This is a genomic window from Paenibacillus sp. S28 (assembly GCF_016624415.1).
Lineage (GTDB): Bacteria > Bacillota > Bacilli > Paenibacillales > Paenibacillaceae > Paenibacillus_AQ > Paenibacillus_AQ favisporus.
On the sequence record NZ_JACVTM010000015.1, the window covers coordinates 115,344 to 156,776 of the forward strand.

Here is a 41,433-nt window from a genome sequence, read left to right on the forward strand (position 1 = left end):
ACGCGACCTCCAATATCATTCCAACCTATGTATATGAGATGGGGATTCAGAAAGCACAGTACAGCTTTTCCACAGCAGTGGGCCTGTTCAACTCCGTAATTAACATTATCCTGATCTTCACCGTCAACCGAATCGCCAAAAGAATGACGGAAACCAGCCTTTGGTAAGGGGGAGTTCATGTTGAATTCATTATTAAAGAGAAAGAGCAAGGGAGATGTATGGTTCGACGTCATTAACTACGTGATCCTGACCATGATTATGCTACTCGTATTATTCCCGCTGTATTTCGTGTTGATTGCTTCGTTCAGTGATCCCAACCTCATCTATTCAGGAGAGGTATGGTTATTTCCAAAAGGATTTACCCTGGACGGATACGAGCGAATTTTTAGCGATTCATCCATTTGGATCGGGTATGCCAACTCCATCATATATGCGGGCCTGGGAACTTTGATCGGCGTAGCCGTGACGGTATTTGCGGCCTATCCGTTAGCTCGTAAAGATCTGGTTGGGAAATCGGTGATTATGTGGTTTTTGTTGGTCACCATGTTCTTTAGCGGAGGGTTGATCCCAACCTATCTGTTAATTAAGGATCTTCACATGCTAAATACAATCTGGGCCCTTGTTATCCCGGGTGCGGGCGGAGTATTCAATGTCATTATCGTGAGGACATTTTTCCAGTCCAGCATACCGGATGAATTGTGGGAAGCCGCATCGATTGACGGTTGCTCTAACACCCGATTCTTCTGGAGCATCGTGCTTCCGTTGTCCAAGTCTATCATCGCCGTAATGGTACTTTATCATGTCGTAGGTTTCTGGAATGGTTTCTTTGACGCTTTGATCTATATGAACGACGAAAGCAAATATCCGCTTCAACTCGTGCTGCGGAACATTCTAGTCCAGAATCAGGTCAATTCCAACATGATGTTAGATGTAGAGTCCTATGCGGCGAAGATGCGTGTCACAGAGCTTATCAAATACGGCGTGATCATGGTATCCAGCCTTCCGCTGCTGATTTTATATCCTTTCCTGCAAAAGTACTTTGTGAAAGGCGTGATGATCGGATCCATCAAGGGATGACGTTGGCAGGGTGCTTGAAAGGGGGGATGTGAAGCCGTATTGATGCCCAAGATATCCAGATTAGACTAGCAAGGACTGTGCACGATTTTTACCTGTGGAATGATCTAAAGGGAGGTTATGGACAATGAAAAAAACGATCTTCAAAAGTGCAGGGATTCTCATGTTGGCCGGAGCGTTTGCAATCAGTGGCTGTTCGGGTAGCAGCGGGGATACAAAGCAACAGGCGAAAAATCCGGACCAGGATGCGAACTTTAACAAAACCGGGCTTCCAATTGTAAACGATGCCGTGTCATTAAAAATGGTATCCCCGAAAGCCGCACTGGCGCCGGAGTATTCGAAAATGGAAATTTTCAATCGACTGGAGAAGCAAACCAACGTAAAGATCGAGTGGAATAACATTCCGGACACCGACTTCAACGAAAAGAAAAATTTGCTGCTGGCCAGCGGTGATTTGCCGGATGCATTTTATGGAGCCGGGTTCACGGATTACGAGCTTGTCAATTACGGTAAAGATGGGACTCTCATCCCACTGGAGGATTTAATTGACCAATATGCGCCTAATTTGAAAGCGCTCTTAGAAAGCCGGCCCGACATTAGATCGGCGATCACAGCGCCGGATGGTCACATCTATGGGCTGCCGTCTTTTGAAGAGAACAACCTTGGGACCAATCCTTTCTTTCACGTCATCAATAAAAAGTGGCTGGACAAATTGGGATTGAAAATGCCGCAAACGCTGGACGAATATACGAAGGCCTTGATCGCCTTTAAAACACAGGATCCGAATGGCAACGGTAAAGCGGATGAAATTCCACTAAGTTTTATGCACATGCAGTGGTGCAGTGACATTGCGGGCATATTCGGAGCCTTCGGGCTTCCAGATAACCTGGAACATCGGATCGTCCGCGATGGTAAAGTGATTTTCACCGCGAATCAACCTCAATATAAGGAAGCATTGAAATATATACATGATAACTGGTATGCGCAAGGCTTGATCGATCCCGAATCGTTCACCCAGGATGCGGCTCAGTATTTGGCAAAAGGCAAAACGACTGACGAAACGCTTGGCTCTTACGTCTGGTGGGAGGTCGAAGAAGTTGTCGGAGCAGAACGGAGTAAGGATTATGCTCTCCTGCCTCCGCTCAAAGGTCCAAACGGGGACCAATTGATCGGGCGTAACAATGGTGGGGGGCCAGGACGTGGGGCTTTCGTGATTACTAAAGAAGACCGTTACCCCGAGATTACGATGCGCTGGATTGATCAACAGTATGAACCTTACATGGCGGCTCAAATTCACTGGGGTCCGTTGGATGTCGTATTTAAAAAAGACGAAAACGGAAAACTGGTGAACCTTCCGCTACCCGAAGGTACTTCCGCTGGTGAATTCCGTCAGAAGGTAGCTCCAGGTGCAGGGGCCCCGGGAGTAATTACTGCTGAAAATTTGGGGAAAGTGGTTGATCTGGAGCCTCGGGCTCAGCAGCGTGTAATAGATTTGGAGAAGTACTACGATCCTTACATGGAAAAAGAAAACTATCCAAGTATTTTCTTCAAACCAGAAGAATTGGATACAATCAACCGGATTGAGCCTGAATTGATTAAATACGTGAACACTCAAAGAGGCAAATTTATTGTCGATGGCGGCGTGGATGAGCAGTGGGATAGCTATGTGAAGACTCTGGATAAAATGGGCCTGAACGAATTGATGGAGATCTACCAAACTGGACTGGATCGCTATAACGAAAATTTAAAGAAATAATAAGTAAATGATAGGTGGGGAGAAACTGTGCTTGATGTAATTGCTATCGGGGAAGTTTTGATAGATTTTACTCCTGCAGGACAAAGCGAGGGAGGTAACGAGCAGTTCGAATGCAATCCCGGAGGGGCACCGGCTAATGTAGTGGTTGCGCTATCCCGCTTAGGAGCCAAAACGGCTCTGGTTAGCAAAGTAGGGGAGGATCATTTCGGATTCCTACTTCAGCACACTTTGTTAAGCTGCGAAGTTGATGTGACTGCTCTTTCGACTACAACGGAAGCTAACACGACGCTGGCATTTGTCCATTTGGATGGCAACGGAGACCGATCGTTCAGCTTCTACCGGAGGCCGGGAGCCGACACATTGTTGTGCCCAGCGGATGTCCCGTTCGATCGTATTCAAAACTGCCGTATACTGCATTTTGGATCTTTATCGATGACCCATGAGCCTGCCCGTTCGGCAACAAGAGAGGCGGTCGTGAAGGCCAAAGAAGCAGGAGCGCTGCTCTCGTTTGACCCGAACATCCGGATTGCATTATGGGAGAGTAACGATAAAGCAAAACAAAATATTCTTTGGGGCATGAACTATGCCGATATTCTGAAAATATCGGAGGAGGAGCTTGGCTTTATAACAGGAACAACCGATGTGGAAAAAGGCTCGCAGGAGCTGCAGCAGCAATTCGGCATCGCACTGATCGTGGTTACCTTAGCGGAAAAAGGCTGTTATTACCGGGTCGCTGATCATGATGGATATGTGCCCGGATTTCAAGTGAAGGTTATCGATACGACTGGAGCCGGGGACGCGTTCCTGGGCTGCTTGTTATATCAGATCCTTCAAACCGATCATGTATTAAATCAGCTGACCAGACAGCAAATCACCAGCATGCTGACTTTTGCAAATGCAGGTGGAGCATTAGTAACAACACGTAAGGGGGCTCTTCTGTCAATGCCAACCAAAGAGGAAATGATGAAAATTGAGTTCAGTAAACAGCAAAATGATGATCGATTCAGGCCGTGGTTTCATTTCTCGCCACCTTCTCACTGGATGAACGATCCCAACGGACTGGTCTATTACGAGGGAGAATATCACCTGTTTTACCAGCATCACCCTTACGGAAACAAATGGGGTCCGATGCATTGGGGGCATGCTGTCAGTCAAGATATGGTGCATTGGCGGCATGAACCAATCGCCCTGTTCCCAGACGAGCATGGCGCTATTTTCTCTGGTTGCTGTGTAGTTGACTGGAACAACAGCAGCGGACTATTTGAAGGGTCCCATGGATTGGTTGCGATCTTTACCCATGCTGATACCTGTCCAAAAACTGGTCGGCCGCGTCAAAGGCAAAGTTTGGCTTACAGCAGTGATAAAGGTCGAACCTGGCATAAATATGAGGGGAATCCGGTACTCACCGAGTCTGACCTAATAGACTTTCGGGATCCCAAGGTGTTTTGGCATTCGCAAAATGAACGTTGGGTGATGGCGGTTGTCGCGGGAGATCATGTCCGGTTTTACGGATCAAAGAATTTGCTGGAATGGTCGCTTACGGGCGAATTCGGCCATGGAGAAGGTTCGCATGATGGCGTTTGGGAATGCCCGGATCTCTTTGAACTGCCGATTGATGGCAGCGGACGCTCCAAATGGGTTCTGATCATAAGCATTGGGGATCATCCCGATTATCCGGAAGGTTCACGCACGCAATATTTTATCGGTGAGTTCGATGGGAACACATTCATCAATGACAACCCTGCAGATCATATCCAATGGCTCGATTATGGCCGGGACAATTATGCGGGGGTTACTTGGTCGGATATACCCGATGCTGATGGACGGCGCGTGATCATTGGATGGATGAGCAACTGGAAGTATGCCAACGAGACACCTACCGGAGACTGGAGAGGAGCGATGACACTGCCTCGCGTATTGTCATTGACCAGCCGTGACGAAGGTATCCTGCTGATCCAAAAGCCGGTTAGGGAAATGGAGAAGCTGCGAAAAGAATCGAAGAGCTGGAATGCAATTTTGATTACGCCAGAGGCCCCTTTTATACAAAAGATGCAGGATGAACTGTTGGAGATTGAGGCTGAAATGGATGTCCGCTCCGGGAGTGAGATTCGGGTGAAAATAAAATCCTCCGGGCAGAGCGAAACGATAATCGGATATGACCCTGAGCGCCAATGGCTGTACATTGACCGTACGAAATCAGGAGTGACCGATTTTCATCCGTCTTTTCCGTGCAATCATGGCGCCAAATTGGTTTCTGAGGACGGGAAAATCAAGCTGCATATCTGGCTGGACCGCAATGCGATCGAAGTGTACGCGAATGATGGTCTGATTGCCATGACGGATCAAATTTTCCCTGACGCTCCGTTAGATCAGATCGAAATCAGCGTGAAAGCGGGGCAGGATGTTCTGAACTCGCTTCACATCCATACGCTAAACTCCATACTTATTCCAGGCGACTCCACGGAGTGGGAGTCAAGGAGGGTGGAAGCATGAACCAAAGACCCGACAACCGGGGACCGATGATGTATTGGCCTTTTAATGAAGGAGCCGGAGCAAGTGCTCTGGAATACGTATCCCAGGTCCGGGATGAGATCCAGTACGTATTTAAGCAAGCAAAGTTTACCGAACCGTGCGACCCGCTGTGGAGAAAAGGCGTCGTGGGGAGTGGGCTTTCGTTCGACGGTTATTCGACTTACATTTCCCATTCATTCCAAGAAGAAGATCCTGCGGGCACCTCCCAATACCGGTCGGCGATCAGCATCGGCGTATGGGTTGCCCCTCGTTCATACGAGGTGGGGGACGATGGCAAGCTGTCAGCCATTGTGAACCGTCACAACAAAGAACAAAGGCAGGGATACCTACTCGGTATGTATCGTCATGGATCCTGGTCCTTCCAAGTTGGACTCGAAGGAGGAGAATGGAAGGAAATTTGGTCACCGGATGGGCATGAGCTGCCAAAAAATGAATGGTCTTACGTAAATGCTGTGTTTGACGGGAACCAAGGGGAAATGAAATTGTTTCTGAACGGCAGGAAGATTGCGTCGACCGGGTTGCCTCGTGGTTCCCGCTTGACCGAGGCGACCGGCACGGATCTCCTAATCGGTAAAAATAATCACAGCAGCCAGCTGGCGAAGGTGTTCAGCCTGCACATGTTCAGTGGCATCATGGAAGAGCTCAAAATCTACCCAAGGGCACTGAGTGAGGATGAGGTAGCCGCTTCTTATCGGCTCGTGTTGGATATCGGATGTGGAGGAGTCCATCCGACGTTAACGTATGATCAGATTAAACTGGATCGGACCCCTCTGCTGGCGGATCGGCACCGGCCTCAATATCACGTTAGCCCACCTGCTCACTGGATGAATGAACCCCATGCGCCGATCTATTTTGACGGCCAGTACCATTTGTTCTATCAGCATAATCCTCATGGGCCCTTCTTTCATCAAATCCATTGGGGGCATTGGGTTAGCGAGGATCTGGTGCATTGGCGGGATCTTCCCGTGGCTTTGGCGCCCGAGAAGGATGAGCTCGCACCCGATGGAATCTGGTCGGGAAGCGCAACCTACGATGCAGACGGCCTGCCGGTCTTGTTCTTTACAGCGGGCAATGACAGTGCTTCGCCGAATCAGAGCGTAGCGCTTGCCCGAAGCACCTATTCCCGAGATAAGGACCCCGATCTAGTTCACTGGGTCAAACATCCGGAGCCGTTAATCGTGCAGAAGAAGGGAATAGGCTTATTCGGGGATTTCAGGGACCCATTCGTGTGGAAAGATGATGATGGTTGGTATGCCCTGGTCGGGTCCGGGATCGAAGGTGAAGGCGGAGCCGCATTGGCATTTTCTTCTCAGGATATGCTGAATTGGACGTATAAAGGGCCCTTTTTTAAAGCGGATATCGAGAAGTTTCCTTATCTAGGGCCGATCTGGGAGCTCCCCGTGTTTCTTCCCCTTGGTTGCGACAAACAGGGGGTGAACAAGCATCTTCTGCTGGTCAGCCCAGTGGGAGAGGGAGCGGATGTCGAAGTGTTTTATTGGATCGGACAACTGGATAAGCAGAATCTAACGTTCATCCATGATCAAGAGGAGCCTCAATTGATTGATGTCGGTGATTTCCATTTTACCGGTCCGAGCGGAATGGTTGATCCGAAGACCGGCAGGAAAATCGTATTTACGATAGCCCAAGGTGACAGGACCTCAGAACTGGAATATCAATCGGGATGGGCGCATAACGGCGGTTTGCCGATCAGCGTGTATTTGCGGGAGGACGGACGACTGGGTATAGAACCGATCCAAGAGCTGCAGTCCCTGCGCGGCGAGAAGCGGTTATCTCTCCGCGATAAATCATTGTCTGAAGCGAATGTCCTGCTCCAGGATGTTCAGGGCGATATGCTTGAGATCCGCTTGGAGATGGAGCCGGGCAGCGCCAAGCAATTCGGGATCAAGATCCGTCGTACGCCGGATGGAGAAGAAGAAACCCTGCTTTACTACGACTTGAATCAATCGATGCTCCTGGTCGACCGTTCGAAGACGACGCTTCATCCAGGAGAAAAATGTGGAGGAACCCAGGGTGGCAATCTAGAGCTTCATGGAGAGAATTTGAAGCTCCACATGTATTTGGACCGTTCCATGGTCGAAGCCTATGCAAATGGATTGAAAAGCTTGACGACCCGGGTGTATCCGAGTCGAAGGGATGCGCTGGGGATTCAGATTTGGGGAGATGGCAGTTTGACGGTCAAATCGATGCAAGTGTGGGATATGAAGCCTATTTGGTAAGAAAGGAGAGTACCATGAACCAAACCAAGCTACCGGTGTATTCTTATCAGGACCTCGTGCGGAGATTATATGATCTCGAAGCACTTGCAATATCGCCACAGGACGGCGAGAAGTCGGGGTGTTTCTCCAGCTTTGACCGGAGTTCCATTTATCATGCCGAGACGGGCTTGTATGAGAACTGGGGAGCTAATGATGACGGAGCTGGCTTCATCCGCCAAGAAGGAGACAGCATCGTCGCTTTGGAACTTGATGGACCCGGCGTGATTTGGAGAGTCTGGTCAGCGCTTCCTGCGGAGGGCCATATCCGGATTTTTATAGATCATGCCGATACTCCTGTGATCGATCAGCCGTTTCGGGATTATTTCGACACATTCAACCGGGAAGAGCCACCTGCCAACTTCCCGAGTCTGACGCCTACCTTATCCCGCGGCAGAAACAGCTTTATTCCCATTCCTTTTCAGAAACATTGCAAAGTAATGCTGGATAAAGGGTGGGGTGCTTACTACCATATCACCTACACCGTTTTCCCTGTCGGGGTTAGGATGCCGTCCTTTGATGGCAGCTTCGATAAGGAATCGGCAATTGCATTGGCCGAAGCGGACCGCGTGTTGCAGCAAAGGGGAACATATTCTTTTGCGCAAGCGGGTGGGTCTATAGACGAGAGCGTTACGGTATCCGTTCCAGCAGGAGGCAGGGCAGTAATTTTTGATAAGCAAGGGGCCGGCTCGATCTCCATGATTCGGATCAGGACCGACCTTAGACGAAAGAGTGAACCATTGCAGCGGAAGCTGGCCAGGCAATTGACCATCTCGATGAAATGGGACAACGAGGAAATCCCTTCTGTATGGGCACCCCTGGGTGATTTTTTTGGCAGCGCTCCAGGGATCAAGCAGTACCGGTCTCTGCCCTTGGGGATGAACGAACATGAAATGTACAGTAATTGGTACATGCCTTTTTCGGAAAGTGCGAGAATCGAAATCGAGAATGATGGGACGGAAGCATGCGAAATTACGGCGGATATCCGGTTTACTCCTTTATCAAAGTCTGACACGGATGAACTTCTTCGTTTTCATGCGAAATGGCATCGGGATGAATATCTGGATCTGGATACGGAGCGGTTTAAGGAAGGAGGAGACCGCTGGCCGGATTGGCCTCTGCTGCTGGCGAAAGGACGGGGAAGATTCTGCGGTGTTCACCTGCATGTTTATAATACCTGGGAGAAACCAGATGAAGAGCCTGAAACCTGGTGGTACGGACAATGGGACCGAAAAACCATTGACTGGTGGTGGGGAGAGGGGGATGAGGAATTTTTTGTGGATGGTGAATCTTTTCCGTCTACGTTCGGAACCGGCAGCGAGGATTACATAGGCTACGCTTGGGCAGCCGAGCCGCCATTCCCGATGTTTGACAGTGCTTTCGCAAGTCAGCCCTTCATCGAATTGGATGCAAACGGCCACACTTCCGTCAACCGATTTCATATTTGCGACAACGTTCCTTTTATTCACTCTTTTGAGGGATTTATCGAGAAATACAAAGCGAATCAATGGGGGCTCAATAACGAATGTTTATATGCTGCCACCGTTTACTGGTATCAGGAGCGGGGGACAAGCGATGCTTATAAGCCTGTTCCATGGATTGAACGCTTAGATCATTTGAAACTTGGGGAGGAATTACAATGAGGGAATTTTTCTATCGACCAGAGAATGCCTGGGTAGGGGATGTAATCCCTTATTATGAAGACGGGGAGTTTAAGCTGTTTTATTTGCACGGCTGGCGAGATAACTACAGGGAGGGATTTGATCACGGCTGGTATCTTATAGGAACAAAGGACTTTGTGAATTATCGGGAAGATGGAGCCTGCAAGATTGAAGGCGGAACCGGCCATATTCTGAAAGTGGACGATATCTATCATATGTTCTACTGCGTGTTTCCTCCAGGTAAGCAACTCGTTTGCCATGCGATCAGCGATGACTTGAAGCACTGGGATCCCATCCCGGAAGATACTTTTACCGCTGATGACCGTATCTATGAGATGTCTGATTGGCGTGACCCCTTCGTATTCTGGAATGAAGAGGAAGGTCAATACTGGATGCTGCTTGCCGCGATGTCGAAAGGGTCTACTAACCGAAAAGGCTGTACCGCGCTGTTGTCATCCAAAGACCTTAAAACTTGGGAGCATCGTGAACCTCTATACGCTCCAAATTTGCACGTTGGGGCACATGAATGTCCCGATTTGTTTCGGATCGGGGATTGGTGGTATTTAATCTATTCTTCCTATACTGGGCGCTTTGCAACCTTTTACCGGATGAGCCGTTCCTTAAACGGACCTTGGATAACCCCAAAGGAGGATACCTTCGACGGCCGTGCCTTTTATGCAGCCAAGTCTGTTTCGGATGGGGAAAAACGCTTTTTATTCGGGTGGAACCCAACGAAAAACGACGATTTATTCAGCTGGAATCCGCCGAAGTCTCGCGGCAAGGATTACGACACATGGGATTGGGGTGGGAACCTTATTGTACATGAAATTGTTCAGCGTACGGATGGGACCCTTGGTGTAAAAGTGCCGGAAACCGTGGATGGCGCATTCGCAAAGCCGTTGATTGTACATTTCGATAAAATTGCAGGAGATTGGAAACATAGGGGTAGCTCACTTTCCTGTACGTCACCGTATGGGTTTGCCGGCTGCATGACCCGGGATGATTTGCCCGATCAATGCAAAATATCCGCTACAATTTCTTTCTCCGAGCAAACTCAAGGGATTGGGTTCATGCTGCGGACAGAGAATACCTTGGATGATGCCTATTACGTCACCTTGGAGCCACAGCGGGACCGCATTACCTTTCGGGGATATATCATGCAATCGGAAGAAGGCGGTAAGACGTTCCCTTATGAAGTTGAACTGGAGCGCCCTGTCAATTTGGTTCCTGATCGTCCTTACGAAATCAAAGTATTTATCGATGGATCGATATGCGAAATTTATGTGGATGAAAACATAGCCATGAGCGCCAGAATGTATGATATACCTAAAGGGAAGCTTGGCTTGTTTGTCAATCAGGGCAGTGCTCAGTTTAGCGATGTAACGATCTCGATTAGAGGTTAAAACAAAAAGATCGAGCAGAGGATCGGTTTGTCCTCAGCTCGATCTTTTTTATTTCTTTTTTTGGCAAGCGCCAATATCAGCTGGTCCGCCGTACCATCAATTCTGTCGGGAATACCTCTTCGACAGGTTCAAGGCGTTGCCCATCAGTCTCAATGGATTGGATCATCAGCTTGGACGCGGCCTCAGCCAATTCATTGATGGGATGCCGAATGGTGGATAAGCTTAGCAGCTCAGAAACGGTAGGCATATCGTTGACACCCAACACAGCAAGCCCGTCCGGAACGCTCAGATTCAAATCCTTGCAAGCCTTGAACGCTCCGATGGCGGAGATATCGTTTAAGCAAAACAACGCCTGGGGCAGTTGGTTGCCTTTGGCCAACTTCATAACTGTATCGTATCCAAAGGCTTCTGTCATATCGCCGGTGATGACGGTTGGTAGTTTCCCGTTCTGCTGCAGTGACTCGCTGGCACCGTTGAGCCGATCATCAAAGCCAGGGACGTGACCGTGCGGATATGTTAAAATGACTAGCTTGTCATAGCCTCGGGATAACAAGTGGTTTACTCCGATCTGGCCGCTCTGATAGTCGTTGACGCGCAGCACATGCGCGCCGTAGGATAAGTTGTGGCGTCCTACCGTAATGACAGGCACGTTAAGATCCATTAATCGGGGCATGAATTTTTCCGTCTCCAACGTTGCTTTGAAGATGATCCGTCGACTATCTGGATATTCATAAAGATTTCTTCAAAGTCCAGTAGGATAATCTTATAACCCAATGCTTTTAACTGCTGCTTGATGACCTTGGCAAAATGGAGGAAGTATAAGTCTTCAAAGTAACCGTCGCCGTCATAGATACTATCGGATAAAACAAGCCCAATGGTGTGCATTCTGCCAGTAATTAGGCTTTTGGCCACCGGGTTCACTTGGTAACCTAACTTCTTGATCGAGAGACTGATTTTTTTCTTTCGTCTCTCCGCCCATTTTCTGGGAGTTTCCGTTCAAGAAAGGGGAGTGTTAACCTTGGAATATACCTATCAAGAGTTTATCGAAGATTTAAATATGGGGCATGAAATAGAATTCCTTTTGGATGGAGATAGATATTCTATTAGCTACAATAATACTGGATGGCACGTAACTAAATTTGGAAATGAAGAGTATTCTGCTTATGGCAATGTTAATGAGTTGTTGGAAAATGCAAAATTCAAGGATAATTCCTTACAAGAAATATGGCATAAAATTAAAATTGATAGTAACGATAAAATAAGACGCAAAATACAGTCTTAAAGGCTTCACAACAGTAAACGGGAGAATTCCACATTCCCACCGTGATAGTGGAAAGACGGGGAATGAGGAAGAGACATGGTCATAGTCTACACAAGGGCAAAGAGAAGTTAATTAGGGATTTTTTAAATTGCCTGTACCTCATTTTTCTGCATTAACTTGTACATGGTCTATAAACCGAAATTAGACCCCGCAGCCGTTTCAACGGGGTCTAATGGAGTATCCTCAGAAGAACGATTTTGTAATAATTACCAACAAGATAAACAGCACTAATATAGCTGCCACGCTTGTGCCAAGACCGCCAAAGCCGCCAACTTCACCCATGTCATTACCTCCTTAATCTATAAGGTACATTGATATCATATGAATTTGTTTTGATTGCGTCAGGGCAAAATGGTAAAGATATTTTACAAGTTAAAATTCGTTACTAGGTAATATAACCATAGACTCAGTTCAATATGTTAGTCAGCTTTTGATAATGCAGCCTTATAACGTAAAAAACCAGTTTCGGGAAAGACCCAGCAACTGGTTTTTTTGATTGTTCTATAGATAATTACTCGTTAACGTATTGAACAGTTGGTTCCATATGGACATGCACTTCGTATACACCATGTTGTTTGATTAACTCATTTTCGACTGCAGTTGAAATATCATGAGCAACTTGTAGATCCAAAACCACGATATCCACTACAGAGTTATTGCCATAGTTTCTTGCACGTCTTCCCTAATGCCCTTAATTCCGGGTACCGTCAATGCAGTGTCCTTATATTGATCCAATAATTGTTCATTGAAACCATCTGATAAATAATGGGATGATTCACGAAAAATATCCCACCCAGTTTTACAAATTAATAGTCCAACCAAAACAGCAGTGATTGGAACTAACCATGGTAATTGCAACTGGGATCCTAATATTCCTATCACTGTTCCAATACTAACCCATGCATCCGAAAGGTTATCTTTAGCAGGTGCTCTCTGTGGCGATGCAGCAGACAAATGCCCTATACTCCGCTGAGCGTTAAACGTGAACACTGGGGATTTGAGCCCAAGGCATGGATGAAGAGATGTGGGCTGTTTTTTCAACATATTCGCGATCAGATTGGTGAGCGAATTGAACGTTTTGCTAAAACAGGCAGCCGAATAGGCGGCCATTGTTTTTTGGTTAAGATCCTTTATTATCCTGTTCAAAGAACATTGAAATACCAGGTAACGCTTGCTCCAATGGATAGAAATGCTGCCAGCAGAAGCCTTCAATTTCTTACCTAAAAGGGTTGAGGGTTTTAATTAGATATTTAATCAGAAAATACACCTTTCAGCATAATGGAACAAGCGTACGTAATATATTCTACATATAATGTAACTTTGTGGCTTAAACCCAATCGAGAAGGAGTGATAATTTTGCCAGACGTATTTGTAGAACGGTCTTTAGACGAAATTCGATTCTGGTCACGTATCATGAAGGAACATTCGTTTTTCCTTCGATTAGGATTTAGGAGTGAAGATACACAACTAATAAGCGAAGCTAACCAATTCCAAGCTATTTTTGAAGATATCGAAAGAAGAGCCCATTCATTTTCAGTAAACACCGATCCTCAAACCATTAGGGAATTCAACGTAGAGGTACACAACGCAGCGGCTCATATTTGGGCTTTTAAAAGAAAGGTTCTGGGCCTAATCCTGCAGTGTAAGCTGCCAGGACAGAATAATTTCCCTTTGCTTGTTGATCATATCAGCCGGGAAGCCAACTACTTTAGAAACCGACTGGAGGAACTGAATTCCGGAAGGCTCGAACCTCTACATGATGCCATTATTGATGAGAATGTTTTCTTCCTCAAAATCATGGCAGATCACGCTAAGTTTATAGGCCACCTTCTGGATCCTTCGGAAAGGAAGCTTGTTGAACAGGCTAGAGAGTTTAGCCATGAATTTGACACCCTTATGTATCAAGCAATTGATTTAAGTTCAATGCGGCCTCAATCCCAGACAGTTCCATTATTGAGTCAGTTTGTAGATGAGAACCGGGTCTCTGTGAAGTCATTACGGGATTTTAAGAAGACAGCCCGAGATTTAATCGAAGAATGCCGTATAAAAAGCATCATTCATCCCCTATTGGCAGATCATGTATTTCGGGAAGCTGAAAGGTTTTTGTTTATTCTGGATATGTTTGAACGTTCATTATCCGGAGAGAAGGTAAACAAAAGGGAAATATTGTTCTAAAATGGCGGTTTGAACAAACATAAAAGATCAATCTAGGAGGGAAGTTTATTGGAAATACCAATCACAGGATTACTGCTTCATTCTGAAGGTTCTGGTTCTGAACATGCTCATAGTCTCCTTATTACTTCATGGGATGGAAGACCGGTTAGGCTTCATGTTCATCCGATTTCGGGGGACACTTCGTTTGATGTTGGACATTTTCATCATTACGCTGGAACCACAGACCCTGCCCCCAGTGGGGTTCCCCATGTCCACCATTACAATGTGGAGACTTCATTTAATGACCAGCATATTCATTATGTTCGAGGAACAACAGGACCGGCAATCCCCTTACCGGAGGGTGGGCATTACCATGATTTTGAGGGTTACACAACAGTAAACGGTAGAATTCCTCATTCTCATCGATATAAGGGTAGAACAGGGAAAGAGGAATAAATCTCAGGTTAAAAATGGGTTGTTTTCCCCATAGATCCTTCCCTATCAGTGGTAAAGGTTCCTCCATACACTATATTACCTTATTTAAAAGGGGCGACAGATAATGGGTGGAGTCGGTTACACTGTAATCAAATTGAGGTTCAAAATCATTATCCACTGAGTGTCCAATCGTCAAAAGGATATTCAGTGGATAAGCGTGGTTTTCCGCAAGCTATAGTGTGTTCATGATCATTCAACTTCATGTGACTCTTAAGATAGCTCTTCTTTTTTAGAGGGCTTTTTTGTTATATAAAAATGTTTTTTCATCCGTACAATTATTTAGGCCAAGTCATAGCTTATTTAGTTTTAAAGCTGGCCGTTCATATGGGTAGATCCTCGGATTCGGATGTCGGAGAAGGCATGGTTCATTAGAATTAGAAAAGGAATTTGTCTTTGATTTAGGGGAACCGCGGCGGAACGTCGGTACAATGTCGTTAAGATCGCCATTTTTTTAGTTATGTCTAGATCTGCACGATTGTCCACGGACTTCCCGTTCCGAGCTGTGGCTTATATTTTCCTATGGAGGAAAAAGCTGGCTTTGGTTAATAAAAATTTGCTCTTGATGTGACGACAAGAGGAGAATTACGATCCCGAGTTTTTCCCTTATACGTGTTTTTGTGTTAAATAGTCTTATTTTTAACGTTATATAATTTAGATCGGCTTGCTCGGCAGTTGTGTCGATTTGTTTTTGCCCAACCATTCCAGCTCGTTTATGGATGCATTGACACGCATCGGTTTATCATGACCGGCGTTGGGCCGGATAAGAACGATTGACTTTACTTTTCGTTTGTTCTTCTTCTTCATAAATGGTTACCTCCTTCCACCTACTTCTTACTTTAATTAAATTAACTTATGCCAACCTTGGGTTTCTGGGTTGGGCGATTATGCTTTGACTGATGAACATATTGCAGCTAAAGTTAAAAACTCAAGCATTGTTTTCACCACTCCTGATTGTAGTTATGTTCTTAGTTCCCTGTATTGTCGAAATTATCCTTCGTTTTGAATTGCACCTCGTCGTCAAAGAAAACGTCCTGGGCTGGGCGATTAACCAGGAAAAGGCCGGCATCAAATTCATTTGCTCATGGCCACGTTTTACCCAAGTATTATTCAAAAAAGATTCTCTTTTCTTTGGGGTTTGGGTTTCGCATGCTATTTAAACGGGTAAATTAAAATGTTAGCTTTTAATTTGGAGACTTTACATGGTAAATTGCTTGTGAGTGGTCCTCTTCTCGGCTTCATGAAAGGATGTTCTCAATGAATGTACTTGTGGTTGATGATCATGAAGTCAATCGAACCGTATTGGTTAGAATCTTACTAAAACTTGGTTATTCTGCAGATACTGCGACCAATGGGTTAGAAGCCGTTGCTGCGACGAGATCAAAATCCTATCAGCTCATTTTTATGGATATCTACATGCCGTTCATGGATGGGATTTCAGCGGCTGAAGAGATTGTTTCCTTCTTAGTTAACCCGCCACATATCATTGCCGTCTCAACAGATCCAGGCGCAAAGACACGTTGTCAGGGGTTTGCGGATTTTATTGAAAAGCCAATTAGTTTCCACCGAATTAAACAATGCATTGATTCGTTGATTTCATGAGCACAAAGCGAGTGGGAAAGATCCTCGAGTTTCACCAGCCTTACATAAGCCAATCCATTGGAAAGTGGATAAAAAAAAGCCAACTCAACGGAGTTGGTTATTTTTTGTTTCTGGCTTCGAAAATAGGAAGGGCGATGCAGCCCACTCCGCGATACTTAATCCGTATTAGTGCTTTCTGGAATTTCTGAAACACGGGTTACCATATAGCCTGAGTTGTCATTCTTCTCTAAATCGACTCTTATTTTTTTCTGGACTTTATTATCCTTAAAGAGATCCCCTTCCAAAGTAAGACTGGTGCCATTTATTTCGCAAACCTTCTTAGGAATGAATCCCCAATCTGTAATATGAAATTCTCTTGAAATCGCGTCATTGATTTCACTATGAAGAACGGATAACGTGTAGGTTCGTATGTCTTTTGCTGAATTCTCTACCTGCTCTTCTGGTGCTGCTGCACAAATCCCGCCTAAGTTCATTAAAAATGCCGGCAGAAGGAACATCAGCTTTATTTTAATCTTCAATTCAATCACTCCTTCAACTTGTATGCTTTACATAAAAACAAAAAATATTTATGGAACAGTTTTATTTTGTATCAGGAGGCCCCCTTATTTAGTTCGTCGTCTTCTCTATACAGAAGACGACGAGTTTTGGGGGGGACAGTTATTGGTACATGCCTTTTCGGAAGAAGGGAGGATCGAGATCTACAATGTTGGGACAGAATGCGGAATTACGGCGGATATCCAGTATACTCCATTAGCGAAGTTGGTTATGGATGAATTCCTTCGTTTTCAAGAAAATTGGCATTGAGATGATTATCTGGATCTGCATACGGAGCGCTTCAAGGAAGAGAGCGCTAGCCAAATTGGTCTTTGCTGCTGGCGGGGAGAGCGAGATTTGTTCTGCGACAACTGTATCCTCCCAGCCTGGTTTCAACACGGAGCGAACTACTGTCTACCTGAAACAAAACTACTGATTTCTGCCGCTGCCGAAACAACGCGAGTACTTCCTGATGAAACGTCCATAATGGTGTCTTTTTATTCTTGTCTACTTGACAGGGTTATGACCAGGATTCTTTATATTTCTTTTGTATATTCCGTATTTTCAAATGCCATCGTAAGACGCGGCAAAGGTATGCCTGCCTTTTTTGCTTCTCTCACAACTTCAAGTACCGCAAAACCTGCTTTACTATTGTTGTATTCCACAAAAAGCCGCGGTAAGCTGCCTTTTGCAAAAATAACCTTGTTAAAAAGTATGCCGAGAAGGGCCGGTGGAATTTTAGTCAGCAGGAGAGAAGTGGCATCAAGCTTTGCACCTCTTGCTTTAAGTACAGGGACCATTTCCCTCATATGCTTACCAACATTTGCGAATGAGTCACTATGGTTCATGACCGCTGGAAAACTTCCCCGTTTTAACACCTCGGCTTCCATCGCTGCGTTCATGGCAAAGTGATTCCATAACCAGTTTTGCATATCCTTTACCCAATTAATTTTAAAATGGGCACTTTCAAATAGCTCTTTGACCTTGTTGTTAATATGCTCAGTGCCTGCCCGTGGTTTTTCTAGAAATACCATTTTCAAAAAGCCGCCTCTAAGCTTATTGTCCGCGATGCCACCTCCTGCTCCAGGGAAGCCAAAGACAACATTGTTCATAGACAATGGTGCGATCGATGATTTCAAATCTTGCCAAATGTTATTGAATAGGAGCATAGGGGTATTTCCTGCGGCAGTTGATAGGAATTGTGCTACTTCAGGAAGTTGGTCCGTGTTGACGCTCACAATAATGAGATCATAATTGGGAAGGATCTCCTCATGCAGTTTGACGTTCCAGCTTCCTTTTATGAGCTTTTTCCCTTTTCGTGCGTCCCACATTTCAAGCGCTATACTGCTTCCGAGGGTTTCTTTCCTCCCCTTTCTAACGTAAAACTCAACTGTATGACCTGCTTGTTCGAAAGCCCATGCATATTGGGTCGATATTACACCTCTACCGAAGAATAGAATTTTCATGTTAGACTCCCCCAAAGAGTTGATAATCCGTTATTGATGATCCAACAACGTGTTGTATAATAATATTGTATGGATTCACCATACAGTCATCAACCATCAGATTTTCAATATCTGTCGGATCATCTATTGGACCGGAAATGGAGGCAAATCCATGAACAAGCAACCTGAGATTACAGACAAAACCAGGCAGACCTTTATAAATGTGTTCTGTGATTTATATAGCCAAAAGCCAATTGAAAAAATATCTATTCAAGAGATTGCCAATAAGTCAGGATATAACCGCAGTACATTTTATCAATACTTTACAGATATTTATGAGTTGCTGAACTACGTTGAAGAGAAGGTTTTGAAATCCATTAACGAGGAAATGGCAAGCAGGGAGCTTTCTACGCATACTTTCCAAGATGCGCTTCAATGCTTGGAAAGTACAGAAGATATTTCTGTCCTAAAAGCCCTCCTCGGCGACTATGGTTCTGTTCATTTTGTTGAACGCCTGAAAAGAGAAATTCCCTTTGAGAGATTGATTGTGAATCTTCCAACAAATGATATCTTAGCGCCATACCTGATTGAGTTTTACATATCAACATTAATATCTTTGTTTCGCCTTTGGATACGCAACGACAAAGATTTATCGTCGGAAGAATTGGTCAAGCTGATCGATAGCCTATTTGCAAATGGGATAAAACCGTATTATATCTTTGGCACAGTCAATGAAGGGTAAGAGATATCGAGGTTACCGATGAGCATTACGAGCCCAGGATGGAAGTCCAGGCAATTAAAGAGGCAGAAAAACTTGAGGGGCAAGATCTTGACGCTACGAATTTCGGCCAAAGGCGCTTACAGGGTCTATGATGAATTTCCTGATTCGATGATTACAGCTAACAGCGATGGTCATAAATATTACTCATCAGTCCGAAATCCACTTGCTGAACGTTTCAGAAAAAACTTGACGACCGTTACCTGTTCCAAAAACGGTCGCAGCATAATGGTTTGACGCGGTTATGGCCACACTGAAGGTGTTTTTCTGTTGCGTAGTTTATTTACTGAATACTTTAGAGTGCTGTTCCTTTTCTGGGTATAGAGAGTTTGGTCATATCCACACCTTCATGCTGAAGAAGTTTATACTTTCTATCCAGACCACCGGCATAACCGGTTAAACTCCCAGAAGCACCCACCACTCTATGGCACGGTATAATGATGGATATAGGGTTGTGACCTACAGCTCCACCTATTGCTTGGCTTGACATACTTGCTTTATTTATTTTTGAAGCTAGAATTTTTGCAATCTGCCCATAACTAATATATTCACCGTAAGGAATATCACAAAGAATATTCCAAACCAATTTTCTGAAATCCCCACCGTTTGGAGCAAGTGGGAGGTCAGAGACCGCTGGTTTCTTTCCATCGAAATATTTTTCTAACCAAATTTTTGTTTTGTTGAAGATGGATAAGTTCATATTTTCAGTCATTTCAGCATGTATAGTGCCTCCAAAGTACTTTTGTCCTTCGAACCATAAACCCGAGAGCATGTGACCATCACTTGCAATAGTAATCAAACCTAAAGGTGATGAATATGTTGTCGAAAAATACATAATTCCTCCTAATGATTGACACTGTTTTGAAATTCATAATTTCACTCGACGTTTCCTAGAAGCGAATAGATCCCATCAATTTTTCATTTTAGTGACTAAGTATAGAAAATAAAAGTGGAAAAGTGTTGATCGAAAAAATAATAGGCGATAAGTTAGTTCTAAATTTGTGGAAAAATGATTCGACAGAGCCATAACTTAAACTTCTGAAATAAATAAGGGGCTGTTTCCTTTCCTCACAGGGAGAGAAACAGCCCTTTCTTCATAATTTACGGTGGAACCCGACCCGATTGTGGTGTGTCCGAAGTGCGTTGGGCAAGTCGCTAATCATCGATTAATTGATATTTCGATAGGTTTCCGGAGTGACTGTTTCAATTTTCCGAAAGGTAGATACGAAATGACTGTCATCCGTAAAGCCGACCATTGCGGCAATCTGCTTGACGGTCAAGCGATCTTTATCGATCAGGAGCTCTTTGGCTTTCTGAATCCTTATGCGGATAATGTATTGGTAGGGACTCATCCCCGTTGCCTTTCTGAAGATGTAATTCAATCGTTGCGAGCTAACGCCTGCTAATTCAGCCAATTGAGCCAATCCAATCGCAGGGTTCGAATAGTTCTCGTTAAGGTATTGAAAAATAGGAGTCAATCTGGCGGCGTATTGGGAAATGGAACGTTGGTTATCGATTTCTCCATATTTTTTCAGATCCATGAGAAAACGATAAATGAATACGGAACCCTCCATGCCATTTAAATCAAACTCCTGATCTGCCAGTTCATGACTTGTCTTGTGCAGTGTGGATAATGGAGAATCCATTTCCCAGCTTATCAATGTGGAAGTAGCCAAACCGAGAGAAGATATGATGAGAGGGGCGAGATCTCCATTAAAGGTGACGTAATATGTCGACCAGGGATGAGAAATCGTTCTGTATCGGTGCGGAGTGCCCGGTTTTAATAAGATTCCTCGATTGGGAGTTAAATTTATCGTCTTCCCGGAGTATTCAAATTGTCCTTCTCCGTGGGTTGTGTGCAGCCAGTGGTAACAGTGGTAACCAACGGGTCGAATGAACTCCTCTTGCCATTCATTCCACCCGATCGTTTCAACAAAGATGGGTAAGGTACGGTCCAAAGGGGATATCAGCATATGTTTGGTGTAGTGTTTCATTGGATCACAACTTTCATTTTTTAATATACGACAAGTATTATATCATATTTAACGTAATTGGAGTTGCCATTATAATTGACTATATATACCGAGCTATAAATATTCATTATACTATGTCTTCTAATTTGAATTTTCAAAAAACTATACATTCAAAGTTGGTCTATGTATAGAAATTAATTATGAGGTGAGAATTATGCTTTTTGCGGGTATGAATAGCACGTTTCATGAAGATCCTCAGCAGTTGCATGTTAATACCGAGAAAAACCGCAACTATTTTATTCCCTTTTCTCCAACTCAAGATCCATTTGCACAAAGAGAACAATCCAACCATTTCTTTCTTTTAAATGGACCATGGGGCTTTAGGTATTACGATAGTATTAGAGATTTGGAGGAAAACTTCCTCGAGATTCAAGAATACAATGAAATACCAGTTCCATCCAATTGGCAATTGCACGGGTATGATGTACCGCAATACACCAACATTCACTACCCTATTCCTTATGATCCGCCGTATGTTCCTGACCAGAATCCAGCGGGTGTTTACAATCGTGAATTTACAATGGATTTATCCGATGGATATGAACAATTTATTAACTTTGAAGGTGTCGACAGCTGCTTTTATCTCTATATAAACAATCAATTTGTTGGTTACAGTCAAGTTTCTCACATGACAAGTGAATTCAATATTACCAAGTACCTCGTCAGTGGTAAGAATACGATTACAGTCGTTGTGCTTAAGTGGTGTGATGGTACCTATCTTGAGGATCAGGATAAATGGCGGTTGTCCGGTATCTTCAGAGATGTGTACATACTCTCAAGACCGCTGAATAAAATCGAGAACTATCGGATTACCTCGAAGCTTTTTGATTCCAACACGAAAGCAGAAATTGCAGTTGACGTGAATGCAGATACTGAAGTTACGGTAAAACTCTTTGATGAAAGCGGAAGCTTCCTAGGTGAGAAATATCTCAAAGATGGAGAAACAGTCGCTGTTTTTGACATTGATAATCCATACTTGTGGAACGCGGAATATCCTTATTTGTACAACGTTACGTTGCAAACAGAGGAAGAGATTATTGGCGAAAAAGTAGGAATCCGGGAGATCACTATTCACAATGGAGCTCTCCTTCTGAATGGCGTAGCGATTAAATTCAAAGGCGTTAACCGTCATGACAGCGATCCTGTAACCGGTTCTGTTATTAGCAGAGAGCAAATGTTGGTCGACCTCCATTTAATGAAACAACACAATATTAACAGTATTCGAACATCGCATTACCCTAACAGCCCCATCTTCCTTCAGCTATGTGACGAACTTGGTTTTTATGTTATAGACGAAGCAGATATTGAGTCACACGGTGCTGTAGAGGCTGCTCATACACAAGACAATAATGGAGACTATTCCGGTATTGCTCTACTTGTAGCTCGAGAAGATTATGAGAAAGCCATATTAGATCGAGCTGATCTTATGATTACAAGAGATATCAATCGACCCTGCGTTCTTATGTGGTCACTGGGCAATGAAGCTGGGTATAGCAAGAACATGGAGAAGGCTGCCAAATACATTAAAGGTTACGATCCAACAAGATTAGTCCATTATCAAAGCATGCACGAGCTGGAAGGGGAAGAAAAGGCTGACGACGGTCCAGCGACCCTAGATGTCGTTTCTGTTATGTATTATTCATCCGAGTGGATGGAGAAAAATTTTCTAAAGCAAGAAGATGAAAAGCGCCCATTAGTATTGTGTGAGTATTGCCATTCCATGGGCAATGGGCCAGGGGACTTGGAGGACTATTGGAAAGTCATTTATTCGAGTGATAGATTTAGCGGGGGCTTTATTTGGGAATGGTGCGACCATGGGATCGAGATTGGGAAAGATAGCAACGGTAATGCCAAGTATGCGTACGGTGGAGACTTTAATGAACCTCGACATGACGGGAATTTCTGTATCGACGGTTTGATTTATCCTGATCGTACTCCCCATACCGGACTATTGGAAGCGAAGAATGTTTATCGTCCGATTCGAATCAAACCTGTTAATCCAACCAAAGGTGAATTCGAGTTCATCAATACCTATGACTTTGCCGATTTGTCCGACAAACTTGAATGCACCGTAGAGGTTACTGACCTCGGAAGAGTGATCCTGCAAGAGAAATTGGATATTGAGGTTGGGCCTAAGTCCTCCAAGACAATTACGATCCCAAGTCTTGAAGGTCTAACAGGTAAAAGTGTATATGCTCGATTTATTTTTACACAAAAGCATGATACTCCGTGGTCTACCAAAGGCTATGAAATTGGTTTTGATCAAATATGCATTTGTAAAGAACAGATCGTCATCGAACCGTCGCTGCAGGTAGACACTACTGTAGAACTTGCTGAAGACATGAAATATATTATGGTTTCGAGTGAGAACTTTGAATATCGAATTAATAAATCCACTGCGCTATTTGATCGGTTGAGCTTTAGTCATACCGATCTGATCGAGAAACCGATGGAATACAATGCATTTAGAGCCCCTACCGATAATGAATGGATAAAATCGCAATGGGAGAAGTTTAGTTTTGGGAACCTTACGACAAAGGTTTACCATATTTCAGCTAAGAAATGGGATTCTCATATACGAATTTGCTCAAAAATCGCACTTGGCGGACATTCATATCACAACACATTCAACCTGCACACGGAAGCCTCCATTTTCAATAATGGTGATATTAAATTGAAATATGCCGTTCAAGTTGCAGACAAGCGTCCTTATTTGCCGCGATTTGGTGTGAGAATGTTTATGAGCAATCGATTTGACCAGATAGAATATTACGGATATGGCCCTTATGAAAGTTATATCGATAAACATCAGGCTTCGTATAAGGGAGTATTCTCGCAACCGATTGGCGAGATGCATGAGGATTATATTAAACCTCAAGAGAATTCTTCCCATTGGAGTTGCGATTATATGAATATCTTCTCTAATACCATAATGGTTAAATTTGAAGCCGAGCAGCCTTTTTCATTTAATGCTTCAGAATATACGCAGGAAGAGCTATCTACAAAAAAACATCATTACGAGCTGGAGAAGAGCGGCTATTCTGTTGTTTGCATTGATTATAAACAATCCGGCATCGGATCGGCTAGCTGCGGACCTTTCTTATTGGATCAGTATCAATTCAATAAGAAGGAATTTGAATTTGAGTTCTGGATTAAACCAACATTGAGGAAGTTAATTTGAATTAGAATATCAGAAGAACCCGGAGATCATGGCTTCGGGTTCATTTCATTACAAATGAACTGAAAAGAAAAATGGTGTAAGTTCCTCGTTCCCCATCCATTCAAGATGAATCAGTAAACATCTTCTTATATTGATAGAAATCTGATTGTTGTTGCGTATCCTCTCCTAGAGCCAATTTGTACAATAAAGGCATAGAAAAGGAGGGAGCGCATGCTTGCAAAGATGAATAAATACCGCTGGCAGTATGTTATGATTTTGCCGGCACTCGTATTGCTTTTCCTATTTAATTACATTCCGATGCTAGGCATCCAGATTGCGTTCAAAGACTTTGCGATCGGATCGTCGATATGGGGGGGGCATTGGGTAGGAATGGACAATTTTTCGTTCGTTCATGACCCGCAATTTTGGAAGGTTGTCAGAAATACACTTACAATTTCCGTACTGAAATTCGTTTTTGGGTTTCCTTTACCGATCCTGCTGGCCATTATGATTAATGAAGTTAACCATTCGGGATTTAAACGATTTGTGCAGTCGGTAAGTTATTTGCCGCACTTTTTCTCATGGATCGTGGTGGCGTATATTCTCCAATCCTTTTTAACTTTGGATGGAGGGCTTGCAAACGATCTCATTACAAAGTTCGGTGGTGATCCAATCTTCTTTCTGGGCTCAACGGAATGGTTTCGGCCAATGATTGTATCTAGTAGTTTGTGGAAAGAAGTAGGTTGGAACACGATCCTTTACTTGGCAGCCATTACGACTATCGACCCGCAGCTTTATGAAGCTGCAAAAGTGGAAGGTGCGGGTAAACTCGCTAGGATTCGCTATATTACACTGCCGGGCATCTTGCCTACGATAACCATTGTTTTGATTTTGACCATTCCAAGTTTGATCACCGTAGGAATGGATCAAATTTATCCACTGATGAATCCGGCAAACCAAGCAGTTGCGGACGTTCTCGATACTTATGTCCTCCGTAGCGGGCTTCAACAGGGTTACTTTGGAATGGCAACAGCAGTCGGATTAATATCTTCGCTCATCAGCCTAATCCTTGTCGTGACGACAAACTCGATCTCCAAGAAAATCAATGACGAAGGGCTGTGGTAACTGGTGAAAACGTCTACATTTGAGCGGGTTGGTCAATGGCTGATTATCTTACTGCTGGTGTTATTGTGTATTTCGGTGCTCTATCCTTTCTTCTATATGCTGGCGGTCTCCCTCAATAACGGGAAAGATGCTGCAAGAGGTGGGATCTATCTCTGGCCACGGTCCTTTACTTGGATTAATTATGAAATTGTTTTGGGGAACCAAGTAATCCGTCATGCTTATTTAATTACAATCGGAAGAACAGTGATTGGTACGATTGGTGGACTTGCTATCACACTTGCAGCTGCGTTCGGGTTATCATATAAACTTCTTCCACTGCGACAAAGTATCCTGACTTATATTCTCTTGACCATGCTATTCAGTGGCGGATTGATTCCCTTCTATATTCAGCTGTTTAAATTGGGGCTTACGAATACCTTTTGGGTGTATGTCATCCCTGGTCTTTTCTCAGCATGGAACATGTTCGTCATGCAGAAGTTCATTCAAGGGCTTCCGGAAGCGTTGACCGAATCTGCGGAGTTGGATGGGGCAGGGCCAGTTCGGATATTACTTCAAATCATTGTACCGCTGTCGAAGCCCATGCTCGCCGCGCTTGGATTGTTCACAGCCGTGGGGCATTGGAACGATTGGTTCTCCGGGGCTTTCTATGTAACTGACCAGAATTTAATCCCGGTACAGACATTCCTGCAACAGTTGCTATCCGCTCAAGACCTGTCATCCATTACGAGCTCCAATGGAAATCAGGAGGCGCTTGCCCGAAGCTCCATGGAAAATATCACGCTGATGTCAGTTAAAATGGCCACCGTGATGATAAGTGCACTTCCGATTCTTGCCGTGTATCCATTTCTGCAGAAGTATTTTGTCAAAGGCGTCTTGATCGGTTCCGTCAAGGGCTAACGTTCGGGTATAAGGCATTATTCATATATACCGATAACATGAAAAGGGAGGCAGAACATGAAACTCAAATCAAAAGGGATCAAAAGCGCCATGGCGCTAACGTTGGCAGCTACGCTCAGTCTGGCGGCAGGCTGCTCGGGCAGCAACAACGGCAATGAAGCATCCGGCGATAAGGTCGCTGCAACCGGAGGTGCGGTAACAAACGCGTCGAGTCCGCCCGAATTCAAATTCAAGCTCTGGCTGGGTTGGTCGGCAACGGTTAACAACAACAGCCTGCTTCAACAGTATTGGAAAACGGAAGAGCCCGGCGTCGATGTTCAGATTGAAGCCACGCAAGGAGACGCCATTACTGCGCTTAATCTGAAGATGAATACAGGCGGATTCGATGATGCGGCGCTTTTCGGAAGGAACCAGGTTGTCGATAATGCGATGAAGCGTTCCAACCTCGTACAACCGCTCGAACAATACTTTAACATGCCTGATAAGTATCCAAATCTGGCAGCCATTCCGAAGGAATATTTGGATCAGATGAAGGATGACGATGGGCACATTTGGTCGATTCCCTCGTATTTCGATACGAATCCGTCCGATCCATTCCCGGGCTGGTCCTCCAATGCGTGGTTTATTCGTACCGATATTCTTCAGAAAGTCGGCATGACCGAGAACGACCTGAAAACGCTTAGCGGTGTGGAGACTTATTTGGAGAAAGCGTCCAAGCTGAAGGATGAGTCGGGCAAGCCGCTCCTGCCGCTTGGAATGCTAATGGATGCGAATGAAGAGAATGTGGTCCTGGCTGCTTTCGGCGTACCGGTGGCTACGGCTGGAGGCGTCACCCCGGTAAAGAAAGACGGCAATAGTTTTATTTTCGAGTATGATAATCCCGGGTTCAAAGCGGCTTACCAGTGGATGAACAGCATTTATCGCAAAGGACTTATTGACCCTGAGGCTGTTACCGATAAATCAGAAAGATATAAAGAAAAGAATAAAAGCGGCCGATATGCGATGAATATTGGGAACTTCTGGGATTTCGATCAATACTTGTGGGAGCAGTTGGACGGCCCGACCGGACCGGGCTGGTTCTACGAGCCGATTCCATTTCCTCAAGTAGACGGTGTTTCCCAACCGGGCGAGACACAAATCATCAACCCATATCCGGCCTACGATACGTATATCAGCAAGAACACTAAGAATTTGGATGCTATTCTCAAGTTTTATGATTGGGCGTTAACGCCAAAGCCGGAACAGGATCATGTTGTTGGGAATGGACCAGTTGGGAAGTACTGGGATTGGGATGATCAACCATATGGAAAATGGAGATACACCGATCCGCATTTCAAAGAGATGCGCACCTCAGGTGACGCAGCCAAAATTGCCCAAGTGACGCCAGATGTATGGCAGATCTCGAATTACAGCAATAAGTGGTATCCTTGGTTTACCAATGAGAATACGCATCCAGGTGAAGAAAAGACAGCCAAGTTTTCTCAAACCATCAGTAAATTCGGTGCAACCCGCGTTGCGGAGAATTATGATTTGGTGAAACCAAAGACCGGAGGCGCCTGGGAGAAGTATAAGCCAGAGTTGGATGCAGTATATAAAGAATATCGGGCTAAGCTGCTCATGGCGAAGGACGATGCGGCATTCGAGAAGACCTGGAACGATTTCACCTCCGCGCTCGAAAAGCGCGCGCATTGGAGCGATCTCAAGCAGGAATGGAATGAGTTGTATCAAGCGATGAATAAGTAACAATTCGACAAAGTACGCATATGCGGAGCAGCCCCAGAATGGGGATGCTCCCTTTGCAGTTTTCTCATCTGGATTTAGATTCAGGCAGAAGAATGGAGAATGCCTAGTGCGACGCTGGCTAGAAAGAATGATTATCCGCCTGACCCGCTTAATGAATCTTCGTGGCAAGCTTGTCGTGTTGTATGGACTGGTTGTATTCATTCCAACGGTTATTTTGGGCATAGGAGCCGGTTATCTGGCCCTTCAAAACGTCAGAGCCAACTATATGCTCACGATCAATGAAGCAGTCCGACAGACGACTCAGAGTGTTGAGTTCCGGAAGCAGAGCTATGATCTTCTGGCGACCCGGGCGGGGACGGATGGCGAACTCATCTCCAGGCTGAGCCGAACCTATGGAAATATGGCGGATCAGATTGAAACCGTTAATTATGTGAACCGCTCTTTTCAAGTGATGAGCCGATACTTGCCTGGAATCATGGCTTTCCGGATTTATCATACCAATGAATCTCTCGTGGAAGACGGAGGACTGTTATGGAAGCCAGGCAACCGAATATTAACGGGTAACCTGAATGAGGAGTCCTGGTATCGCAGCGTAATGGAATCACCCTCTGTATTGCAATGGACGTATATCCCGGGGAGCGTTGCACAACTAATGGTGTCACAAAAAATTACGAATGGAGATAATAGCGTCGTAGGTGTAATTTATCTGCTTTTGGATTATAACACGGTGTTTGGTGAGCTTATGGATCGGCCTTTTAGCGGCTCCGGAAGCTTGTACCTCGTAGATGAAGAAGAGCACATTGTTTCAGCGTCTGATCGCTCCATTATCGGCAAATCGGTGATCGATACCGATCTGTCAAACTTATGGAAAAGTGTACTTGGAACTGAAAGTGCCACAGTGAATGGGGAGTATTTTACAGTCAGAAACATTGATGGAAAATGGAAAGTGGCAGCATTAATTCAAATGCGACAAATGGAAAAACAATCTGCCATGACAGTGTACAGTATTGTGGGAGTCACCGTTTTCTTTCTATTACTCTCCATATTCCTCGTATTAATCGTATTGAAAAACATTGTTCTGCGCATACGCAAGCTGGGTTTGCGGATGAGCGATATTGCTGATGGTGATTTTGATGTTTCGGTTCGAAATTGGAGTCAAGACGAACTCGGGGATTTAGAAATAATATTTAATCAAATGGCCGGCCAATTGGGACAATTAGTGGAAATGCTGAGTAATGCAAAATTACAAGAAAAGGAGTCCTCGTTCCAGGCTCTTCAAGCTCAAATCAATCCGCATTTTATTTATAATTCGCTTAGTCTTCTCCACTGGCGTGCTCTTGATCAAGGAGACCTGTATCAAGCGGAAGCGATAGAAGCCTTAACGACCTTCTATCGGTTAGCACTTGATAACAAATCGAATGTTACGCTAATTCGGAAAGAACTGGAACATGTAAAGGCTTATGTGGATATTCAACAACTTCGCTATCCGGATTGCGTTCGTGTAGTGTGGGACATTGACGATGAAGTGCTGGATTTATATTCGATAAAATTGATTTTGCAGCCTATTGTCGAAAATTCCTATATTAATGGAAAGATTTTTACACAAACCGATGCCTTTATTGCTATTGGGATCAAGCGAAGTTCGAATGGAGTCTGCTTTACAGTAAAAGACAATGGAATAGGAATGGACCCGTACACCCTGGATCTTGTACAGAAAGGAGAGAAGGTAGGCCAGGGTAATGGTTATGGCCTTTTAAATATACGGGAGCGACTCCAACTATACTTCGGCAACCTTGGAAAAATGACAATCGAAAGTAACCTTGATTCGGGAACGACTGTTACAATCGAGCTGCCAGCCAGTGTAGATAAACCGAACATTCAAAAGGAGGGATAAGAATGTTGCAAGTTCTCATTGTAGACGATGAACCTACTCATATTTGGGGCCTAATCAGACATATCCCTTGGGATAAACTCGGATTCGCTGATCCGCTTACAGCGAAATCGGGAGAAGATGCGCTATCAATACTTCAAGCTCATTTCATTGATGTACTGATCACTGATATATCTATGCCTGGCATGAATGGTATTGAGCTTGCGGCATCCGCAAAATCACTCTATCAGAATATACAAATTCTAATAATAAGTGGCTACAATGAATTCGAATTTGCTCAAGAGGCTATTGAAATAGGCGTTCAGGGCTATATGCTGAAGCCTCTCAAATTGGCAGAAATCAAACATAGACTAACTTCTTTCAGACAAACCCTGGAGAATATCAGGCAAATCAACGAACAGACATTTCAATTTCAATCGATGATGTCGGACAGTTTACATTTGCTCAAAGAATCGTTCATTTCGGAACTGCTGGAAGATGAGCCATTGGAGGTAGATACACTGTTCTCTTGGTGTCGGCTCCTACATTTACCTGAACAAAATGTGGAAATCCAACTTGTTATTGCATCCCTTGATGGCTATGCGACAATCGGTCAAGATCCTAATCGAAGGTTAATGTTAAGTTCGGCACTTATGCAATCGGTAAAGGTTTCTTTACAAGATAAGAGCCATGTCCTTGTTTCAAAGCTTAAACCTGACGAGGTTGTGGCTATAATGGTTAATCCGGAGGTAGACGAAAAAAGTAGTCTGGAAAAACAGATGCGTTTTGTACAAAACTTTATGAAGAATACGCATCAGGCCACCGTTACCATCTGTATTAGTCGGGAAGGGAACAACTGGAATGAGGTTCAACAGCTTTTCCGAGAGAGTAGATATACCATTACTGATGCTCGGCAAAGCGGAACGGGTTTGATTGTATATGTAGGTACTGAAGAACGTAAGATTTATGAAGATTTTCAGCAACGGGAGAATCTGCTTCCCAGCCTGCTTGCGCTCGCTGACCGTGATGATTCAGATCAGTTAGTGGAAGCAGTTAGGCAGGTATTTAAGGAACTGAATATTCAAGCCCAGTCGTTTGCCTATATCCAGTCAATCAGCATTGGACTGTTAGGTGATTTGTCACGTAAGCCATGGCATGATACCGAAGCAATTATATATCAAAGTAAACGTGCATGGCACCGATTGCTGGAGTGTACAACGGTCGAAGAGCTTGAAGAAGTTGTTCTCGAATATATTGAAACGACTTTTTCACTTGCAAGGAAAGAGCGAACGTTACAGCAGCATCATCTCATAAACCGGATCGTTGCATATCTGGAAGATCAAGTTTCTGTCAATGTGACGGTCAAGCAGCTCGCGGATATGTTTTATCTTAGTGCAGGGCATTTAAGGGTGCTTTTCAAGAAGGAGATGGGGTTAACAATCTCCGATTTTGTCAAGAATCTACGAATGAAAAAAGCAAAGGAACTGCTTCAAGATCCTACAATCAAGATTTATGAGGTTGCGGAGCGAGTAGGGTTTCAAACCCCTGCGTACTTTACGTATCAATTCAAGAAAAATGAGGGATATACTCCCCAGGAATATAGAGACCGATATTATCGCTAATTTCATAAGGTGATAAAAAAATGAAGTGATCGATTGAATGTAACCTGTAAAGCATATTTGTTCCCCTTTAAGATAGGGATGAGGGGAACCTTGAATAATAAACGATGATTCCTCTAAATATGGATTTTGCAATTCTTTCCATTGTACAGCTTGAAAGTGTATCCAGTAAAAATGCGTGTTTTCCTTACGCGGTTGTTTGGATTGCCGGTGTCGGACTGGATTGCCAGCGAGACGATGGTCAAGCCAGCTTTGATCATCATGAGCTTATGGGGAGCGGGCGGCGGGGGCAGGATATCCAATCGAACATTGTTGGCGCCTATCCCTCCGTAAGACGTGCGGAACCCTTCTTCCTCCAAGGGCAATACTCGCCGGACAACGTAAAATCGGTGCCAAAGTCCATGAAGGAAAATACGGTGGTCATGCCATCGTTTCCGAGCTCGGCCCAGGCGCAGGATTTGATTCAACCGGTCCCGCACGCTGTCTGTAACGGCAAACTTCTGCTATTCGTGCATGGGCTTTCGCTACAAAAGTGAGAATACTCCAGCCTAAAGGCGCAAACAAATGAATATTTTTTGGATTTATTATTAAATGAAATAAAAGGGAGCCTCATATCATTCAGGCTCCCTTTGTAGTAATACATCCTGAGAAAAGCGTTTAATATTGTTTTCTGTAATCCTGCGGAACCAATCCTAATTGTTTACGGAAAATGAAAGTAAAGTAGCTTGCACTTTGAAAACCGCAGGCCATTGCTATTTCACTTATGGACCGGTTCGTTTCTTTTAGCATGTCGCAACTTTTTTGAATTCGGTATCGTATTAGATACTCATTTGGGGTTTGTCCTACGTACGTATTAAACAATTTACAACAACGGCTCCTGCAAACCGTGCCTGCAGCAGCAATATCGTTAAGCGTTATTTTACTTTCATAGTTCTGATGGATGAACCCGGTCATCTTCCAGATCATTGTCCATAATTGTTCATTGTCCGTATGTCCTTCTTTTTGTTGCACGTGATCTCCTACGTAGGCGCATAAGGATAATGCCAATGATAATAGTCGAAGAGGATTTTGTAGATTAGAGTTGTGCATTTCAGCGTAAATATTTTTTATGGAAACCAACACCTCACGCTGCCAAGCAGTTTGGTCTGTAAGTAATAAAAAGTCATCCATATGGGTCCCGAATTTTTGGTCCGCATACTTCCTTGCCAAGGACGTAGCTTCACCAAAAAGTGAGGGATGGATGACGACCACAATGTAAGTACAATCAATCTGCTCCTGGGAAAAACCATAGTGCATGCGATTGCTATTTACAAAAATTCCATTCCCCTGATCGATTCGAATCGTCTGCCCGTTGATAAAGTAATCCATAGATCCCTCGAGAACCAAAATAAACTCCACATCCGGGTGCCAATGGCAGGCAGCAGAATAATTGGAAAACTGCTGTAAGTTTCCTTTTCGTACATAGAGTCGTAAATCAGATAGGTTATAATCCAGGCGCTCGGATAGGTCTGAAAACACTTCTAATGATTTACTCATCAGATCACCTCGTTAAATTAACTTTATACGATTTTTATAGAATTTTAACCGATTTTAATGGATATGAGTGTTTATTTGTACTATCTTTATAACATTATGATTTATGTTAAGGGAAGGGGAACGGGGTGAAAAAACATTTCCAAATTAGGAAAACCATGAATATTGATTTCAGACGAGAGTTGATGGTGCTGGTTGTACCTATAGCGTTGCAAAATCTGGTTTCGGCTACGGTTATTTCTGCAGATGTCTTCATGTTGGGGATGATCAGCCAATCCGCGATGTCGGCCGTATCACTCGCCGGACAAATTACTTTCGCATTGACCTTGTTCTACATGGGGTTGTCAACGGGAGCGGGAATTCTTACCGCACAGTATTGGGGAAAGAAGGATTTACAGACGATCCAGCGGGTTCTTAGCATTGCCTGCATGTTTTCCTTCTGCATATCTGTTTTCTTTTTTTTGTTCTCCATCTCATACCCAGGCATGCTGATGCGGATTTTTACAAACGATGACGGGTTGATTCGCTATGGTGCAAGGTTTTTGCAAATGAATTCGTTTTCTTATCTAGCGATGGGAATATCACAGATGTATCTCGGTGTTATAAGAAGCATGGAAAATGCAAAGCTAAGTGCATGGATAAGTTCGGCTTGCCTAGTTTTGAATATTATATTCAACGCGCTTTGTATCTTTATCCTTTTTCCCGGCAGACCCGAACTTGCGATCACGGGAGTTGCCCTTGCGACGGTTAGTGCACGTTTCATTGAATTGGGCTGCTGTATTGTGCACTCTGTTACACGGGGCTCCATTCGCTTTCAATTGCCGGTGCGTGATGGAACACAGCGGAAATTGCTTAAGGATTTCTTCAAGTACACCATGCCCGTACAAGGGAATTATATCGTTTGGGGCGGGGCTTTGACTGCTACAGCCGCCATTATTGGCCATGTAAGTGCCGATATGGTTGCAGCTAATTCCGTTTCGTCAGTCGTCAAGAACTTGGCCATCGTATTATGCGGCGGCATTGCCAGCGGTGGTTCTGTGTTAATCGGGAAATATCTGGGGAAGGGTGAGATTGAGAAAGCCAAACATGCCGGTAACCGAATAAATGTATACGCTTTTATTTTTGGTACACTGGCGGGTTGCATTATTTTGTTAGTGAAGCCACTGGTTTTCTTGATGGTTCATTTAAATGCTGAGGCACAACATTACCTCGATGGAATGATGTATATCTGCGCTTATTATTGCATTGCCAAGTCAATGAATTCGACTATAATTGCCGGTATATTCACTGCCGGAGGGGATTCCAAATTTGGCTTTTGGTGTGATGCGGTAGTGATGTGGGGCATTATTTTGCCATTAGGCTATCTATGTGCTTTTGTTTGGCATGTGCCGCCTATTCTGCTGTTTGCCATGATCAGCCTGGATGAAATCATCAAGCTGCCAGTCGCTTTGATTCGGTATCGTCAGTACAAATGGCTTAACAATATTACAAGGAATTTTGAGGAAGCTTGATTTAAACGAAAATGGTCTGATGGAAATCAAGGATGATAAAAGGAGAATGAAAAATGAATATACAAGAACGAATGGCGAGCTGCCAATTATTTACTGACCATGACGCTAACTATCCGGAAGAAGCTGCAGCATTGGCACGTGCGCGTCAGCGCGGCAAGGCACTGTGTTATGAAATCAATCGTTTACATCCTGATGATATGGCAGGGCGTCAGGCTTTGATGAAACAGCTTTTTGGGAGCATTGGTGAGAACGTCTGGATGGAACCACCTATTCGCATGGCGTATGGCTCGAACACAACGATAGGCAATAATGTTTATATTAACTTTAACTTAACCGTAGTAGACGATTATAAGGTTACGATTGGAGACGACGTCATGTTTGGTCCCAACGTAACGATCGCTGTAACCAGCCATCCTGTACATCCAGAAAAACGTAAAGAAGGTGGCATGTTTGCTCTACCGGTTGTCATTGAAGATGGGGTGTGGATTGGCAGCGGGGCGATTATTTTACCGGGCGTTACCATCGGAAAGGGGAGCGTCATCGGTGCTGGAAGTGTAGTAACCAAGGATATTCCCGAGAACGTAATCGCTGTAGGAAATCCATGTAAGGTTCTTCGTGAAATCACGGAACATGACAGAGTATATTACTATAAAAACATGCGCTTTGATCAGGTTGAATGGTAATAGTAGAGGTTGTTTATAAATGCCCATAGTGTAGCGAAAGCACACATGATCCTGAAAAGGATTCATGTGTGCTTTCCTTTTACATCAGAGGTCAAACATAAATCACGCGTTAACGAATCGTCAAATTGATTGATGGAGAATCGCTATCAGGTTGGGAAATCCTATCCGCATGTTAGTAGGAACGAATGCTTTTAAAGGCTTCTTTCTAACAATGTCCCAACTTGTTTGGCCATCACTTGCGGCGAATGAGGCATTCCGTTTCGGATCCACCATTCAATGATCCCAACATATGCCGTTCCAGCATACTGCAGCATCACATCTTCGATCAAATCTGCATTTTTCCCACTTTCGTTGTCGATCTCACCTTTGAATCCCTCCATGAAAGAAGCAAGCAACCGCGTCCTAAAAGACGAAGGAGCCCCTTTCGATGCTAACATGGTTGAAAAAAACAAATAATTTTTCTCAAAGTATTCGAAGTATGGAACCAGAGCATCCGTCCATTCCATCTCGCACGCCCACGTATCCATTTCCCTTAATTCGTTAATTTGATTTTCCATGATTTGATCCAATAAATCGTACTTGTCCTGATAATGAAGATAAATCGTACCCCGGTTTACGTTTGCCTGGTCAGCAATGTCTTGAATGGTAATGTCATCGAAGTTTTTTTCAGCCATCAGTTCTATAACGGCTCTTTTCAAGGCTTCTTGCGTTTTTAAAATTCTCCGGTCCACTTTTGCCATCTTATCTCTCCCCTGAATTCCCAAGATAATGAACAATTTACTTGATCGTGTTCATATTTCAACGAATTTCGTTTTTTTAACCATTGAATAGGGGCTTCTTTTTCTATAATAATAGACATGAGTTGATTAAACAACTTGATTTGTTTATTTCATTAAATTATAGGAGTTAAAAGAATGAACTATACGACCCAAAAGAGATCTCTTGTTTTTGCCCTCATATTGGCAGCTTTTTCAGCGTTGGGGCCCTTTACCGTCGACATGTATCTAGCGTCCCTTCCGCAGATTGTCGATTTTTTTGGAACAAGCGCAGCGGCAGTTCAAGCGAGTTTAACCACGAGCCTGTTAGGACTAGGATTAGGACAGCTAATCATGGGTCCTTTGAGCGACATCTATGGCAGGCGCCGGCCTTTGCTGATTTCCATGATATTATATATCCTTTCCTCGGTTGGATGCGCTTTTGCACCAGGCATAGGTTGGTTTATAGGTTTAAGATTTATTCAAGGGGTTGCTGCATCTGCAGGTCTCGTTATTTCGCGTGCTATTGTTCGAGATCGGTTTAGCGGGGTTGAAATGACGAAGTTTATATCGCTGCTGACGATGATCAGTAATGTGGCTCCGTTAATTTCCCCTACGGCGGGGAGTGCAGTGATGTCCTACAGTTCTTGGGTAGGCGTATTTCTATTCTTAGGGGTGCTGGGCTTAGCATTAACCGGGATAACCCTATGGGGGGTAAAGGAAAGCTTACCTGCACGGCAGCGTGTATCAAGTAGTCCCCGTACGTTGATCAACAATTATAGCAGCTTGTTCCGAGAACGTTCTTTTATGGGATATGCGTTCGTCAACGGCATTTTGTTCGCAGGGGTTTTTGCCTATGTAGCAGGTACTCCATTTATTTATCAAAATATATACGGCGTGTCGCCACAAATGTTTTCGATTCTATTTGCGTTGAATGGCCTTGCTATTATTTTGGGCTCTCAATTCGTCAAAGTACTTGCAGGACGAGTAGCGGAAAGTCGACTCTTTATCATCGGTCTAATCATCGCTTTGATATCTTCCACTGCAGTCTTAATTATCGTTTTGGTGCATGGAGCATTATTAGCCATGTTTATTTCGATCTTCCTATTCGCCTTTTCCATTGGGATCATTGGACCCATCTCGTTTACATTGGCTATGGAGTCGCAAGGGCATATTGCAGGGAGCGCTTCCGCCGTTCTGGGCACCCTGCAGTTCGCATTAGGTGCGGTAGCTTCGCCGCTCGTGGGAATGGCTGGCGAAAATTCCGCTATGCCTTTTGGGATTATTATTTTTTCTACAAGCCTGTTATCCATCATGATCTACATTGCCTTGGTAAAAGGATCAAATAAGTTATCTGGTCATAAAAACAGCCCTGAATCCAATACGTAACCCATCCTACCGAATTTTGACCTACTGTAACTTGAATAAGAATAAATAGCAGGAGGGTGTAAAACCACTTGATTGATACCGCTGCCGTTTTTGAAAATGAAGAAGCAGTTGGCTATGCCATGGCTCATGGCGTCAGTAAATTTGCATAGAACCAGCCTACTGGCTGGTTCTATTGATTTTAAGGCGTTGAGCGGCAAAGCCAAAATAACTGCCGCGAAAGTTGTACGTAGATAAGGGACTGTCATATAACGAAAGTGGCACTTGATACAATGTTGCCTCCCAACGGTCGGCTCAGCATACAAATCATTCGATATCCCCCAGAATCATCTCATGTAACGCCGTTCCTGCAAGGACCATAGGGTATACATTCTCTTCTTTCGGTACGACAAACTCTACAAGTACGGGACCAGGTGTATTTAGAGCCTCTTGCCAAACTCGGATAGCCTCTGCTTTATTACTCGCTCTCAACCCTTTGATGCCGTAAGCTTCAGCCAGCTTTACGAAATCCGGGCTGCCGGCAAGATCGATCTGGCTGTAACGCTTGGCGTAACTGAGTTCCTGCTGCTGCTTAACCATTCCCAACACTTGGTTGTTAATCACGACAATTTTGACAGGAATCCGATGAATGGAACAAATAGCCATCTCCTGCGCGCACATTTGCATGCCCCCGTCACCATTTACGGAAACCACAAGACGTTTCGGATTCCCGATCTGTGCGCCTATGGCGGCCGGTAACCCGAACCCCATCGTTCCAAGACCTCCTGAGGTGATCAGAGAGCGGGGGTGGTTAAACTTGTAAAATTGAGCTGCCCACATCTGGTGCTGGCCTACGTCCGTGGTTATGATCGCCTCGCCTTGTGTGGTTTCATGGATCATTTCAATAACATATTGGGGCTTAAGCTCCGTATCCGAATCTTTGTACCGAAACGGAAAATTTCGTTTGTATTCCTGAATTTCTTTGATCCAACGATCGGATGGGGAGGCGACAGCTTTCGTATTCGCATAATCCAGTACAGCCTTGATATCACCGATGCATGCAATATCCGCCTTGATGTTTTTGCCAATTTCAGCCGGATCAATATCGATATGGGCAATCCGTTTCGCGTGTGGGGCGAAACCATCTACCCTCATGGTCACCCGGTCATCAAACCGCGAACCCATGGAAATAATCAGATCGGCATGCTGGATGGCCATATTCGCTGCATATGCACCATGATGGCCCGCCATGCCCAGCCACAGGTCGTGAGCACTTGGAAAACCTCCCAAGCCAAGCAATGAGGTCGCCACCGGAATGTTGGTTTTATTTACGAACTCCAGCAGCTCATTGGATGCGCCTGAATAAACCACTCCTCCTCCGGCGATCATGACCGGTCTTTCGGATTCGGTAATCGCTTGAATCAAGGTATCGATCGGGTCTGTATCCAAATTCGGATCGGAATCGTACCCTCGAAGATGAATTGCCCCTGCGGGTTGGTAATACAGCTTGTGATTGGAAACATCCTTAGGAATGTCGATTAATACAGGACCTTTCCTGCCCGTGTTTGCAATATGGAAGGCTTCGTGGACGATACGCGGAAGGTCTTGCACATGACGAACGGAGTAACTGTGTTTCGTTATGGACAGGGTCATGCTGACGATATCCGCTTCCTGAAAAGCATCCGTGCCCATGACCGTAGTCGACACGTTGCCCGTAATGATGACGAGAGGCGTGGAATCCATATAGGCCGTCGCAATCCCGGTAATCAAATTTGTCGCTCCCGGACCGGATGTGGCGATGCAGACGCCGACTTTCCCTGTCGATCGGGCATAACCGTCTGCTGCGTGTATCGCTCCCTGCTCGTGCCGGGCCAGAATGTGTTTGAACTCCGGATTGTCGACCATGGCGTCATAAATGTACAGCGCGTTACCCCCGGGATAACCAAAAACATGTTCAACCCCCTCAAGCAATAAACAGCGCAATAGGCATTCGGATCCGGTGATGAGTTCAGCTTTGTCTCTTTTCGTTTCCATGTGATATCCCTCCAATAAAAAATCCCCTCATCCCAAAAGCCGGCAGCATACTGCCGCACTAAAGGGGCGAAAGGGGTTTATTTTCGCGGTACCACCCTGGTTTGCCTAAAATCTCACGATTTTGGGCCTCACGAAGTAAAGTGTTTCCTTACTTCCGGCACGGTAACGTGTGCCCATCCGGTTGAGACTACTCGCTAGATCAAGCACTTGATCCGGTTTTCGATCAACAGCTCGGAGATGACGTCATGCAAGGGGTTAAGGCAAAGGTTTCAGCATTTCCTTCGCTCTCTGGACATAAGAGCCCTTGACACTTTTTTCTCTTCATCGCTTGTTTGTTATATACATAAAAACCCCTCTCATCCCAAGCTCGGCAGCGATCTGCCGAACGATAGGGACGAAAAGGGGTTATTTTCGCGGTACCACCCTGGTTTGCCTAAAATCTCACGATTCCGGCCTCATGAAGTAAGGAATCCCTTACTTCAGCACGATAACGTGTGCCCATCCGTTTGGAACTACTCACCAAATCAACAATCAGATCCGGTTTTCGATCAACAGCTCCGAGGTGACTATTATACAAGGGGTTAAGGCAAAGGTTTCAGCATTCCCTTTGCTCTCTGGACATAAGAGCCCTGGTATTTTTTCCTCTTCATCGCTTTTCAAATGATATTATGAGGATATTATCACAGACTACATTATTTTTTCAACAGGTACTTATTCATATTGGTTTTAAGAATAGAAAATCCGGAAAGCAGCATGCTTTCCGGATTTATTTATACTTACATAATAGGTGGGTTCGAGTAGGCCTCGGCATTAAAGCTTTCCGGACCCGTACGTGTCGGAAGTTTGGAGAGCCATTTATTTTGAGATACGTTCTCCTTTATCCTTGACATTTAGACACCGTTATAATGGTGCCTAGATCAGCTGCAGTGGTTTGAGCGGGATCAAGTACAACAAATTTCATAAATAGGCGAATACCGTGTTGATAATAGTCTTCTACCCATACAATGTTGTGATACTCAGGAACATCATGGACGAAGAAAAAAAGCAATTTCCGAAGGGAGATCAATGAATGGCCTGTCGGAATCGAATACGTATGTTAAATGCTGCGAACCGACGACTGCGGAGAGCAAAACGCCTTTTGACACGAGAAAGATATGAACGTGCAGTGGATGAAATTGAGACCACCTTAGCTGTTATTGGTGGAGCGTTAGAGAGTTTAAATAAAAAAAACACATACCCTCGAAAATGTCGGGGGAGAGGAAAAAATGGCTAGACGGGAATGGTTACGAAAAAGGTGTGTAAGAAAAGTTAATTCAGCAATGAGAGGATTACGAAAAGCCACTTACCATGTGAAAAGACAAAAAACAAATCGAGCCAGGAAAGAGGTTGCAGGCGCCTTACTTCAACTACATCAAGCATTAAGATGTATTAGAGAACTTAAAGATTCTAAAACAAAGAAACTAACAGATGTATCTACTTATTTGACTGATGTTACAGGAGCCACTGGTGCAACAGGAGCCACCGGAGCAAATGGGGTAACCGGAGCGACCGGAGCAACAGGAGCCACAGGGGCGGCTGGTGGTGCAACGGGGGAAAAAGGAGTAACCGGGGCAACCGGAGTAACCGGGGCAACGGGAGCAATGGGGGTAACCGGGGGCACTGGGGCAACCGGAGCAACAGGAGCCATTGGAGCGACTGGTGAAACTGGAGCTACCGGAGCAACAGGAGTAACAGGTGCCACTGGAGTGACTGGAGCGACTGGTGAAACAGGAGCAACCGGAGCAACTGGAGCAACCGGAGCAACCGGAGCAACCGGAGCAACAGGTGCGACCGGAGCAACTGGAGCAACCGGAGCAACGGGAGAAACTGGAGCGACCGGAGTCACTGGCGCCACCGGAGAAACTGGAGCGACCGGAGCCACCGGTGCAACCGGAGCAACAGGAGTAACCGGGGCAACTGGAGCAACTGGAGCAACAGGAGCAACTGGAGAAACAGGAGCAACAGGAGTAACCGGTGCAACGGGAGCAATGGGAGCAACGGGAGTGACCGGAGCAACCGGGGCCACTGGAGCAACAGGTGC

35 protein-coding genes (1 of these 35 cut by a window edge) are annotated in these 41,433 nt (G+C 44.7%); 23 read left to right on the forward strand and 12 right to left on the reverse strand.

Going from position 1 to position 41,433, the window contains the following annotated elements:
• The 7 genes from IAE55_RS27060 to IAE55_RS27090 all read left to right on the forward strand — a co-directional run.
• Positions 1-167, forward strand: the 3' portion of a protein-coding gene (locus IAE55_RS27060) for an ABC transporter permease (protein ID WP_200634390.1). The gene continues 775 nt to the left of window position 1, outside the view; 167 of the gene's 942 nt are visible here — the last part of the coding sequence; its start codon lies beyond the left edge, outside the window; it ends in the stop codon at positions 165-167.
• 13 nt (positions 168-180) lie between these two features.
• Positions 181-1,077: a carbohydrate ABC transporter permease gene (locus IAE55_RS27065; protein WP_145156457.1), complete on the forward strand. Its 897-nt coding sequence runs from the start codon at positions 181-183 to the stop codon at positions 1,075-1,077.
• Between the two features lie 124 nt (positions 1,078-1,201).
• Entirely contained in the window at positions 1,202-2,830 is a 1,629-nt protein-coding gene (locus IAE55_RS27070; protein ID WP_105446278.1) for an ABC transporter substrate-binding protein, read from the forward strand.
• Between the two features lie 27 nt (positions 2,831-2,857).
• Positions 2,858-5,323, forward strand: coding sequence for a PfkB family carbohydrate kinase (locus tag IAE55_RS27075; protein WP_200634374.1), 2,466 nt, complete (start codon positions 2,858-2,860; stop codon positions 5,321-5,323).
• On the forward strand, positions 5,320-7,599 hold the full coding sequence (locus IAE55_RS27080) for a GH32 C-terminal domain-containing protein (protein ID WP_145156459.1): 2,280 nt from the start codon (positions 5,320-5,322) through the stop codon (positions 7,597-7,599). Before IAE55_RS27075 ends, IAE55_RS27080 begins: the two co-directional genes overlap by 4 nt.
• A 14-nt stretch (positions 7,600-7,613) precedes the next feature.
• The gene (locus tag IAE55_RS27085; RefSeq protein ID WP_200634375.1) at positions 7,614-9,278 is read left to right on the forward strand and encodes a glycoside hydrolase family 172 protein; all 1,665 of its coding nucleotides are present in this window, start codon (positions 7,614-7,616) and stop codon (positions 9,276-9,278) included.
• Positions 9,275-10,699, forward strand: a complete 1,425-nt coding sequence (locus IAE55_RS27090; protein ID WP_200634376.1) for a glycoside hydrolase family 32 protein — start codon at positions 9,275-9,277, stop codon at positions 10,697-10,699. The genes IAE55_RS27085 and IAE55_RS27090 overlap by 4 nt, the downstream gene beginning before the upstream one ends.
• A 76-nt stretch (positions 10,700-10,775) precedes the next feature.
• On the opposite strand, the gene IAE55_RS27095 is transcribed toward IAE55_RS27090, so the two are convergent.
• Positions 10,776-11,372 (reverse strand): LacI family DNA-binding transcriptional regulator, encoded by a 597-nt coding sequence (locus tag IAE55_RS27095; protein ID WP_234489895.1) that lies wholly within the window; start codon positions 11,370-11,372, stop codon positions 10,776-10,778.
• A 345-nt stretch (positions 11,373-11,717) separates the two neighbouring features.
• Between IAE55_RS27095 and IAE55_RS27100 the strand changes: the two genes are divergently transcribed.
• Positions 11,718-11,981 (forward strand): hypothetical protein, encoded by a 264-nt coding sequence (locus tag IAE55_RS27100; RefSeq protein WP_105442709.1) that lies wholly within the window; start codon positions 11,718-11,720, stop codon positions 11,979-11,981.
• Between the two features lie 222 nt (positions 11,982-12,203).
• On the opposite strand, the gene IAE55_RS27105 is transcribed toward IAE55_RS27100, so the two are convergent.
• The 3 genes from IAE55_RS27105 to IAE55_RS34410 all read right to left on the reverse strand — a co-directional run bounded on the left by IAE55_RS27105 (position 12,204) and on the right by IAE55_RS34410 (position 12,974).
• Positions 12,204-12,302, reverse strand: coding sequence for a sporulation protein YjcZ (locus IAE55_RS27105; RefSeq protein WP_145156462.1), 99 nt, complete (start codon positions 12,300-12,302; stop codon positions 12,204-12,206).
• Between the two features lie 229 nt (positions 12,303-12,531).
• The gene (locus IAE55_RS34405; RefSeq protein ID WP_308737550.1) at positions 12,532-12,666 is read right to left on the reverse strand and encodes a cation transporter dimerization domain-containing protein; all 135 of its coding nucleotides are present in this window, start codon (positions 12,664-12,666) and stop codon (positions 12,532-12,534) included.
• On the reverse strand, positions 12,666-12,974 hold the full coding sequence (locus IAE55_RS34410) for a cation diffusion facilitator family transporter (RefSeq protein WP_442793357.1): 309 nt from the start codon (positions 12,972-12,974) through the stop codon (positions 12,666-12,668). Before IAE55_RS34410 ends, IAE55_RS34405 begins: the two co-directional genes overlap by 1 nt.
• A 402-nt stretch (positions 12,975-13,376) precedes the next feature.
• Between IAE55_RS34410 and IAE55_RS27115 the strand changes: the two genes are divergently transcribed.
• The gene (locus tag IAE55_RS27115) at positions 13,377-14,195 is read left to right on the forward strand and encodes a DUF2935 domain-containing protein (protein ID WP_258168237.1); all 819 of its coding nucleotides are present in this window, start codon (positions 13,377-13,379) and stop codon (positions 14,193-14,195) included.
• Positions 14,196-14,243: 48 nt separating this feature from the next.
• Complete coding sequence (locus tag IAE55_RS27120; protein ID WP_105442711.1) at positions 14,244-14,630, forward strand: YmaF family protein; 387 nt, start codon at positions 14,244-14,246, stop codon at positions 14,628-14,630.
• 690 nt (positions 14,631-15,320) lie between these two features.
• Here the strand turns inward: IAE55_RS27120 and IAE55_RS27125 are convergent.
• Positions 15,321-15,473 (reverse strand): hypothetical protein, encoded by a 153-nt coding sequence (locus IAE55_RS27125; RefSeq protein ID WP_181152758.1) that lies wholly within the window; start codon positions 15,471-15,473, stop codon positions 15,321-15,323.
• Positions 15,474-15,923: 450 nt separating this feature from the next.
• Between IAE55_RS27125 and IAE55_RS27130 the strand changes: the two genes are divergently transcribed.
• On the forward strand, positions 15,924-16,268 hold the full coding sequence (locus IAE55_RS27130) for a response regulator (RefSeq protein ID WP_234489896.1): 345 nt from the start codon (positions 15,924-15,926) through the stop codon (positions 16,266-16,268).
• Between the two features lie 155 nt (positions 16,269-16,423).
• On the opposite strand, the gene IAE55_RS27135 is transcribed toward IAE55_RS27130, so the two are convergent.
• Positions 16,424-16,786 carry a hypothetical protein gene (locus IAE55_RS27135; RefSeq protein WP_200634377.1) on the reverse strand — a complete coding sequence of 121 codons (363 nt, stop codon included), beginning with the start codon at positions 16,784-16,786 and terminating at the stop codon, positions 16,424-16,426.
• A gap of 552 nt (positions 16,787-17,338) precedes the next feature.
• A complete protein-coding gene (locus tag IAE55_RS27140; protein WP_145156464.1) occupies positions 17,339-18,268 on the reverse strand; it encodes a ketopantoate reductase family protein in 930 nt (309 codons plus the stop codon).
• Positions 18,269-18,419: 151 nt separating this feature from the next.
• Here IAE55_RS27140 and IAE55_RS27145 point away from each other — a divergent pair, with 151 nt between their 5' ends.
• Entirely contained in the window at positions 18,420-18,989 is a 570-nt protein-coding gene (locus IAE55_RS27145; RefSeq protein ID WP_152401676.1) for a TetR/AcrR family transcriptional regulator, read from the forward strand.
• A 331-nt stretch (positions 18,990-19,320) separates the two neighbouring features.
• On the opposite strand, the gene IAE55_RS27150 is transcribed toward IAE55_RS27145, so the two are convergent.
• Both IAE55_RS27150 and IAE55_RS27155 read right to left on the reverse strand, forming a co-directional pair.
• Entirely contained in the window at positions 19,321-19,860 is a 540-nt protein-coding gene (locus tag IAE55_RS27150) for a methylated-DNA--[protein]-cysteine S-methyltransferase (RefSeq protein WP_145156467.1), read from the reverse strand.
• Positions 19,861-20,191: 331 nt separating this feature from the next.
• The gene (locus IAE55_RS27155) at positions 20,192-21,019 is read right to left on the reverse strand and encodes an AraC family transcriptional regulator (protein ID WP_200634378.1); all 828 of its coding nucleotides are present in this window, start codon (positions 21,017-21,019) and stop codon (positions 20,192-20,194) included.
• A gap of 193 nt (positions 21,020-21,212) precedes the next feature.
• Between IAE55_RS27155 and IAE55_RS27160 the strand changes: the two genes are divergently transcribed.
• The 7 genes from IAE55_RS27160 to IAE55_RS27190 all read left to right on the forward strand — a co-directional run bounded on the left by IAE55_RS27160 (position 21,213) and on the right by IAE55_RS27190 (position 32,008).
• A complete protein-coding gene (locus IAE55_RS27160; RefSeq protein ID WP_200634379.1) occupies positions 21,213-24,239 on the forward strand; it encodes a glycoside hydrolase family 2 TIM barrel-domain containing protein in 3,027 nt (1,008 codons plus the stop codon).
• 210 nt (positions 24,240-24,449) lie between these two features.
• Positions 24,450-25,343 carry an ABC transporter permease gene (locus IAE55_RS27165; RefSeq protein WP_145156470.1) on the forward strand — a complete coding sequence of 298 codons (894 nt, stop codon included), beginning with the start codon at positions 24,450-24,452 and terminating at the stop codon, positions 25,341-25,343.
• Positions 25,344-25,346: 3 nt separating this feature from the next.
• A complete protein-coding gene (locus IAE55_RS27170; protein WP_145949444.1) occupies positions 25,347-26,240 on the forward strand; it encodes a carbohydrate ABC transporter permease in 894 nt (297 codons plus the stop codon).
• Positions 26,241-26,297: 57 nt separating this feature from the next.
• A complete protein-coding gene (locus tag IAE55_RS27175; protein ID WP_145156472.1) occupies positions 26,298-27,983 on the forward strand; it encodes a hypothetical protein in 1,686 nt (561 codons plus the stop codon).
• 106 nt (positions 27,984-28,089) lie between these two features.
• The gene (locus IAE55_RS27180; protein ID WP_325168687.1) at positions 28,090-29,877 is read left to right on the forward strand and encodes a cache domain-containing sensor histidine kinase; all 1,788 of its coding nucleotides are present in this window, start codon (positions 28,090-28,092) and stop codon (positions 29,875-29,877) included.
• Between the two features lie 2 nt (positions 29,878-29,879).
• On the forward strand, positions 29,880-31,475 hold the full coding sequence (locus IAE55_RS27185) for a response regulator transcription factor (protein ID WP_200634380.1): 1,596 nt from the start codon (positions 29,880-29,882) through the stop codon (positions 31,473-31,475).
• Between the two features lie 119 nt (positions 31,476-31,594).
• Positions 31,595-32,008 (forward strand): hypothetical protein, encoded by a 414-nt coding sequence (locus tag IAE55_RS27190; RefSeq protein ID WP_200634381.1) that lies wholly within the window; start codon positions 31,595-31,597, stop codon positions 32,006-32,008.
• A gap of 121 nt (positions 32,009-32,129) precedes the next feature.
• Here IAE55_RS27190 and IAE55_RS27195 read toward each other — a convergent pair whose 3' ends face one another.
• Entirely contained in the window at positions 32,130-33,008 is an 879-nt protein-coding gene (locus IAE55_RS27195) for an AraC family transcriptional regulator (RefSeq protein ID WP_145156475.1), read from the reverse strand.
• Between the two features lie 125 nt (positions 33,009-33,133).
• Here IAE55_RS27195 and IAE55_RS27200 point away from each other — a divergent pair, with 125 nt between their 5' ends.
• Both IAE55_RS27200 and IAE55_RS27205 read left to right on the forward strand, forming a co-directional pair.
• Positions 33,134-34,516, forward strand: a complete 1,383-nt coding sequence (locus IAE55_RS27200; RefSeq protein WP_325168688.1) for an MATE family efflux transporter — start codon at positions 33,134-33,136, stop codon at positions 34,514-34,516.
• A gap of 53 nt (positions 34,517-34,569) precedes the next feature.
• On the forward strand, positions 34,570-35,199 hold the full coding sequence (locus tag IAE55_RS27205) for a sugar O-acetyltransferase (protein ID WP_145156476.1): 630 nt from the start codon (positions 34,570-34,572) through the stop codon (positions 35,197-35,199).
• A 191-nt stretch (positions 35,200-35,390) separates the two neighbouring features.
• Here IAE55_RS27205 and IAE55_RS27210 read toward each other — a convergent pair whose 3' ends face one another.
• Entirely contained in the window at positions 35,391-35,939 is a 549-nt protein-coding gene (locus tag IAE55_RS27210) for a TetR/AcrR family transcriptional regulator (RefSeq protein WP_145156477.1), read from the reverse strand.
• Positions 35,940-36,113: 174 nt separating this feature from the next.
• Between IAE55_RS27210 and IAE55_RS27215 the strand changes: the two genes are divergently transcribed.
• Positions 36,114-37,343 (forward strand): multidrug effflux MFS transporter, encoded by a 1,230-nt coding sequence (locus tag IAE55_RS27215; RefSeq protein WP_200634382.1) that lies wholly within the window; start codon positions 36,114-36,116, stop codon positions 37,341-37,343.
• A 303-nt stretch (positions 37,344-37,646) separates the two neighbouring features.
• Here the strand turns inward: IAE55_RS27215 and ilvB are convergent, their stop codons facing one another.
• Positions 37,647-39,353, reverse strand: a complete 1,707-nt coding sequence (gene ilvB, locus IAE55_RS27220) for a biosynthetic-type acetolactate synthase large subunit (RefSeq protein ID WP_200634383.1) — start codon at positions 39,351-39,353, stop codon at positions 37,647-37,649.
• A gap of 1,481 nt (positions 39,354-40,834) precedes the next feature.
• On the opposite strand from ilvB, the gene IAE55_RS27225 reads away from it, so the two are divergent.
• On the forward strand, positions 40,835-41,433 hold a 599-nt coding region (locus IAE55_RS27225; protein WP_200634384.1), incomplete at its 3' end, for a hypothetical protein.

Coding starts and splice junctions, on each gene's coding strand:
- IAE55_RS27070 (WP_105446278.1), top strand. CDS start 1,202: ATGAAAAAAACGATCTTCAAAAGTGCAGGGATTCTCATGTTGGCCGGA.
- IAE55_RS27080 (WP_145156459.1), top strand. CDS start 5,320: ATGAACCAAAGACCCGACAACCGGGGACCGATGATGTATTGGCCTTTT.
- IAE55_RS27085 (WP_200634375.1), top strand. CDS start 7,614: ATGAACCAAACCAAGCTACCGGTGTATTCTTATCAGGACCTCGTGCGG.
- IAE55_RS27090 (WP_200634376.1), top strand. CDS start 9,275: ATGAGGGAATTTTTCTATCGACCAGAGAATGCCTGGGTAGGGGATGTA.
- IAE55_RS27095 (WP_234489895.1), bottom strand. CDS start 11,372: ATGCCCCGATTAATGGATCTTAACGTGCCTGTCATTACGGTAGGACGC.
- IAE55_RS27105 (WP_145156462.1), bottom strand. CDS start 12,302: ATGGGTGAAGTTGGCGGCTTTGGCGGTCTTGGCACAAGCGTGGCAGCT.
- IAE55_RS27125 (WP_181152758.1), bottom strand. CDS start 15,473: ATGAAGAAGAAGAACAAACGAAAAGTAAAGTCAATCGTTCTTATCCGG.
- IAE55_RS27130 (WP_234489896.1), top strand. CDS start 15,924: ATGAATGTACTTGTGGTTGATGATCATGAAGTCAATCGAACCGTATTG.
- IAE55_RS27140 (WP_145156464.1), bottom strand. CDS start 18,268: ATGAAAATTCTATTCTTCGGTAGAGGTGTAATATCGACCCAATATGCA.
- IAE55_RS27145 (WP_152401676.1), top strand. CDS start 18,420: ATGAACAAGCAACCTGAGATTACAGACAAAACCAGGCAGACCTTTATA.
- IAE55_RS27150 (WP_145156467.1), bottom strand. CDS start 19,860: ATGTATTTTTCGACAACATATTCATCACCTTTAGGTTTGATTACTATT.
- IAE55_RS27155 (WP_200634378.1), bottom strand. CDS start 21,019: ATGAAACACTACACCAAACATATGCTGATATCCCCTTTGGACCGTACC.
- IAE55_RS27160 (WP_200634379.1), top strand. CDS start 21,213: ATGCTTTTTGCGGGTATGAATAGCACGTTTCATGAAGATCCTCAGCAG.
- IAE55_RS27165 (WP_145156470.1), top strand. CDS start 24,450: ATGCTTGCAAAGATGAATAAATACCGCTGGCAGTATGTTATGATTTTG.
- IAE55_RS27175 (WP_145156472.1), top strand. CDS start 26,298: ATGAAACTCAAATCAAAAGGGATCAAAAGCGCCATGGCGCTAACGTTG.
- IAE55_RS27185 (WP_200634380.1), top strand. CDS start 29,880: ATGTTGCAAGTTCTCATTGTAGACGATGAACCTACTCATATTTGGGGC.
- IAE55_RS27190 (WP_200634381.1), top strand. CDS start 31,595: ATGGATTTTGCAATTCTTTCCATTGTACAGCTTGAAAGTGTATCCAGT.
- IAE55_RS27195 (WP_145156475.1), bottom strand. CDS start 33,008: ATGAGTAAATCATTAGAAGTGTTTTCAGACCTATCCGAGCGCCTGGAT.
- IAE55_RS27205 (WP_145156476.1), top strand. CDS start 34,570: ATGAATATACAAGAACGAATGGCGAGCTGCCAATTATTTACTGACCAT.
- IAE55_RS27210 (WP_145156477.1), bottom strand. CDS start 35,939: ATGGCAAAAGTGGACCGGAGAATTTTAAAAACGCAAGAAGCCTTGAAA.
- IAE55_RS27215 (WP_200634382.1), top strand. CDS start 36,114: ATGAACTATACGACCCAAAAGAGATCTCTTGTTTTTGCCCTCATATTG.
- ilvB (WP_200634383.1), bottom strand. CDS start 39,353: ATGGAAACGAAAAGAGACAAAGCTGAACTCATCACCGGATCCGAATGC.